We start from the raw sequence: 56501 nt of genomic DNA, 5'->3' as shown, positions 1-56501 counted from the left end.
CCAGAACGGCGCGGAGGTCTTGAGGTAGTCCATCACGAAATTTGCGCCGTCGAAGGCGGCCTGCCGGTGCCGGGCTGCGGCGACGACGAGGACGATATTTTCGCCCGCGGCAATCTTGCCGTGGCGATGGATGGCAGTGAGACCGAGAAGGCCGAAACGCTCGATGGCGAGGTCGGCGATGCGGGTCATTTCCGCTTCCGCCATGCCGGGATAATGTTCAAGTTCCAGTGCTGCCAGCGTGCCGCCATCGTCGCGGCAAAGCCCGGTGAAGGCCACCACCGCGCCAATGCTCCTGTCGCCTTCCGTCAGCCTGCGGGTCTCCTCCGCAGCGTCGAAATCTTCGTGTTGCACGCGGATCGTCGGCTTGACGGCTGGCTGCATCCGCTCATCCCCCCGTCATTGGCGGGAAAATGCCGATCTCGCGCGCGCCGGCAATACTCTCGTCATGCTCGACATGTTCCTGATTGACCGCAACGCGGATCACATCCGGAAATTCGAAGGCGGCTTCGTAGTTTTCGCCACGGGTCGCAAGATAGGCGATCAGCTCACCGGCCGTGGTAACGGAGGAGGGGATGTCCAGCTCCTCCTCGGCCGTGCCGATCTTTTCGCGCACCCAGGCGAAATAAACGATCCGTGCCATCATTCTTCGTCCACGATGTGCTTGAGGCCCGCCTTGAAGTAGTCGTAGCCGGTATACATGGTCAGCGCCGCCGCGAGCCAGAGAAGCGTAATTCCCATTTCTGTCGTGTAGGGCAGAACCTTGTCGCCCGCAGGACCGGCAAGCAGAAAGGCGATGGCCACCATCTGGATGGTGGTCTTCCACTTGGCGATGCGGGTGACGGGAACGCTGACCTTCAGCGCCGCCAGATATTCGCGCAGGCCCGAGACCAGAATTTCGCGGCAGAGAATGGTAATGGCGGCCCAGAGCGACCAGCCGGCAATGGTGCCGTCAGCGGCCATAAGGAGCAGCACCGAGGCCACCAGCAGCTTGTCGGCGATCGGGTCCAGCATGCGGCCGATATTGGAGGTCTGGTTCCAGATACGCGCCAGATAACCATCGAGAAAATCGGTCAGCGAGGCGATGATGAACAGCCAGAGAGCCGTCCAGCGCGCGAAATCCGAGCTTTCCAGCTTTCCTTCGACGTAAAAACACAAAACGATGACAGGAACCGCCAAAATGCGGGCATAGGTGAGAAGGTTGGGAATGTTATATGCGCGCGAAGCCATGGGAAACCTGTCAGTCTGGATAAGCTGCCTTGATGCCGCCCCTGACGCATAGGGTCAACACGTTATTATGTTTTTTTAGCAGTTCATTGCGATACCGCGCCTTCAATCGCCACTGCTCTCATGGAAGTGATTGTAGATTTGCCGCGCCACCGCTTCTGAAATGCCGGTGACGTTCATCAGATCGTTGAGGCCTGCGCGGGAAACCGCCTTCGCCGTGCCGAAATGCTGCAGCAGCGAGCGCTTGCGTCCGGGGCCGATCCCCGAAATTTCATCCAGCGGATTGCGCACCATTTCCTTCTTGCGCCGCGCCCGGTGTGAGCCGATGGCGAAACGGTGCGCCTCATCACGCATGCGTTGAATGAAATAGAGAACGGGATCCCGTGGCGGCAGGGAAAAATCGCTGCGCCCATCCGCAAAGAAACGCTCGCGGCCCGCATCGCGGTCCACGCCCTTGGCGACGCCGATGGCGATCACACTGTCGCGTATGTCGAGTTCATCGAGGATGGCGCGCACCGCCGTCATCTGGCCCTGACCGCCGTCGATCAGGATCACATCCGGCCAGGTGGGGAAGGACATGTCGGCGGCTTCCTCCGGTGTCGGCGTCTGTGTCTGCCCGCGGTCGGGCTTGCCCTCTTCCTTCAACAGGCGCGAGAAGCGGCGGGTCATCACCTCGCGCATCATGCCGAAGTCGTCGCCCGGGGTGATGTCGGTCGATTTGATGTTGAACTTGCGATACTGGTTCTTCACGAAACCTTCCGGCCCCGCCACCACCATGCCGCCCACGGCATTGGTGCCCATGATGTGCGAGTTGTCGTAAATCTCGATCCGGCGCGGCACATAGGGAAGGTTGAAGGTTTCCGCAAAACCCTTCAGCAGCCGCGCCTGGGACGAGGTTTCCGCCAGCTTGCGGCCATGCGCCTCGCGCGCATTGGCAAGAACATGGTCGGTAATGTCCTTCTTCTCGCCGCGCTGCGGCACGCTAATTGTTACCTTGTGTCCCGCTTTTTCACCAAGGGCAGCCGCCAGAAGTTCCTGTTCCTCCACGGTTTCGGAAAGCAGGATTTGTTTCGGCACCGGCTTGTCGTCGTAAAACTGCGCAAGGAATGCATTGAGGATTTCCGAGCCGGGCAGGGACGGGTCCGCCTTCGGGAAATAGGCGCGGTTGCCCCAGTTCTGACCGGTGCGGAAAAAGAACACCTGAATGCAGGAAATGCCGCCTTCGTGATGAATGGCGAAGACATCCGCTTCCTCGATGCCGGCGGGGTTGATACCCTGATGGCTCTGGACATGGGAAAGTGCGGCCAGCCGGTCGCGATAGACGGCGGCGCGCTCGAAATCGAGATCCTCGGCCGCCTCGTTCATCTGCCGTGCAATCGCGGTCTTGACGCTCTGGCTCTTGCCGGACAGGAAATCCTTGGCTTCCTTGACGAGTTCCGCATACCCCTGATCGCTGATCTCATGCGTACAGGGGCCGGAACAGCGCTTGATCTGGTAGAGAAGACAGGGACGCGTGCGGGTCTCGAAAACACTGTCGGTGCAGGTGCGGATCAGGAAGGCGCGTTGCAACGAATTGATCGTGCGCCCCACCGCGCCGGCTGACGCAAAGGGTCCGAAATAATCGCCCTTGCGCGCCCGCGCACCGCGATGCTTGAAGATCGCCGGGGCGCGATTGTCGGCGGTGATGAGAATATAGGGAAACGATTTGTCGTCACGCAGAAGCACGTTAAAGCGCGGCCGCAAGCGCTTGATGAGGTTGGCTTCAAGCAGAAGCGCCTCAGTCTCCGTGCGGGTGGTGACGAATTCCATATGGGTGGTGAAACGCACCATCTGGGCGATGCGGTTGGAATGGACACGGCCCTGGGCATAGTTGCCGACGCGCTTCTTCAGCGAGCGCGCCTTGCCGACATAAAGCACATCGCCCGCCTCGTTGAACATGCGGTAGACACCCGGCGAGTTGGGCAGGTGTTTGACGAATTCGCCGATGAGGTCCATGCCCTTCAGGCCGGATTCATTCTTCCAGCCCGCATTCCAGTCCATGCCGGCAACGTCGCGCGGAGCCTCGGCCGCTTCTGTTACGGCAAGGCTTGCATCGTCGTCTTCGTCGTCGGTTTCATCGAAGAGAATACCGCCATCAGGCAGCTTCTTTCCGTTCATTCATTAATCTCCGCCACATCAGGGGTTTCCCAGCCAAGGTGCTGGCCGCCGTCGAGCGCGATCATTTGTCCGGTGACCGACGGCGTGTCGAAAAGAAAGCGAATCGTCCGCCCGAACTCATCTGCGGCAGGACCACGCTTTAATATAAGGCCGTCGATCTGCGCCTGAAAGTCCTCCGGCGCCTGTCTTTCGCTTTTGAAGGTGGGACCCGGTCCGATGGCATTGACCCGGACGCGTGGTGCAAAGCTCTGTGCCATCGTCCGCGTCGCGGTCCAAAGGGCGGATTTCGAAAGCGTGTAGGAGTAAAAACGCGGCGTGAGCGCAAGCACGCGCTGGTCGATGATATTGACGATCAGCCCGGATTTATCCTGTGGCAATTGTTCGATGAAGGCGGCCGCGATGAGGGAAGGGGCCCTGACATGCACGGCAAAATGCGCATCGAAGACCGCCGGATCGGGAGCCTCAGCCGAATCGTTGAGGAAAACGGACGCATTGTTGACGACGACGCCGATGGGGCCGAGCGCGGAAGATGCCTGTTCGACAAGCGCCATTGTCGGCGCAGATTGTGTCAGATCCGCCTGGACGGCGACGGCTTTGCCACCGTTTTGCCTTATTTCGTTAGCGAATTCCTCGGCTTCAGCCATCGAGGCATTGGCATGGACGGCGATTGCAAAGCCGTGGGCGGCCAAATCCGTGGCGATCGCCCGCCCAAGCCTTCGGGCGGCTCCGGTTATCAAGACTGTCTTCGGTATATTTTCTTTCACGGCGGACCTGCATTTGCTCATACCCGCCCTATTTGCTGGATATAAATGCAAATCGCAAGCTGTCCGTCGGCCCCAAAAGAATTGGGCGATTTTTTATTCACAATGCAATTTCGGTTTAATTTGAATATAACTAAGTTTAAAGCCGATCTATTGCTGATTAGGCTTCTGTTAGGGTTAATAAAACCCTTGTGGCAATTAGGCAACGTCTAATTCTAGTCACGTCTCTGCCCCAAACAATTCACATTTTGGCTCTTTGATCTCCGCATTCTCCCATCAAGTTCAGTTTCCAGAGGGGCGATTAACCCGACGATTTTTACACCGCGTCTGAAAACAATGTTTTGAGTGCAGAGCGGTCCTGAAAGGAGAATAGCATGCGTATTTTCGTAGCAACCCTTATGGCTTCGACCATGGCAGCTGCCGGCTTCTCGGCCGCTCACGCCGCTGACGCCGTAAACGAAGTGCCCCAGGCACCGGTGTCCTACGACCAGCCCGCACCGGTTAAGGATTGGTCCGGCGCTTACCTCGGTGGTACGGTCAACTATGACTGGGGTCGTTTCAGCTCCAGCAATGACGGCCGTGACGCCAAGGGCTTCGGCGGCGGTCTCTACGGTGGTTACAACATGCAGAGCGGCCAGATCGTTTACGGTGCTGAAGCAGACGTGAACCTGGGCGACGAGAAGGGCTCCGCCGGTACGGTTGCCGGTAACGCCGTCGAAGGCAAGCAGGGCGTCAACGGCTCGCTGCGTGGCCGCGTTGGTTACGACATGAACCCGTTCCTGCTCTATGGTACGGCCGGTCTTGCTGTCTCCGATAACAAGGTTCGTGACGCGACCTCCAAGGACAGCGCCACCGCGCTCGGTTACACCGTTGGTGCCGGTGTTGAAGCCATGGTAACGGACAACATCACCGCCCGTCTGGAATATCGCTACAGCGACTACCAGAAGAAGGACTACGGTCTCGACTCCGGCGCGTTCTCGCGTGGTTTCGACGATCACTCCGTCAAGGCCGGTATCGGCGTCAAGTTCTGATCCTTCTCGGATCGGTAAAAGAAAAGCCGGGGTTTACGCCCCGGCTTTTTTGTTTCTGCGACATGTGCCCAGAATGAATGCCCGGCGATCAGGCCGGGCATCTGTCGTGCTTCTGCGTCAGGCGGCGGCCTTCATTTCCGTGTAGGCTTCGAAACGCTTGCCGAATGTCTCGGGCCACTGCGCCAGCGCATCTCGCCCTTCGGCCCATTCACCGGCGAAACGCAGATCGAGATAACCGATCATCGCCGCAAGCGCGAAATGGCCGCCATGCAGTTTTTTGCCGGTTTTCGGCAGGTTCGCGTTGAGATGGTCGAGGCCCTTCACAACCTTTTTCCACTGCTTGTCGATCCATGGCTGGTGGATCTTGTCTTCGGGGCGAAAACGGCGCTCGTAAACAATGGCGAGCAGGCAATCCATGATGCCGTCGCAGAGCGCTTCCAGAATTTCCACTTCCGTGCGCTTGCCGTTCTTTTTCGGGTAAAGCTTGCCGCCCGAAAGGCGGTCGAGATAGTGCATGATCGCCACGCTGTCATAGACCGAGCCGCCATCATCCAGCAGCAGGACCGGGATCTTCCCGAGTGGATTATTGTCCATCAGCGTTGCCGGCTCGGCATTGGTGTCGACACGCACGGACGTGATGTCGATGCCGAGATGGCGGGCGGCCATGCGCACCTTGGCGGAATAGGGGGAGGCGGGCGAATAGAGCAGTTCCATGGTCGGGTCCTATGGGTTGGCGTCTGGTGACTGGAGTATTTCCAATAAAATGCGTAGCGGTTTTATGTCTGGAAAATATGTAAAATAAAGAAATCGAGATCATCCGATCCGCTTTAGCGAATGGGAATAATTTCGGTGGCACCGGCGCGGCAGCCTTTGCGGTCAAGCTCGGGGCAGTCGCGGAATGTCATGTCCGTATTGAGGCAGATGCGGACTTCCTCGAGGCGCTTTCCATCGCAGCTGATCGAGACGCCGCGTTTCGACATGCCGGGATTGGCATCGGTGAAGGCGGTTTCTATCGCGTCCGCAGAGAGAGTGGTGGTCCCAGCACCCGAGGCAATCTTTTCCGGCAGCCGGATGGCCTCGAAGGCGGCCCGGGTTGCTGAGAAATAATCCTTCTGCGAAAGGCCCGAGCACGAGCCGTGTTTGCGCCACTGGTGGCCGATCAGCCCCATGGAAGGCATGATGTCGAACATCGTGCGGCCGATCGCGTCAGGCACGCGGTCCGGCTCGCCGCTTTTGCAGAATTCGGGATAGCCAGTCTCGTTTTGCGGCCAAAGCCCATGCACGACGAAACCGTAACGCCTGTCGCTGCCGCATTGCTGGCGATTACCGGAGCCTTCGGAACTGGCGCAGAATGCCGGCGACCAAGACAGTGAAAGTACATAAAAATCAAAGCCCGTTCCGCGTGATACGGGATTTCTGCCCGTATCCTGCCGGGATGCATCGGGCCGGGAAGCGTCTGCCCCGGAATTCCCGACTGGTTGCGATTGTGATTGCGTCTGCCGGTTGCTGTCGGAGCCGGTGGGCGTGGATTTTTCCTGCGCGAACCAAAGCGCTGCAAGCGACAGAAGACCCAAGGCGATGAAACCCGCATAACGCTTCATTCTGCGCACGTTCCCCGGAAAATGGACGACCTCATGTCACCGTCGGCGACAAATCGGTCTTACATAAATTTGTGAACGGGGCAAACGGGCAATCTTCCATGAAAAGGTTGAAAGCTTCGCCGCATAACGAATAGAGTCGAACGAATCTTCTGCGGAAAGCGGAAATAGGGCTGGGGTGAAGCTGGAGGAAATAGGCGGGCATGACCGCATGACATCAAAGAAATACATCTGGCCCGTCGTTGGTCTTGCGACGATCGGTTTTTCAGCCTGGTTGCTCTATCATGAGCTGCGTGGTCTTTCGCTTGATGACCTGTGGGAAAGTCTGGCGGCCATTCGCGCACGGGACTGGGTGTGTTCCGGCCTGTCGACGCTGGTAGCCTATGCCGCCCTTGCTGGTTACGACCGTATCGCGCTCCAGCATCTCGGCCGCAAGGTGAACTGGTTCTTCATCACGCTCACCTCGTTTACCACCTATGCGCTCTCCCACAATGTCGGCGCTTCCGTGTTTTCCGGCGCCGTGGTGCGGTATCGTGCCTATACGTCGAAGGGGCTGAGCGTCGGGGAGGTCGGTGTGCTTGTCGCCCTTTGTTCCTTCACCTTCACCATCGGCACGATCATGCTGATCGGCATGGTGCTGGTCTATGAGCCTGACATTACCGAACGCTTTACCGGTATCCTGCCCGTGGAGGCATCGACGACAACCGGCATCCTGCTGCTTGTCGTTGTCGGTCTTTATGTGCTCGGCAGTCTTCTGAAGCTGAAACCGCTGAAAATCCGCTCGTTTTTCCTGCCCTATCCCGCACCGAAACTGGTGGCGCAACAGCTGGTCATCGGTCCGATCGAGCTGATCGGCGCGGCGGGCATCATCTATTTCGCGCTGCCGGAGGCGGGAAATCCGGGTTTCATGATCATCCTCGGTATCTTCCTGATTTCATTCTCGGCAGCGCTGATTTCTCACGCGCCGGGTGGGCTCGGCGTGCTGGAACTGGTCTTCGTCACCGGCCTGCCGGACATGAACCCCGCTGACGTGATTGCGGCGCTGCTGGTCTTCCGGCTGTTCTACCTCATCATACCGTTCATCATGGCCCTGTTCGTGATCCTGTTCTTCGAGCGATCACAGCTTGCGCAGGCGCAGAAGCGGGAAGGGCTGAGGTAACCCCCTCAATCCTCTTCCGGCTTTTCCTCGCCGCGCAGCCAGAAGGCGCGGTGCGAAGCGTACCGGTCCTGCGCCATCGCCGTTTTCAGGAATGGCAGCAGCGTGTGCAACTCGTCCTTCAGCGTATAGGGCGGGTTGACGATGATGAGGCCGGAGCCGCTCAGGCCCTCCAGCCGGTCGCTTTTGACGGAGAGTTCGGCGCACAGCATCTTCGGAATTTCGAAGGATTGCAGCCGCTCGTGAAAATCCTTGATCGGCGCGCCCTTTTTGAGCGGATACCACAGGCAATAGGTGCCGGTGGAAAAACGCCGATAGGCCTTGTTCAGGCCATCGGCCAGCCGCTGATATTCGTTCTCAAGCTCGAACGGCGGATCGACGAGGATAAGACCGCGCTTTTCCTTCGGCGGCAGATGCGCGCCGAGCGACAGCCATCCGTCCAGCTCGGTGACACGCACCTGATAATCGCCCTCGAACACGCGTGACAGGGCGCGTGCATCATCCGGATGCAGTTCCATGGCCGAAAGCCGGTCCTGCGGGCGAAACAGCATGCGCGCGAGTTTCGGTGAGCCGGGATAGAATTGCACGCCGCCATCCGGATTGAGCTCCCTGACGGCGGAAAGATAGGGTTCCAGCAATTCGGCGATGGGAGCAGGAAGATCGGCGTCCATCAGCTTGCCGATGCCGGTCTGCCATTCACCCGTCTTTTGCGCCTCTTCCGAGGACAGGTCGTAAAGGCCGATGCCGGCATGGGTATCCAGCACGCGAAACGCCTTGTCCTTGTTCTGCAGGTAGCGGACGAGGCGCGCGAGAATAGCGTGCTTGAGAACATCCGCGAAATTGCCGGCGTGGTAGATGTGGCGGTAGTTCATGGATCTGTCTCGCTTGCCGTTTATCCGGATGAATGGTGATGATGAATATTCTTGATGGACGTCACTTCGGCCTTTTTGCCGCATCGCTGATGCAATATAGAAAAGACATGAACGTTGCGACCCCGATTTCCGCTAAAAACGCCGCCGAAGGCACCACACGTGTTGGCCACACGGTCTGTCCTCACGACTGTCCGAGCGCCTGCGCGCTGGAAGTGGACATCAATGCCGATGGCCGCATCGGCCGTGTGCGCGGCGCCAATGCCAATACATACACCGCCGGCGTCATCTGCGCCAAGGTGGCGCGTTACTCCGAACGTATCTATCATCCCGGCCGTTTGCTGACCCCGAAGCGCCGCAAGGGCGCAAAGGGGGCTGGCGACTGGCAGGAGGTTTCCTGGGAAGCGGCGCTGGACGAGATCGCCGACGCCTTCGTCAAGGCTGAAGCCCGGCACGGCGCGGAGGCCATCTGGCCCTATTTCTACGCGGGAACCATGGGGCAGGTGCAGCGCGATTCCATCGAGCGGCTGCGCCATGCCAAGAAATATTCCGGCTTCTTCGGGTCGATCTGCACCAACATGGCCTGGACCGGTTATGTCATGGGCACGGGCGCGCTGCGCGGTCCCGATCCGCGCGAGATCGCCAAGGCCGATGTCGTCGTCATCTGGGGCACCAATGCGGTTGCCACTCAGGTCAATGTCATGACCCATGCGGTCAAGGCTCGCAAGGAACGCGGCGCGAAGATCGTCGTCGTCGATATCTACGACAATCCGACCATGAAACAGGCGGATATGCGCATCGTCGTGCGTCCGGGCACGGATGCCGCGCTTGCCTGCGCCATCATGCACATCGCCTTCCGCGACGGTTATGCCGATCGAGACTACATGGCGCGGTTTGCGGACGATCCGGCCGGGCTGGAGGCGCATCTGAAGACAAAAACGCCGCAATGGGCATCCGAAATCACCGGTCTTTCCGTCGATGAGATCGAGGATTTCGCAAGGCTCGTCGGTACGACGAAAAAAACCTTCTTCCGGCTGGGTTACGGTTTCGCCCGCCAGCGCAACGGCGCGGTTGCCATGCACGCCGCTCTTTCGATCGCAACGGTACTCGGCTCCTGGCAATATGAGGGTGGCGGCGCCTTCCATAACAATGGCGATATCTTCCGGCTCAACAAGTCGGAGCTGATGGGCACGGCCTATGCCGACCCCGATGTGCGCCAGCTCGACCAGTCGCAGATCGGCCGCGTGCTGACGGGTGACGCAGAAGCGTTGCGCCACGGTGGCCCGGTGACGGCGCTGCTCATCCAGAATACCAATCCCGTCAATGTCGCGCCCGAGCAGCGGCTGGTGAAACAGGGTTTCCTGCGCGACGATCTTTTCGTTGCCGTGCATGAGCAGTTCATGACGGAGACGGCTGAAGTCGCCGATATCGTGCTGCCCGCCACCATGTTCCTCGAACATGACGATATCTACCGCGCCGGCGGCCAGAACCACATTCTGCTCGGCCCCAAACTGGTGGAGCCGCCGGAAACCGTGCGCACCAATCTCTTCGTCATCGAAGAACTGGCGAAACGTCTCGGCATCGACCATATGCCGGGCTTCGGCCTCTCAGCCCGTGACCATGTCGACCGCATGTTGAAAGTCAGCGGCTGGGGCGATTTCGATACGCTGGCGGAAGAAAAGTGGATCGATGCGCAGCCCGCTTTCGAGGTGGCGCATTATCTCGAGGGTTTCGGTTATGGCGACGGAAAATTCCGCTTCAGCCCCGAATGGGCGACAGGGCCTTCTCCCAACCGGCCGCCGAAAAATATCGGCGTGATGGGCCCCGTTTCGCAATTTCCAAAATTCCCGGATCAGGTGGACGTCATCGAAACTGCCGATCAGGACCATCCTTTCCGGCTGGCGACATCGCCGGCCCGCAACTTCCTGAACTCCACCTTTGCGGAAACGAAAACCTCCGTGCAGAAGGAAGGCCGTCCCGAACTGATGATCTGTCCTGCGGACGCTACCCGCAACGACATTGCCGATGGCGACATCGTGCGCATAGGCAATGGCCGCGGCGAAGTGCGTCTCCACGCGAAAATCGTGGAGGGTGCCAGACCCGGCGTTCTGGTTGCTGAAGGGCTGTGGCCCAACAAGGCGCATCTGGACGGCGAGGGCATCAACGTGCTGACCGGCGCGGACGCCGTTGCACCCTATGGCGGGGCGGCTTTTCACGACAACAAGGTATGGCTCTGCCGCGAAGATCAAGCCAGCGAGGCTTGATATTGCGCTGCAACAGGGGCAGGCTCAACCAATTCCATGACAGGCAAGGACATATCCGGTGACACAGACACAAGCGAAGAACGTTCGGGCCGATACGGATACCGGCAGGGTCCGGCTGGTGGAGAAAGAAACGGTGTGGAAGGGCTTCGTGCATATGCAGAAGCTCGTTTTCGACCAGCGTATGCCGGATGGCAAGACGATCCGCATCGTGCGGGAAGTCCACGACCATGGCAGCGCTGCCGCCATCCTGCTTTACGATGCCAAGCGCGACAGCGTGGTGATGGTGCGCCAGTTTCGCCCCGCCGCTTTCGTGAACGGCGATCAAAGCTTCATGATCGAAGTGCCGGCCGGTCTTCTCGATGATGACAATGCGGCCGATGCCATTCGCCGCGAGGCGATGGAAGAATCCGGTTACGCGGTTGAGAAGGTCGACTATCTCTTCGATATGTATGCCAGTCCCGGAACGCTGACCGAAAAAGTCAGCCTTTTCGTTGCCCGTATCGATCTTGACGTGCAGGCCGGCAGTGGTGGGGGGCTGGAAACGGAAGGCGAGGATCTGGAAGTTCTGACCTACGGTCTCGACGAGGCCTTCGCGATGATCGCGTCCGGCGAAATCACCGACTCCAAGACGATCATTCTGCTGCAATGGGCCATGTTGAACCGGGACAGAATTTCACGCTGAGTGCTGCCCGGTGAATAATATCTTCACCGAAGTATACTCTAAATTACTTGAAATTCAATTAAAGATTGCCGTTGATTATTTTATTAACCCACGTAAGCTCTGTGTGCGTAAGTTCACGAGCGGCTGGGGAGCTGATGATGATCTTGGAGAAGGGTTCGCGCGGAAGTACCGTGCAGGCGATACAGGAAATACTGAATTTTCTGCATTTCGAAGGGCGCAAATCGGCCTCGGCAGACTATGACAGTCTTGAGACGGACGGCATCTTCGGTGCCGATACGGAAGAAGCGGTCCTCTCGTTTCAGGCGGACAGCGGGCTTTATGAGGACGGTCGCATCGGACCGGTTACACTGGCTGCTTTGCAGCAGGCGTTCGAAACCCGACAGCGAGAATTGTCGTCGCCGCTTTCACTCGGAGGGCAGGCGAATTACAGTATCGAGATGGGGCCTGCGGACCTCTTCGGGAGCGGAACGGAGAAAGGTTATCCGCGTCTCAGGCTGCGCAGCGATGTCATGTCCGCCTATAATCAGGTCTATAAAGAGGTTCATCGCCAAGGCGGATTGATGACCTCCTCTGGGGGCATCCGCGATTTATATGCCACCGTCAACAAGAACCGCAGCGCCACCTCCTTCCACTATTCCGGGCGGGCACTCGACCTCTTCATCTGGAGCGGCATGCAGGACCCGGCGACGGATGCCTATGTGGCCCAACGGGTTGGAGAGCGGCGCTATAATGTTTACGCCCGCTGCTGGCAGGATAAGGCTGAAAAAGGCGCTCTACCGCCACAGCAGACGATAACGGATGTCGTGACCAACAAGAGCCGGGTCAAGGGTGTATCGGTCACCGGCCATTTCCTCGATCTGACAGCGCTTTTTGCCAAAAACGGCTTCAAGCCGATCCGTGCACGGGCGGCTTTCGAGAAGGGTAGCGATTATCTCGGCGCCGAATGGTGGCATTTCCAGTGGGAAGTTGGCCTCGTTCCCGGCGTGTCGACCTTCGGTGCAGAATTGCAGAAGATCTATTCCAAGTCAGCCCTGGTCAATTCGCCGCCCTGGGCTTACCGCGATTATGTCTGGCAGCAGGACTGGTTTTAACGCCTGAAGGTGGGCACATGGATGATGAATTGAAGCCGCGTCCTTTTCGAAGGCGCGGCTTTTTGGGGGAGGCAGAAGACTGCCTCCGAAATCAGAACCGGCCCTTGACGCCGGCCCCCACGAAGATCGACTGCAAGCTGCCACCGCCGGCATTTTTTTCCGATGACAGGTTTCCGGCTCCGGCACCGCTATAATAGGTATCTCCGCGCCCGAGGCTGGTATAGTCGTAGGCACCGTCGAGATAGATCGAGGCGTTTTCCGTCAGGTCATAGGCAACGCCTGCCTTTACCCCGAACATGCCGGCCACATCGTATTTATCGGTAAAGCGCATGTCGCGCAGATGATGGTCGTCCGTTGCCTTGGCATAGACCATAGCACCGCCCTCCACACCGGCATTGAGCGACCAGTTGCCGAACCTTTGGCCGCCCGTCAGGTTGCCGTAGAAAACCGGGATTTGCTGGCGGTAGGTGATGACCTTCTCATCATCCCTGAATCTTCCACGCAAATCCCTTGGAGAGAAAAGGCTGTAGACGGCGCTACCGCCATAGGCCGACCATTGCACATCCGTGTAGCGAAAACCGACGCCAGCGCTCAGATATTGCTGCGGATCGTCAAGCAGCATGCGATTGAGTTCGAAGCTTCCCGAAAAATAATGATCAAGCCGCGTATCGTCATGTTGGGAGCGGTGACTCCAGTTGTTTTTGGAGCTGTCCCTGGAAAAAGGCGCCATCCAGTCGTAATCGGTCATGTAGCCATCGCCTTCGAAGCCGACGCGGCCTTCTGCCTTCACACGCCAGCCAGGCGCAAGCTCAAGCCCGAGCGAGCCGCGCAGCGCCATGGCATTTTTGGTTTCCCATTCGAGTTCGCTTACCTTGCGGTTGCCGATATGGACGGTTTCGGTCGCCCTGAGATTGAGAACACCGGCATCGAGCGAAGCGGTGATGCCGCTTTGCTCGGCGGCGAGCGGTAGGCTCGTGCTCACCAGTAAAAGGGCCGAAAGCGGCAGGGAAAATCTCGAAAATAGCATAATCGCTCCTGAATGACCGGAGGGCCCGAAATGCGGGGCCGTTGCGGGCATTAGAGATGATTATGGTAAATGATCGGTTTATTTTGGAATAAATGCCACTTTTAGTGTGTTTTTACTTTAGTGGTATCTTTATTATCAAGCAGAAATCAGGGTGCAATATTCAGATTTACTTGCGTCATTGTTGGTGATGGCCTTGCCGGCACCCATTCGCACCTTGCCTTCCGCCAGCTGCTTCAGGGCCAGCGGATAAAGCTGATGCTCGACGGTCAGGATACGCGCCGCAAGCGCTTCAGCCGTGTCGCCGGAGAGAACCGGCACCGCGCCTTGAGCGATCGTCGGGCCCTCATCCATGCCTTCGGTGACGAAATGCACGGTGCAGCCGGAAATCTTCATGCCGCTGTCGATGGCGCGCTGATGCGTGTGCAGGCCGGGAAAGAGCGGCAGAAGGGAAGGGTGGATATTGATGATGCGGCCTTCATAGGGGGCAATGAAATCCCCCGAGATCAGCCGCATGTAACCCGCAAGGCAGATGATATCAGGCGCGATCTCGCCAAGTGCGGCCAGAATGGCGCCCTCATGCTCGGCCTTGCTGGCATAGGTCTTGCGCTCGAAGGCCAGCGTGGGAATACCGAACTCCCGTGCCTTTTCCAGCCCGCCCGCTGACGCCTTGTCCGAGATCACACAGACGATTTCGGCCGGAAAATCGGCCGCCTGACAGGCCTTGGCCAGCGACACCATGTTGGAGCCGCTGCCGGAAATGAAAACGACGACGCGTTTGCGGCCGGACGGGAAGGCAGCGCTCATCATAGGCCGAGGGTGCCCTTGTAGATCGTGCCGTGCGCGCCTTCTTCGCGGGCCACCATGCGGCCGAGCGGGAAAACGGTCTCGCCTTCCGCCGTCAGAGCATCAGTGACCTTGGCGGCATTTTCAGCCGAAACGACCACGATCATGCCGACGCCGCAATTGAAGGTGCGCAGCATTTCCTTGGGCTCGACGCCGCCCGTTTTTGCAAGCCATGAGAAAACGGCGGGAACCTTGATCGCGTCGAGATCGATTTCGGCAGCGAGATGCTTGGGCAGAACGCGCGGAATATTCTCCGGGAAACCGCCGCCGGTGATATGCGCCAGCGCCTTCAGCGCGCCGGTCTCGCGGATCGCCTTTAAAAGCGGCTTCACATAGATGCGGGTCGGCGTCAGCAGCGCTTCGCCAAGCTTCTTGCCCTCGGCAAAGGGGGCGGGGGCATCCCAGTCAAGACCGGAGACCGATACGATCTTGCGCACCAGCGAGAAACCGTTGGAGTGTACGCCGGAGGAGGACAGCCCGAGAATGACGTCGCCTTCGGAAATATCGCCGGCCGGCAGAAGCTGGCCGCGTTCGGCAGCACCCACGGCAAAGCCCGCGAGATCATAGTCGCCATCGGAATACATGCCGGGCATTTCAGCGGTTTCACCGCCGATCAGCGCACAGCCGGATTCGCGGCAGCCCGCGGCAATGCCGGTAACGATGGCAGCGCCCTGATCGGGATCGAGCTTGCCGGTGGCGAAATAGTCGAGGAAGAACAGCGGTTCTGCGCCCTGAACGACGAGATCGTTGACGCACATGGCAACGAGGTCGATGCCGACCGTATCGTGGTAATTCGCGTCGATGGCGATCTTCAGCTTGGTGCCGACGCCGTCATTGGCAGCGACGAGAACCGGATCGGTGAAGCCGGCGGCCTTCAGATCGAACAGGCCGCCGAAGCCGCCGATTTCGCCATCCGCGCCGGGACGCCGCGTCGAGCGCACCGCCGGTTTGATCTTTTCGACCATCAGATTGCCGGCGTCGATATCCACACCTGCGTCACTATAGGTAAGACCGTTCTTGCCCGACTGGCTCATGGCTCTCGTCTCCGCTGGTTCCTTATGGCGTCGCCATTCGCACGGGACGGGGCCTGATGCAAGGGTTTGAGTGGCAAAACCTCCGGTTTTTAACGGCTTTGCGAAGCTTTGACCTTTTGTGAGCCCTGGGCTTCCTGACAGTCATATCTTCAATGCAGACTGGGAAACTCGTCTTCGTTGCGCTTGCCCGGCGCCGGCCTGCCAGCTGAGGTCGTGCTGTCGGTCTTGACCATGTGCACATGCACATCCTATCTCCATCATGGGCGGTGACGGCACGGCGACAAGAGGATGAACGGATGCAACCCCATGTGAGTGGTACGAACCTGCGCCGACAGGTGTTTTTCTGGATCGGCGTGCTTGCCGTCTTTATCCTTTTCCTGATGGTCTTCAGCTCCATTCTCCTGCCTTTCGTTGCGGGCATGGCGCTTGCCTATTTTCTCGATCCGGTCGCCGACTGGCTGGAGCGGCGCGGCCTGAACCGGCTGATGGCGACCGTCGTCATCCTCGTTTCTTTCGTGCTGATCTTCGCGCTGTCGCTCATCATCATCATTCCGGTCATTGCCGCCCAGGCCTCGGAATTCATCACCCGCATCCCGCAATATATATCGTCTCTCCAGCAGCTGATCGCCGGCGCGGATACCAACCTCCTGCCCGACTGGGTGAGCAGCCAGATCAATTCGGTGAAGGAGAATTTTTCCAAGCTCCTGACCGAAGGCGCCGGTTTCATCGGCACCCTGCTGACGCAGATCTGGAATTCCGGCAAATCGCTGGTCGATGTCGTGTCGCTGCTGGTGGTCACGCCCGTCGTCGCTTTCTACCTGCTGCTCGACTGGGACCGGATGATCGACAAGGTCGATAGCTGGATACCGCGCGACTACGTGCATACCGTCCGCCAGATCGCCCGCGACATGGACAATACGATTGCCGGTTTCGTGCGCGGGCAGGGGTCGCTCTGCCTGATCCTCGGCGTTTATTACGCTGTCGGCCTGTCGCTGGTGGGCCTCAATTTCGGCCTGCTGATCGGCCTTTTCTCCGGCCTCATCAGCTTTATCCCCTATATTGGTTCGATGGTCGGCCTCATCCTCGCCGTCGGCGTCGCCATCGTGCAGTTCTGGCCGGACTATATTTATGTCTTTCTGACGCTTGCCGTGTTCTTCTCCGGCCAATTCATCGAGGGCAACATCCTCCAGCCGAAGCTTGTTGGCAAAAGCGTCGGCCTGCATCCGGTGTGGCTGATGTTCGCCCTGTTCGCCTTCGGCGCGCTTTTCGGCTTTGTCGGCCTTCTGGTTGCGGTGCCGGCCGCGGCGGCGGTTGGCGTGCTTGTCCGCTTCGCCTTGTCGCGGTATCTTGAAAGCGATCTCTATCACGGGCATGCCGCCAATCTTCCCTGGGAAGCCAACCTTGCCTCGGAAGCCAACCTTGCCCAGGAAAAAAGGGAAACGTCCTCCAGCAAGGCGGATGGTCAGGGCTGACGATGACTGACCAGATCAAAACCGACAACGCCCGGTCAAAGGCCGAGCAGCTGCCGCTCGTATTCTCGCACCAGGCCGCCTCCGGCAGGGAAGACCTCCTCGTGTCCGCCTCGCTTGAGGCCGCCGTCAGCCTCGTTGACGAATGGCCGAACTGGCCGTCGCCGGTCGTGGTGCTGGCCGGGCCGCCAGGTTCCGGAAAATCGCATCTCGCCAATATCTGGAAAAACATCAGCGGCGCTGTGGAAATCCACCCGCAGGCCGGCGCGGATGCCGCACGAGCGGCCGAGAGCGCACCGGTGCTGTTCGAAGATGCCGATCGCCGCGGTTTCGACGATACCGAACTCTTCCACGTCATCAACAGCGTGCGCCAGCACGGCAAGACGCTTCTGATGACCAGCCGGCAATGGCCGGCCGCATGGCCGGTGACGCTGCCGGATCTGCGCTCGCGTCTCAAAGCCGTAACGGTGGTCGAAACCGGTGAGCCGGATGAAGGGCTTCTGGCGCAGGTGCTGATGAAACTCTTCGCCGACCGTCAGCTTTACATGGATGACAAACTCATAGGTTACATCGTCAATAGAATGGAGCGTTCGCTCGACACGGCACAGACGATTGTGGACCGGATCGACAGGCTGGCGCTCTCGCGTGGAACAAGGATTACCCGTCCGCTGGCGGCGGAAGTCCTTAACGCGATGGACAGCACAGCGGTGGGCGAGGGGCTGGACGGCGATTGACTGTCACAGTTCCGTCGTCAAACTGTTATACGGGCAAGAAGGACGATCACGCGATGCAGCAGGATCACGGGACGGAAACAGGTCAGGGGATGGAACACGGCATGGACGCAATAGTGCAGGACAACTTGGACAAGGTTCAGCCGGCGACCGAGGGCGAGAACCTCTGGGACAGCCCCGCCCGTTTCATCAACCGTGAATTCTCCTGGCTGCAGTTCAACCGTCGCGTTCTCGAAGAAACGCTGAACACGGATCACCCGCTTCTGGAGCGGCTGCGTTTCCTTTCCATCTCGGCTGCCAATCTTGACGAGTTCTTCATGGTCCGCGTTGCCGGCCTTGAAGGACAGGTGCGCCAGAAGATCACGGTCAAGACACCCGATGGCAAGACGCCGGCCGAGCAGCTGGAAGACATTCTGAAGGAAATCGACAACCTGCAGATGGAGCAGCAGGCTTCGCTTGCCGTCCTGCAGCAATATCTCGCCAAGGAAGACATCTTCGTCGTGCGCCCTGCGGCACTTTCCGATGCGGATCGGACCTGGCTCGGCACCGAATTCGAAGAGCGTATTTTCCCGGTGCTGACCCCGCTGTCCATCGACCCTGCGCACCCGTTCCCGTTCATCCCGAACCTCGGCTTCTCCATGGGCCTGCAGCTTGACAGCGTCAACGGCCGCGAGCCGATGACCGCGCTTCTGCGCCTGCCGCCGGCGCTCGACCGTTTCGTGCGTCTGCCGGATGACAGGAACGCCATCCGCTACATCACGCTCGAAGATGTAGTGGGCCTGTTCATTCACCGGCTTTACCCTGGCTATACGGTCCGTGGTTTCGGCACCTTCCGCATCATCCGCGACAGCGATATCGAGGTGGAGGAAGAGGCGGAAGATCTGGTCCGTTTCTTTGAAAGCGCCCTGAAGCGCCGCCGCCGCGGCTCCGTCATCCGTATCGAGACCGATAGCGAAATGCCGCAGTCGCTGCGCCAGTTCGTGGTGCATGAACTTGGCGTGCCGGATAATCGCGTCGCCGTTCTGCCGGGCCTTCTCGCACTCAACACCATTTCGGAAATCGTGCGCGCGCCGCGCGACGACCTGAAATTCGAACCCTACAATGCCCGTTTCCCCGAGCGCGTGCGCGAACATGCCGGCGATTGCCTTGCCGCCATCCGCGAAAAGGACATGGTGGTTCACCACCCCTACGAAAGCTTCGACGTGGTTGTGCAGTTCCTGCTGCAGGCAGCACGCGACCCCGAAGTGCTCGCCATCAAGCAGACGCTTTACCGCACCTCCAATGACAGCCCGATCGTTCGCGCGCTGATCGACGCGGCCGAAGCGGGCAAATCCGTCACCGCGCTGGTGGAGCTGAAAGCACGTTTCGACGAGGAAGCCAATATTCGCTGGGCGCGCGACCTGGAGCGCGCCGGCGTGCAGGTGGTGTTCGGCTTCATCGAACTGAAGACCCATGCCAAGATGTCGATGGTGGTGCGCCGCGAGGACGGCAAGCTCCGGACCTATTGCCACCTCGGCACGGGTAACTATCACCCGATCACGGCCAAGATTTATACCGACCTTTCCTTCTTCACCTGCAACCCGAAGATCGCCCACGACATGGCGAATATCTTCAATTTCATCACGGGTTATGGTGAGCCGGAAGAGGGTATGAAGCTCGCCATTTCGCCCTACACGCTGCGCTCGCGCATCGTGAAGCACATCAATGAAGAGATCGAGCACGCCAAGCGCGGTGCGCCGGCAGCGATCTGGATGAAAATGAATTCGCTGGTCGACCCTGAAATCATCGATTCCCTCTATCGCGCCAGCGCAGCAGGCGTGGAGATCGATCTCGTCGTGCGCGGCATTTGCTGCCTGCGCCCGCAGGTGGCGGGACTGTCGGACAATATCCGCGTCAAATCGATCGTTGGCCGCTTCCTGGAACACAGCCGTATTTTCTGCTTCGGCAACGGTTTCGGCCTGCCTTCCGACAAGGCGCTGGTCTATATCGGCTCGGCCGACATGATGCCGCGCAACCTCGATCGGCGTGTCGAAACACTGGTGCCGCTCACCAACCCCACCGTGCACGAGCAGGTTCTTTCACAGATTATGCTGGGCAATCTCATTGACAACCAGCAGAGCTACGAGATACTTGCGGACGGAACGTCGAGGCGCATTGAGGTGCGTAAAGGCGAAGAACCGTTCAACGCGCAGCACTATTTCATGACCAATCCCAGCCTTTCCGGACGTGGTGAAGCCTTGAAATCCAGTGCGCCCAAATTGATTGCCGGGTTGATTTCGTCCCGCAAGAAACAGGCTGAATGACTCGATCAGAAGCACAGGGGCGGCTGACCGGCCTTGCCCCCGTTTCCGTCATAGATATTGGTTCGAACTCCGTTCGTCTCGTCGTATATGAAGGCCTCTCCCGCGCGCCCGCCGTGCTGTTCAACGAAAAGGTCCTTTGCGGTCTCGGCAAGGGGCTGGCTCTCACGGGCCGCATGCATGAGGAAGGCGTGAGCCGGGCATTGATGGCCCTGCGGCGTTTCCATGCGCTTTCCGAACAGGCGCAGGCGCAGCAACTCTACGTACTGGCGACCGCTGCGGCGCGTGAGGCGGAAAACGGCCCGGATTTCATCCGTGAAGCCGAAGCCATCCTCGGTTGCGAGATCGAGGTGCTTTCCGGCGAAAAGGAAGCGCTTTATTCCGCTTATGGCGTGATCAGCGGTTTTTACGAGCCGGACGGTATCGCAGGCGACCTGGGCGGCGGTTCGCTGGAACTCATCGACATCAAGGGCAAAAGCTGCGGCGAGGGCATCACGCTTCCGCTCGGCGGCCTGCGACTGTCGGAGCAATCGGACGGCTCGCTGGAAAAAGCCGCGACCATTGCCAGAAAACACGTCAAATCCTTCGCAAAACTTCTGGCGGCGGGCGAGGGGCGTACCTTTTATGCCGTGGGCGGCACATGGCGAAATATCGCCAAGCTGCATATGGAAATCACCGGCTACCCGCTGCATATGATGCAGGGCTACGAATTGCCGCTGGAGGAAATGCTGAATTTTCTGGAGGAAGTCATCGTCTCCAGGGATAGCAAGGATCCGGCCTGGCAGGCGGTCTCCAAGAACCGCCGTTCGCTGCTGCCCTTCGGCGCCATCGCCATGCGTGAAGTTCTGAAGGTCATGAAACCGGCAAAGATCGCCTTCTCGGCGCAGGGCGTGCGCGAAGGCTATCTCTATTCGCTCCTGACGGAGACCGAGCGGGATTCCGATCCGCTGCTGGTCACAGCCGACGAACTTGCCATTCTGCGCGCCCGTTCGCCTGAACACGCGCGTGAACTGGCGGACTGGAGCGGCCGCACTTTCCCGGTCTTCGGTATCGAAGAGACGGAAGAGGAAAGCCGTTACCGGCAGGCGGCCTGCCTTCTGGCCGATATCAGCTGGCGCGCCCATCCGGACTATCGCGGCCTGCAGGCATTGAACATCATCGCCCATTCCTCCTTCGTGGCGATCACCCATCCGGGCCGCGCCTATATCGCGCTTGCCAACTATTATCGTTTCGAAGGTCTGAACGACAACGGCACCACCCAACCGCTCGCCGCCATGGCGGGGGATCGCCTGCTGGAGCTGGGGAAACTTCTCGGCGGCCTGCTGCGCGTTGTCTACCTCTTCTCAGCCTCGATGCCTGGCGTCGTCGACCACCTGAAATTCCGCAAATCCACCAATCCCGATCTCGATCTCGAATTCGTCGTGCCGCATGACTATTGCGATTTCGCCGGCGAGCGTCTCGACGGACGTCTGCAGCAACTGGCGAAGCTGACGGGCAAGCGGTTGGCATTTGTGTTCGAATAAATGGTCGCGCGCATGACGTAGCATAGAATGCTGGTCAACATGGGAGCTGGCTTAAGGGGATCCGTTGACCGAGACACGATTTAGACTGGCGTTGCCGCACGAAGCGCTGATCGTGAAAGAGATCAGTGCTGCGGCCTATATTCCAGCATATCTACAAATCGTGGGTGCTGCGCCCAAACCCGCTTTTGAAGATTACCTGCCGCGCATTTCTGCGGAACAAGTGTGGTTTAGCGTAACCGATGGCGAAACGTCTGGATTGGTGGTTCTCGAAAGCCATCACCGATATCTCATGATTTACAGCATAGCCGTTAGTCCCATCTTTCAGGGAAGGGGCATCGGGAAATCACTTCTCCGTTTCGCAGAGCTACACGCTTTGGAATGTGGGATTGGCGAATTGCGCCTTTACACGAATATGCGGATGACGAAGAACATAGCGCTTTACAGCGATTGCGGCTTTGAGGAGTGCGGGCGTCGTCCGCATCCTTCAAGAGAAGGTGAAATCCTCATCGATATGAAAAAGTCGGTTGCATGATTTTGCAACTCCGTCTCACCGTGGCGAGGCTAACGGCCGGCTGGTATTTTTCTTCGAATAACAAACAGACGTTTTCGCCGTTGGGGCGCGAATTGTTTCAGGCCCAGCGCTCGCAAAAGGCTTCGATATCGCTCGACTGAAAATCGGCAAGCCGCGCCATGATTGTCTCGAATGGCCAGTCCCACCATGCAATGGCGGTCAGCTTTTCGGCGATGGTTCGAGAAAATCGCTCGCGAATGATCTTTGCGGGCACACCACCGACGATGGTATAGGGCGGCACGTCCCTGGTGACGACTGCGCCTGCTGCGAGCACGGCACCGTTTCCAACCATTACACCCGGCAACACGATGACCCCGTGACCAATCCAGACATCGTGACCGATGATGGCACGATCCGCCTTGCGCTGATCGAAGAAGGCGTCGTCGCGCACGGCATCCGCAGAGTAATATTCCGGGCAGTAGCTGAAACGATGCATGGACGGGCGGTCCATCGGATGGTTCGGAGCACCTATCCTGACCTCTGCGGCGATGGCGCAGAACTTCCCGATTGTCGCGTCACCGGCCATGCAACGAGGCCCGAGGTAGGAGTAATTTCCGAGTTCCACATGGTGCAGGGAGGTGTCCGCCAGAATTTCGCAGCATTCGCCGACGCTCGAATCCCTTATGCTCGCTGTCGGATGGATAAAGGTCTCTGCAAGCTTTGGGCGATTGATTTGTGCGGTCGGGTCCATTCCAGTCTCCGGATTTTGGCCTGCTTAACCGGGGATGATGAAGGTCATGTGACGTGGGGTGGCTGAGGTACACCAGTCGGTCTGGGCGTTCCCTTTAAATGTAGATCATGCGCGCTAGGTGGAGCAAAATCTTGCCTTCATGCATGGTATGTCAATCGCCCGAACTCGCGTCTTTTTTCGTCCAGTAGTGATCGGATATGTTTTGAGCATTCCGGATGATATGCCCCGCAATTTCGGGGTCTCCGCCCTTGAATGTTTCCGGGTCGGCGCCACACAAGAGCAGGAAAAGCTGCTGGTGAGCGACAGCGGCGAAATAGTCATGCGGCGGGGGCTGCATCTCTGAGCCAACGGCCCGGAATTCCAGGGCGGCCTGTTTGCTGGCGCGCTCAAGCGCTGCGTGAATGGTGGACATCATTGCCGCTTCCGTCCGTTCCAATATGTCCTGGACTTGCCGCTCAGCCGGTGTCGGAACCGGGCAACTCTCATTCATCGAACGTCTCTCCTGTCGGTGCGCTTCGTTTCGCTGACCGACACTATCGCAAGGATTGTGTCCGCTTTGCGGGAGAGATCGAAATCTGGTTGCTGAAATTGAGAATGATAGCTGCCGTCATGCCGGACTGGGGCAAGACGGCAATCGGCCGATACTTATGTGCAAGCAGGTCAGCCGTGCCCAAGCGCCTTGCGGATGCAGGCGCTGAGATAGGCATATTGCAGCGGCGTGGTCGTCGCCATGGCTTCCGTGCGGCTGGCGAGCGCGTCCTGATAGCCGACTGGAATATCGAACTGGCTGAAGGTGAAATCCCAGCGGGTGCCTTCGACGATGTTGTAAAAGTGGTCCCCACCGCTGACGGCGGTTTTGGCCAGTTCACCGCCGAAAATATCCTGAACCACCAGCGCGGTCACGCTGCCTTGCCCCCTGGCCGGGTTTTCGCGTGACCACAGGCTGCTGGTCTCGCCCGACCAGCTTTTCCTCAAGGCGTAATAAAGTCGTTCGGCATGGTCCTGCATATGGTGTCTTCCCTGTTTCGGAACCGGGTTCCGGGTCAGGCATGGTCAGTGGAGAAACGGAGCGCCGCGCATCCCTATGAAGGCTGCAGGAACGCTCCGACTGTTGAATTTACGCCGATGCGTGGGCGGTGCCGGAATGAATTCCGGCACCGTTTTCCTTACTTGGCGTCAAGCAGGTCCTTGACTTCGAGGAGGACGAACTCGTTGTCATCGGCCTTGTCCAGCGCACGGCCGGCGGAGAAGGGCAGGTTGTTGTCGTTGCCGACGATGATATGCGTGGCGTCAACGCGATCGACATTCTCGATGGTGACGAAAGGCATGTCGTAGACACCGTTGCTGCCGCCCTGACGCTTCTTGTTATCAGGGTCGGAGATTTTCAGCAGATCGATATAGCCGATCTTGCGCGCGGCCTTGCCGACATTCGCGTCGTTGAATTCGATCTTGTAGATGCGCTTGACCTTGGAGGGCACGGCAAAGCAATTTGCTTCCGGCTTCTTCGGGTCGGCGCAGGCCTTGTCGGCGGTGCCGGCGCCATTGTCACGCTCGATGACCAGCGCCGTGCTTTCGTCCAGCATGTTGAAGTCGCCGATGGCTTCGCCGCCTTGGGCCAGCGGATAAAGCCAGGTGCGGCCGGTCCATTGCTTCTTGGCGGTGTCAAGTTCGATGATGCGCAGCGCGGTCGAACCGTCTTCGGTCTTCTCCACCTGGCCGTCGGCGGTGTAAAGCGGGCCTTCGAGAAGGCCGTAAAGCTTGGAGCCATCCTTGGAGAGCGCCATGCCTTCATAACCGCCTGAACGCTTCAGATTGAAAGCGGGCATTTTCTGCGTCGGGTTGCCGGGCAGTGCCAGGGTCGGATGATCCGGGGACTTCACCTCGATATCGCCGGCCTTGGTGGCGATGACGTCGGTAAGCTTGCCGTCGCGGGTGAATTTCAGGATGTAAGGCCCGAATTCCTCGCCAACCCAGAAACCATCGGCAACCGGCTGAATGGATTCAACGTCGAAATCGGCGCCCGTCAGGTAACGCTTGCTCGAGCCTTCCAGAACGATGGGGAAGGGTGCCTTCATGTCCGGGTCGGAAAGGAATACGGTTTCAAGCGCGTTGACCTTGCCGGCGTCCCAGTCGAATTTCAGATGGTGAAGCATCAGCATGGCGTCGCTGGAGTTGAGCTTGGAGCCGAAGCCATTGTCGGAAAGGCTCCAGAAGCTGCCGTCCGGCATGGCCTTGATGCCGGAGAAGCCCTGCATCGGCTGGCCGTTGAAGGGCATGGAAAGGCCGGTCAGGCGCACGCCATCCTTGCCGGGCACGGTGCCGAGGCCTTCGGCGCGCTTGCGGTCGGCGGTGGTGAACTTTGCGGAAGTCTTGAGGTACTCCGGCGCATCGGCAGGTGCCGCGATGATGGTGTTGGCCGGCAGAATGGCGTGGGAGACCAGCTTTGCCGGAAACTCCTTCTCAGCCGCATGCGATGCGGAAGCAAGCGCGAGAAACGCGCAGGAGGCGAAAAGAATGTGCTTCATGATGGAGACCCCTCGATACCTGTTGAAGACAGGATTGAGGCGATAGGGTCGGCACATGACAGGCAGGTGATTATCGTTTGAAGCTTTGATGAATTTTGATGACGGGCGTCTTAAAAAACAGGATCGCACCGCCTCTTTCGCTTACGCGGCAGGGGCCTGATACTGGCTGAGCGTACACACGCCCAGCGTCTGGCCGCGGCCCTTGACGGCGTGTTCGCCGAGATATTCACTGCGCACGCCCTTGGGAAGCACCAACTGATGGGCGAGATCGGCCGAAATCAGCACCGGGTGTCCCAGCATCTTGCTCAGTGATTCGAGCCGCGAGGTCGTGTTCACCGTGTCGCCGAAATAGGTGATCTTGTGGTGATCGACGCCGATTTCCGCCGTTATGACCGGTCCGCCATGGATGGCGAAGCGCAGGCGCGGCACTTCGCCAAAGCGGGCAAGCCACATGTCGCGATTGCTTTCGATGGTGGCCTGGATCTCGAAAACGCAGCGCACGCAGGCTGCCCGCCTGATCGCCATATGATAGGGCCAGGTGATGATGGCGGCATCGCCAATATAATCGTCGATGACCCCGCCGTGTTTTCTGACGGGTGCTGCATAGCTTGCGAAGATTTCACCCAGAAACTCCTGCGCCTTCAGGTCACCATGCGTTTCTGCGAAGGAGGTGGAGCCGACGAGGTCGATGAAGATGAAGACGCGGTCTTCGCTGACCGGCCGGCGATAGCGCCCCAGAATGAGGTCGATGAAGATGTCGCGGCCGAGAAGCTCGCGCACGCGCATGATGAAAACGATGATGCCGCAGACAATGAGGGTAAAGACAAGGGTCTGCACCTCGGCGTGCACCGCCCGCTTCCAGGTGCCGGGAAATATGCCGCTCAGCCACAGGATCGTGCCGCCGAGCCCGAAACCGCAAAAGACGAGAATGGCATAGATGACGAGGCCGACGGCGATATAGGCCGGTGTCGGCAGGGCGCTGACCTGCCGCGACAGGCCCGGCATGATGTAACCGCGCTCAAAGGCGAGGATGGGCGTGCAGGCGAACAGGGCATAGGTGGCACCGATCAGCGCGCCGCCGCCATATTCCAGGAGTGCGTAAGCCACGCCGCTGCCGGCCACGGCAACGAAGAGCACCACGTAATCCAGAATGGGCAGCAATTTTCTCATGTCGATTTTGATCTCGGGAAGGAAAGGCCCGCCGCTCTCGCCGGGTGATGCTTCTGTTCAGGTCATATGCGACATTAATGTGGAAAATGCGCCGCAAAAAGTGACCTTTCGGTAAGGTCGCATGAAGGATTGGAAAGGTTGTTGCCCTGTTGCCGCAAAACGGGTTCTGATGCCGCGCCACATCTAATATGATGTTCTGTAATAGACCGTTTCAAGCGGGGATTGCGGCCGGTCATCCGGCGAGCGGTTCGACCATTTGACTGGAAAAGCGGCAAAACGCAGCCGGTTGCCGTCGATCCATGCGCGGTCGAACAAAGTTTCGCCCTTGCCGGCAAAGGTGATGGCCGCGCAGGTCCTGCCATCGACGTCCAAGGGAATATTCTCTTTCCAGCCGCTGAGGCCGCAGCCGGTGCCCTTCGGGTCGCCATTATAGTGCTCGACAACCGTGGGGTCGTTCGGTGTCATGGTGATCGAGGTGACGGTGTGGGCAAAGAGCAGGCTGTCACTGTCTTTCAGGCCACCATCCAGCACGCCCTCGTAACGCACCTGCACCGTTGGCTGCTGGCAGCCGCTGCGGGCATAGATCTGCGAGACGGCGTGCATGCGGCCGCCGCGTATGGTAATGCGCGTGACGATGCCGTGCCGGTCGTTCTTGCCGATCTTCAGGCAGTCGGTGGTCCACTCGCCCTGAAGGTCGACCTTGCCGCCATCGGCGAAGACGGGGGCGGGGGCATGAAGGATACCTGCGGCCGCAACAGAGGCGGCCAGCAGCAGAGTGCAGGCAGGTTTCATGGAAAGACCCTCAAAGCGCGACCATCGGCAAAAAGATGGAACGCGATGCGGGCAAAATTGGGGAGAGAGATGCGAGGGGCGATTACGCCTCGCTCACCGCCACTTCCACCGCCTCGACCTTCTTGCCGGCGAAACGCAGCGCCACTTCGCCATTGATGAGTTTCAGCGCCACATCGCCGAAGAGTTCGCGCCGCCAGCCGGTCAGTGCCGCCACTGTTGCCTTCTCGCCCTCGGAGGCGATCTTGTCCAGATCCTCGCTGTTGGCGATGACCTTGGCGGCGACGCCGTGCTTGTCCGCGGTCAGCTTCAGAAGAACCTTCAGGAGCTCCACGGCAGCGCCCGAACCTTCCGGCGCGTGGCTGTGACGCGGCGCCTTCGGCATCTCTTCTTTCGGAAGCGCCAGCGCCGCATTCACGGTTTCGACGATGGCCGTGCCGGAGGTGGAACGTTCCCAGCCCTTCGGGATGGTACGAAGCCGCGACAGGGCCTCTGCGTCCTTCGGCTGCTGCTGGGCAATCTCGAAGATCGCATCGTCCTTCAGGACGCGTGACCGCGGCACGTTGCGCGAACGCGCCTCACGCTCGCGCCAGGCGGCCACGAATTTGAGGATGGCGAGTTCCGTCGGCTTGCGCAGACGAGATTTCAGCCTCAGCCACGCATCGTCGGGATGCATGTCATAGGTGTCGCGCGACTCCAGAATGTCCATCTCTTCGGTCAGCCACAGCGAGCGGCCTTCGCGCTCCAGCTGTGCCTTCAGCGCCAGATAGACATCGCGCAGATGGGTCACGTCGGCCAGCGCGTAATCCAGCTGCTTTTCGGTCAGCGGACGGCGGCTCCAGTCGGTGAAACGCGAGGATTTGTCGATCTGCACGTTTTTGATCTTCTGCACCAGCTGGTCGTAGGAGATCGAATCGCCGAAACCGCAGACCATGGCGGCAACCTGCGTGTCGAAGATCGGGTGGGGAATGAGCCCGCCCAGATGGTAGATGATCTCGATGTCCTGCCGCGCGGCGTGGAAAACCTTGACGACGTTAGGGTTGGCCATCAGCTCGAAAAGCGGCGTAAGGTCGAGACCCTTGGCCAGCGGATCGACCAGTACCTCAAGCGTCGGGCTTGCCATCTGTACGAGGCAGAGCTCCGGCCAGAAGGTCGTTTCCCGCAGAAACTCGGTGTCGATGGTGATGAATTCCGATTTCGCCAGTTCCGTACAGGCTTCGGCGAGGGCGGCAGTCGTTTCAATCATTGCAAATGGCCACTCGTGAAAATTATCCGTCTTACTTTCCCTTTGCCGGGCGCATGTCAATACAAAGCCCGCTTTTGAAGGCTCATGGATCGTTTTTCTCGGGCGGATTTGGCTCCTGTCCGTCCTTTTTGGGCGGCGGGGGTGCGGCGAGCTTCTGGAAATAGGCGGATGTGCGCAAGAGCGAGCGGAACCGCCAGTTTCTTTCCTCCACCGGAACACCTTCTCGCACCTGCAGCCGGTAGATGGTATAGGCGATGAAAACGATCTGGATCGCGGCCGTGTAACTGAACAGCGCTTTCGGGCCGAACTGGTCGATCAGGACGGAGGCGAGCAGCGGCCCGACGGTTGCGCCCACCGACCAGAAGAACAAAAGCCCGGCGGACACCATCGCATGTTCGCCCTCCTTGGCATGGTCGTTGCCGTGTGCGGAGCTCAAGGAATAGAGCGGCAGGGCAAAGGCGCCGAAGATGAAGACGCCGATAATGTTGCTCCACTCATCCGTGCCGGCAAAGAAGGCGAGAAACAGACCGACGATCACCGAGCCTGCCGTGGTGGCGAGAATGATGATGCGCCGGTCGTAGCGGTCGGAATAGACGCCGAGCGGATATTGCAGCACCACGCCGCCGATGATGCCGGCGCTCATGAAGGTGGCGATGGCGGTGACGGAAAGGCCGATCTGCTCGGCATAGATCGGGCCGATATTGCGAAACGCCGCCATGCTGAGACCGACAGCCACGCAGCCGACGACGGCGAGCGGCGAGATGCGCCAGACCGCGAAAAGATTGAAGGGTATCTGTTTCGGCGGCGCGGGGTTGGATTTGTCGGCAATCGAGATCGGCACCAGCGACAGGGTGAGCGCCATGGCGATCAGCGAGAATACGATGGGCCCGTCGATGCCGGCGACGGGAATGATATATTGGGCGAGCGTCACGGAGCCGAGATCGACGAAACGATAGATCGAAAGCGTGCGGGCACGATTGGAATTCGTCACCTGCGCGTTGATCCAGCTTTCGATCGCGGCGAAAAGACAGGCGACTGCTATGCCGATCACAAAACGCATCGCCAGCCAGAAGAGCGGATGGGTGATGAGCGGCATGGCGATCGATGCGGCGGATGCAACGGCCGCCATGGTGGCAAAGGTGCGGATGTGGCCGATCTTGCGCAGCAGGCGCGTCACCGAAATGCAGCCAAGCGCGAAGCCGAGGCTGTAGGCGGCGCTGATGAGGCCGATGGTGCTGGCCGAAAATCCTTCGGACAGGCCGCGCAGCGCGATATAGGTTCCCTGCAGGCCGTTGCCGCCGATCAGAATGCCGGCGGTGACGAGAAGCGGGATAAGAGGTCTGATCTGGCTCATTGCGGGCCGACTCGGTTTGGCGGGCTGGATTAGCTCTATCTAAAGCGAAGGCAGGGGAAAGGACAGGCTGAAGACGACATTGTTGCGCTTTGCCTTGACAAATCAGGCTGGCCATGCGCTTTTCCGGCAAATTTCGACAGTGCCGCCCATCTGGCCCCCATCAGGGCCCACGACACGTTCCAGGATATAAAAATGCATCGTTACCGCAGCCACACCTGTGCCGCTCTCCGCAAGTCCGACGTTGGCGAAACCGTTCGCCTTTCCGGTTGGGTTCACCGCGTGCGAGATCATGGCGGCGTTCTCTTCATCGACCTTCGCGACCATTACGGCATCACGCAGGTTGTGGCCGATCCGGATAGCCCGGCCTTCAAGATTGCCGAAACGGTGCGTGGCGAATGGGTCATCCGCATCGACGGTCTGGTCAAGGCGCGCTCGGAGGATACCGTCAACAAGGGCATGGCGACCGGCGAGATCGAGCTTTACGCACAGGAAATCGAGGTTCTGGGCGTTGCCAAGGAACTGCCGCTGCCGATCTTCGGCGAGCCTGAGTACCCTGAAGACGTTCGCCTGAAGTACCGCTTCCTCGATCTTCGCCGCGAAACGCTGCACAAGAACATCGTCAAGCGCACGCAGATCATCTCCGCCATGCGCACCGGCATGGGCGAGATGGGCTTTGCCGAATATACGACGCCGATCCTTACTGCCTCCTCGCCGGAAGGCGCGCGCGACTTCCTCGTGCCCTCGCGCATCCATGAAGGCAAGTTCTTCGCGCTGCCGCAGGCGCCGCAGCAGTATAAGCAGCTTCTGATGGTGGCCGGTTTCGACCGTTATTTCCAGATCGCGCCGTGCTTCCGTGATGAAGATCCGCGCGCTGACCGCCTGCCGGGCGAATTCTATCAGCTCGACGTCGAAATGAGCTTCGTGACCCAGGAAGATGTCTGGACCACGATGGAGCCGATGATGACGGCCGTGTTCGAGAAGTTCGCCGAAGGCAAGCCTGTCACCAAGCAGTGGCCGCGCATTCCCTATGACGAAGCGATCCGCAAATATGGCTCCGACAAGCCTGATCTGCGCAACCCCATCGTCATGGAAGCCGTGACCGAACATTTCGACGGCTCGGGCTTCAAGGTCTTCGCCAACATGATCGCCTCCAACCCCAAGGTGCAGGTCTGGGCGATCCCGGCCAAGACCGGTGGTTCGCGCGCTTTCTGCGATCGCATGAACGCATGGGCGCAGAGCCAGGGCCAGCCCGGCCTCGGCTACATCTTCTGGAAGGAAGAAGACGGCAAGGTTGCCGGTTCGGGCCCGCTTGCCAAGAACATCGGCGAGGAACGCACCGAAGCGCTGCGCACGCAGCTCGGACTGGAAGCGGGCGATGCCTGCTTCTTCGTTGCCGGTGATCCCGCGAAGTTCTACAAGTTCGCCGGTGAGGCGCGCACCCGTGCCGCCGACGAGCTGAACCTGATCGATCGCGACCGTTTCGAAATGTGCTGGATCGTCGATTTCCCCTTCTTCGAATATAACGAGGAAGAAAAGAAGATCGACTTCGCCCATAACCCCTTCTCCATGCCGCAGGGCGGCCTGGAAGCGCTGGAAGGCGACGATCCGCTTTCCATCAAGGCCTTCCAGTATGACGCGGTCTGCAACGGCTTCGAAATCGCCTCCGGCTCGATCCGTAACCAGTCGCCGGAACTGATGGTCAAGGCCTTCGAAAAGGTTGGTCTGTCGCAGAGCGACGTGGAAGAGCGCTTCGGCGGCCTCTACCGCGCCTTCCAGTACGGCGCGCCTCCGCATGGCGGTTGCGCTTTCGGTATCGACCGCGTGGTCATGCTTCTGGTTGGCGCCAAGAACCTGCGCGAAATCACGCTGTTCCCGATGAACCAGCAGGCACAGGACCTGTTGATGAACGCGCCGTCGCCGGCAACGCCGACCCAGCTTCGTGAGCTGGCGCTGCGCGTCGTTCCGTCCAAGAAGGACTGATATGGTGAAGACGCTGCTCGACCGGGTTCGCGCAGCCTTCACCCGTGCATTGGCGGCCGCACTTGCGGCCGCTTTTGCGTTCTGGGTCGCGCATCGGTGGCTGGGCCATCCGCAACCCGTCTTTGCCGCAATCAGCGCGCTTATCTGCCTTGCTCCGGGAATCCCGAGCCATGTTCGTCAGGGCCTTGGCCTGATGGTCGGCGTCACCATCGGCATTCTTGTCGGGGAGATCGCGCTCCTTGTCCCGCATGATGTCGCTGAAATCAGGCTGGCCTCGGCGACCTTCATCGCCATGATCCTCGCTTCCATGTTCGGCCTGCCGCCGGTCGTGCCGATACAGGCTGGCGCTTCGGCCATGCTCGTGCTGCTGATGGGGCCACAGGCTGCCGGTTTTGTCCGTTTTGTCGATGTGATCGTGGGCGTGGCGACCGGTGTGGCCGTAGCGCTCGTCTTCTTTCGTGAGCGGCTGAAGCTCTAGTGGTCTTGTCATAAAACCTTAATCAAACTGACAAATCCGGTAGAGGAGTTCTTAAGTCTTCTCAATCATTCATCCCGTCGTGAAATATGCAAACGAGGGTTGAATGTTTTCGCTGGTTTCGACGTTTAAAATCGCACATCGCATATCCATACTCGCACTGGCTGCGCTGTGCGGGATCGCCGTCATCGCGGGCATGCTGCTCTGGCAAAGGCATATGGAGGCGCGTTACCGGATTGCCGAAGACACTCTTATCCAGAGGGACGGCGTGCTGACGACGCTGATGGACGGGCTGCATGAAAGCCGCCTCCATCAGAGGGATTTCCTGCTTTCCAGGGACATGAATTCCGTCGCCGAGTTTGATCAGACGATGGACAAGGTGCATCAGTCACTGAGCAGCCTCGAAGGCAGCGCGACGCCGCAGGTCCGCGCGAAGCTTGACGCACTGGCGAAGGGTACCCTTGCCTATACCGACCGCATGAAGGCGCTTGTTTCCAAAAACCGGGAGCTTGGCCTCACCCCCACCGAGGGCCTTGAGGGCGCGATGCGCAATGGCGTGCATTCCATCGAAAAACTCATCGACGTCGTCGCCAATGCCGAAATCCGCGCCAGCATGCTGATGATGCGCCGGCACGAGAAGGATTTCATCCTGCGGCGCGATGAAGCCTATACGGGCAAACATGCAGCCGAGGTTGAGACCTTCAAGGCGCTGGTGAAGCTGGAATACCGGCCGGGCGTGGAGCGCCAGCGCATCATGGATGCACTGGAGATTTACACCGCTTCCTTCCGTTTTTATGCACAGGCCGTGCTGGAGGAGCAGAAGGCGCGGGAAACGGTCGCTTCCGCCTATAATGCGCTGCTGCCCGTCGTCGCTGACATCTCCACGGCCTATCGGCAGGAGCGGGAAACCAGCGCGCTGGAAAACCAGACCGCGGCGGAAACGACCGTCTCGATCGTCGTCATCCTTATCGCGTTCGCCGTCGTGAGCCTTTTTGCCGGGGTCTACTTCATCGGCCGGTCGATAACCCGTCCGGCGACCGCGATCACTGGCGCTATGCGTCGTCTGGCCGAAGGCGAAACCGAGTTCGCGGTTCCCGGCCTTCGTCGCAGGGATGAGTTTGGCGCCATGGCGCAGGCGCTGGAAATTTTCCGGCAGGCGGCCATCGCCAAGATCGAGCTGGAGCGCCAGGCGCTCGTGGCCCGTCAACGCGCCGAGGATGAAAAGGCCCGGTTCCAGCGCGAGGCGGAGGCACAAGCACAGGCGCGGTTGATGCAGGCAACGACCGGACTTGCGGCGGCGCTGCATCGCCTGGCCGAAGGCGATCTATCCTTCGAACTGAACGAGCCCTTCGCGCCGGATTTCGAAGCGCTGCGACACGATCTCAACCGGACGATCCGCCAGCTCGATGCCGCCATGTCCGGCATCGTGCAGTCGAGCGTGGCGATTGACGGCGGTAGCCAGGAAATCAGCCAGAGCGCTGCCGATCTTGCCCGCCGCACCGAACAGCAGGCCGCCTCGCTCGAAGAGACCGCCGCTGCCCTTGATGAGCTGACGGCAAACATCCGCATTTCGGCGGATCGTGCGGTGGAGGCGCGGTCGGTCGCCCATTCGGCCGATGAGGATGCCAGCCGCACGGCCGATCTCGTCGTCGACACGATCATGGCCATGGAAAAGATCGAGCAATCCTCCGGCAAGATCGGTAGCATCATCAGCGTCATTGACGAGATTGCCTTCCAGACCAACCTTCTTGCTCTCAATGCCGGTGTTGAAGCCGCGCGTGCGGGGGAGGCGGGACGTGGTTTCGCCGTCGTTGCGCAGGAGGTGCGCGAACTGGCGCAGCGCTCCGCAAAGGCCGCCGCCGAGATCAAGGTGCTCATCCGCAACTCCAGCACGGAGGTGAAGGATGGCGCGCGGTTCGTGCGCGAAACCGGTGCCGCCCTGTCGCGCATCGGTGGTTCGGTGAAGACGATCAACGATCATATCGAGGCGATCGCCGCTGCCACGAAGGAGCAGTCGCTCGGGCTTTCCGAGATCAATACCGCCGTCAACCATCTGGATCAGGGCACCCAGCAGAACGCCGCCATGGTCGAGGAGAACAATGCCGCCAGCGCCATGCTGGCCGGTGAGACGGCGCGTCTCAAGCAACTGGTCCACCAGTTCCGGCTGAGCGAAGCGGATATGTGGGATCATCGCCAGCGCGAAGCGGCCTGACCCTTCATTTCCAGACATCGAAAGCGGGCGTGTAACTTGCAGCCCGCTTTTTTGCCGTCTATAGGTGGGCTACTCACCACGGACCCGGTGAAATCCCGGGTGGCTCTTCTGGCCGCCGATCCGCCAGACAACGCAAAGCACCGACATTCTTTTTTAATCTACCGGAGATGTCTCCGGCCGGTGCGTCATACTTTGCGAAAAAATCAAATGAACAGATTTCAGACTTACAGACGTGAGTGGTTTTCCAATATTCGCGGTGATGTCCTTTCCGGCATCGTCGTGGCATTCGCCCTCATTCCCGAAGCGATCGGCTTTTCCGTCATCGCCGGCGTCGATCCCAAGGTGGGGTTGTTCGCATCCTTCGCCATCGCCTGCGTTTCCGCCTTCACCGGTGGCCGTCCCGGCATGATTTCCGCGGCAACCGCCGCCACCGCCGTGCTGATGGTCACGCTCGTCAAGGAACACGGCCTGCAATATCTCTTTGCGGCCACCATCCTCATGGGCGTGCTACAGATCGCGGCGGGCTTTGCCAGGCTCGGCCGGGTGATGCGCTTCGTCTCGCGCTCGGTCATGACCGGTTTCGTCAACGCGCTGGCGATCCTGATCTTCATGGCGCAATTGCCCGAGCTTATCGGCGTGCCGGTCGAAACCTATGTCATGATCGCGGCAGGCCTTGCGATCATCTATCTCTTTCCGCTGGTTACGAAAATCATCCCGTCGCCGCTGGTCGCCATCGTCGTCCTGACCTGCGTGGCGGTGTTTTCCGGCATGGACATCCGCACTGTCGGCGATCTCGGCGAGTTGCCTTCGACATTACCGGTCTTTGCCCTGCCGCAGGTGCCGCTGACCTTCGAAACGCTTCAGATCATCTTTCCCTATTCCGCAGCACTTGCCGCTGTCGGTCTCCTAGAATCGCTGCTGACGGCACAGATCGTCGACGACATGACGGATACCGGCAGCAACAAGAGCCGGGAATGCATCGGGCAGGGGACAGGCAACATCGCGTCTGCGCTCATCGGCGGCATGGGCGGCTGCGCCATGATCGGCCAGTCCGTCATCAATGTCCGCTCCGGCGGCAGGGGCCGGCTCTCCACTTTCGTGGCGGGTGCTTTCCTGCTGTTCCTCATTCTGGTGCTCGACGATCTCGTCCGCATCATTCCGATGGCTGCTCTGGTGGCAGTCATGATCATGGTTTCCATCGGCACCTTCTCGTGGCGCTCGATCCTCGATCTGCGCCGCAATCCGCCGTCCTCCAGCATCGTCATGCTGGTAACGGTCGGCACGGTGCTGGCGACCCATGATCTTGCAAGGGGCGTGCTGGCAGGCGTTCTTCTGTCCGGCGTGTTTTTTGCGGGCAAGGTTTCCAGGCTTTTCCACGTCCGCCGTGAACTTGCGGCGGATGGCCGGCAACGCATCTACCGTGTCGATGGCCAGATATTCTTCGCTTCGACCGAAAGCTTCATTGCCGCGTTCGATTTCGCCGAAGAGGTGGAGGCAGTGACGATCGATGTCAGCCAAGCCCATCTCTGGGATATTTCGGCAGTTGGTGCGCTGGACAAGGTGGTCCTGAAATTCCGCAAATCCGGCAAGAGGGTCGAGGTGATCGGCGTCAACGAGGCGAGCGCCCATATGATCGACCGTTTCGCCCTGCACGACAAGCAGGATGGAGCGGCAGCTCCGCTCCACTGACCAGAAGTGAAAAGCCCCGGCGGAAACCGGGGCTTTTTGTTATGCTATTCGTTTGCCGTCACCGTCACGCCGAGCATTTTCGGCAGGGTGTTCGGCGCGCCCATCGCGGCACCCATGATCATCGGGAACGGAACCGGCTTTTCCGGCTCTGCCGTAATGGTGAAGTTCTTCGGATTGTCGATATAGGTGTTGATCGCGGCCGACACCATGTTCTGCAGGTCCGGAACATTGAGCGAGGCCATCATGATGGGCGCCATGCCCTTGATGGTCTGGGAAAGCTGCTCGCCCGTCATGCCCTGCTGGTTTGCGGCGTAGTCGATGGCGCGCTTGGTGATGCTGGCGTCCTCGAAGCTGATTTCGGCATTGACGAAGGAAAGCTGCTGCATCAGGCCAAGCATGGCAAGGCTTGCAGCCTGATCCGCCTGTTCCTTGTTCGGATTGGCGGCCTGCGCCTTCACCGTTTCCTGCATCGACTTGATGAAGTCGAGCGTGTAGCCGGAGAAGCCGAACGACATGTTGAGACGGCCGATATTGTCGAGGTCGATGGCATATTCCTCGACATCGACGGTGCCGGAAGCCACTTGCCAGCTGCCGCTCATGGTCATGTCGCCGGAAAGCGCCTTGAGTTCGAGTTTCTCGATGGCGTCTTTCGTGCCGGGATCGGTAACTTCGCTGAGATCCGCCTTGAAGCCGGATGCGTCGAGTTCGAAGCCGATCGATGCCTTGTCGTCGCTGACGGACATGGTGGCGGTGCTTTCCTCAAGCGAGAAAGCCTGCTTGCCATCGACAGAAACGGAAATCGGACCGCTATGCGCCTCATCATAGAACATCAGCGCATCGACCGTGCCAGTCGTGGCGTCAGCAGGAATGGTGAGACCGGACATGTAGATGTCGCTGGCCTTGATCTCCACGTTTTCCTGCTTGTAATCGATATTGTCGAAACGCGCGTTCTTGATGGTGTAGCCGCCGTTGTTTTCCTGGACGTCCTCAAGCGTGATGTTGCCGACCGGAATTTTTTTGGCCGGATCGGCGACCGAGTTGAAGGTCACGCCGTTCAGCGTCACGGTGGAGCCGTTGACGGCGACCGAGCCGGCTGTGATTTCGCCACCCTGTGCGGCGTAGGCGGCATTGATCTTCTTCAGCACATCGCCGCCATCAAGCGCGAAAGCCGGCGCCGAAAGCACAAGAAGCGCGGCACTTGCGAAAAGAACTTGCCGGGTGGATTTCAGTCTCATGATGTTTCTTCCCTCAATGTGCAGATGCGCACCGTGTTCTAGATATGGATGGTGACATTTATATTCGCGATTATTCAAAGGTCTACAGGATTTAGATCGATTCGTATGACGGCGGCATTGCGGCATTTACAACGCGGTTAATAAAAAACCTCATGAAAGAGGTGGTTTCATCCACAGGGCAGACCCCTGAATTTCTTGCCGGGAATCGGCATTTCGGCTAGTCAAGCACCATGGGAAAAAATCTTGTACCTCCGTCAGGCGGAGACGATAACATTCATCCGGTCGATTTGAAGGCGGCGCTTGAAGAGCGCTACCTCGCTTACGCCCTGTCCACGATCATGCATCGTGCGCTGCCGGATGTGCGCGACGGCCTGAAGCCGGTTCACCGCCGCATCATCCACGCCATGAGCGAGATGGGCATCCGCCCCAACTCGGCCTTCAAGAAATGCGCCCGTATCGTCGGCGACGTGATCGGTAAGTTCCACCCGCATGGCGACCAGTCGGTCTACGATGCGCTGGTGCGTCTCGCGCAGGATTTCTCGCAGCGTTATCCGATCGTGGACGGGCAGGGCAATTTCGGCAACATCGATGGCGACGGCGCCGCTGCTTATCGTTACACCGAAGCGCGCATGACCGATGTGGCGGCGCTGCTGCTGGAGGGCATTGGCGAGGACGCGGTGGATTTCCGCGCCACCTATAACGAGGAAGACGAAGAACCCGTCGTTCTGCCGGGCGCCTTCCCCAATCTGCTTGCCAACGGGGCCTCCGGCATCGCCGTGGGCATGGCGACATCGATCCCGCCGCACAATGCGCACGAACTTTGCGATGCGGCGCTTTATCTCATCAAGCATCCGGATGCATCGGTGGAAAAGCTTGTGGAATTCATTCCCGGCCCCGACCTGCCGACCGGCGGTGTTATTGTCGAAAGCCGCGAGAATATTCTCGATGCCTATAAGACGGGTCGCGGCGGTTTTCGCGTGCGCGCCAAATGGGAAACGGAAGATCTCGGACGCGGCGGTTATCAGATCGTCATCACCGAAATCCCCTTCCAGGTGCAGAAGTCGCGCCTGATCGAAAAGATCGCCGAACTGCTGCTTGCCCGCAAGCTACCGCTGCTCGAGGATGTCAGAGACGAATCCGCCGAAGACGTGCGCATCGTGCTGGTGCCGAAGAGCCGCACCGTTGACGCCACGCTCCTGATGGAATCCCTGTTCCGCCTGTCCGACCTCGAAAGCCGCCTGCCACTCAACATGAACGTGCTGTCGCTTGGCAAGGTGCCGAAGGTGATGGCGCTGAACGAGGTGCTGAGCGAATGGCTGGCGCACCGCAAGGACGTGCTGGTCCGCCGTTCCCGCCACCGTCTCGCGGCCATCGACCGCAGGCTTGAAATTCTCGGCGGCCTGCTCGTCGCTTACCTCAATCTCGACGAGGTGATCCGTATCATCCGCGAAGAGGACGAGCCGAAACAGGTGATGATGGCGAAATGGTCGCTCACCGACAATCAGGCCGAAGCCATCCTCAACATGCGGCTGCGCAATCTGCGCAAGCTGGAAGAATTCGAAATCCGCAAGGAATTCGATGAACTCAGCAACGAGAAGGCCGAAATCGAGGGGTTGCTCGCCGCCGATGAAAAGCAGTGGCAGACGGTCGCCTGGGAAATTGGCGAAGTCAAAAAGAAATATGCCAAGGCAACCGAGATCGGCCGTCGCCGCACGCAGTTTGCGGATGCGCCGGATGCCGATATCGAGGCCATCCAGCAGGCGATGATCGAAAAGGAACCGGTCACCATCGTCATTTCGCAGAAGGGCTGGATCAGGGCGCTGAAGGGACACATGTCCGATACGTCGTCGCTCACCTTCAAGGAAGGCGACGGCCCGAAGCTTGCCTTCCCGGCGCAGACGACGGACAAGCTGCTGCTGCTGACGACGGGCGGCAAGGCCTATACGCTCGGCGCCGACAAGCTGCCGGGCGGTCGCGGCCATGGCGAGCCGATCCGCATCATGGTCGACATGGAGAACGATCAGGACATCCTGACGGCCTTCGTCCACGATCCGTCCCGCAAGCTTCTCCTTGTCTCGACCGCAGGCAACGGCTTCATCGTGGCCGAAAGCGAAATGGTCGCCAATACCCGCAAGGGCAAGCAGATCATGAATGTCTCCATGCCCGATGAAGCGAAGCTCGCGGTGCCGGTCACGGGCGACCATGTCGCCGTCGTCGGCGAAAACCGCAAGCTGCTCGCCTTCCCGCTGTCGCAGGTGCCGGAAATGTCGCGCGGCAAGGGCGTGCGCCTGCAACGCTACAAGGATGGCGGTGTCGTGGACGTGAAATGCTTCGCGCTCGCGGATGGCTTGAGCTGGTCCGACACGGCCGGGCGTCTCTTTACCAAGGTTGGCGAAGAATTGCGCGAATGGCTGGCCGACCGCGCCACCGTTGGCCGCACTGTGCCAAAGGGTTTTCCGCGTAGCGGGAAGTTTGGCGGGTAAATCCGTCCGACGTTGATGGGATATCGAAAAAGCGCCGCGTATCGAAATGATATGCGGCGTTTCCGCTTAGGCAAATGGGACGGCGTGGTCTTTGAGGAAAAGACATGCGCCTTCCTCGTCTATTTCACCGGCGGCGACGTTCAGAACGAAAGTATAGAGAGTAGCTTCGTCGGTCTCTATCATGTAGCCGTTTTCCATCAGAAAAACACCGGCGGCAACGATGGCGATCCGCTTGTTGCCATCGATAAAGGCGTGATTGCGTGCGAGTCCAAAGAGATAAGCTGCAGCAAGTTCACACGGATCGTCTGCACCATAACCCGCTTTGTTTATCGGTCGGTGCAGAGCGGATTCGAGTATACCTTCATCACGCAGGCCATGAACGCCGCCAAAACGCTCTATTTGCATGACATGTAATTGCTTGACGATGTTGCTTCGAAGAAAGATGAAGTCCGTCATTCGGCGAGTTTCTTCAAGGCAACTTTGTATTTGTCCATAAAGACACGTGCGTGATCGAGCTGCCGTGCGAAATCCGCGTCAGCAACACGCAGCTCAAAGCCGCCGTTTTTTTCTTCGATGGCAAGTGTGTCGCCCGTCTTGAGGCCCATGCGATCCAAGACTTCCTTAGGAATGATAATACCTTCGGAATTACCGATCTTGCGGATTGTGACATTCATGACGCTAACTCCTGTTATAACGATGTTATAACACATGAGGTTTTGTCATTCAACGGGCAGGTGCATCGTCAGACTTTATCGCCTGCCTCGCCGGATGGCGTGTAAACCTCCCACCCGCGCGGTGTCAGATGCTCCTGCGGATGATAGCGCGTCTTGTATCCCATCTTTTCCGAACCATCGACCCAGTAGCCGAGATAGACGTGTGGCAGGCCGAGCGCGCGGGTGCGGGTGATGTGGTCCATGATCATGAAGGTGCCCAACGAGCGTTTTTCGAGATCGGGGTTGAAGAAGGAATAGACCATCGACAGCCCGTCGCTCATCACGTCGCTTAGCGCCACGGCCAGAAGCTCGCCGCGCTTGCTGGCATCAATGCCGGAGCCCGGTTCGCGCACGCGGTATTCGATGATGCGGGTGTTCACATGCGTATCCTCGACCATGATCGCATAATCCAGCGCTGACATGTCGGACATGCCGCCTGACTGGTGCCGGTGGTCGAGATAGCGGCGAAACAGCGAGAACTGTTCGGTGGAGGGCTCGGCGGCGTGGACGGTGGCGACGACATCCCTGTTGGTGGAGAGAACGCGCCGCATAGATTTTGTCGGCTGGAACTGTTCGGTCAAGATGCGCACGGAAACGCAGGCGCGGCAGTTTTCGCAAGCCGGGCGATAGGCGATGTTCTGCGAACGCCTGAAACCGCCCTGGGTCAGAAGGTCGTTCATTTCCGACGCACGCGGGCCGACCAGATGCGTAAAGACCTTCCGCTCCATCTGGTTCGGCAGGTAGGGGCAGGTGGCCGGTGCCGTAAGATAGAATTGGGGAGAGGGCGTCGCCTGCGTGTTCATCGAACCGTGATCGCCTCCTGCGTCTGTTATGAAAGCGCGCCGCGATTTCACGGGGCTGGCGGCGGCGCTTCAAGCGACAAGCATAATGTCACAGAATGGCAAAATGCCGGAAAACGTCAACTGCGAGATACGGCATTTGCCTGATATGAAAGCCACGTTTACGTGGCTTTCGGCAATATCAGCGCGTTCTGACGATAACGGTGCCAAGCAGGAAGTCATGAACGAGGCGCGAGCGCTCGGTAAAAAGGCCCGCAAGCAGAATCAACGGGGTCAGAACCGAGTTGATGACCCAGAAAAGCACGATGTGAACGGTCGAAAGAAGAAAATCGATTCGCCGTCCGTCCATGCGCGCCATCGCTATACCCATCGCCCGCATGCCGGGCGTGGCCTGCGATGGGCCGCCGAGCGTCATGCCGAAATAAAGCACCGCCACGATGACGAACAGCGCCGGATAGAGGAAGAAGCCGAGACCCAGCGTGATCACGCCGAGAAAGAAGACAATCACGGCCGCCGGAATGCACAGCAGGAGAACGATCGCATAATCGATCAGGAACGCGAAGACGCGCCGGCTCAGGACGCCGCTATAGGCGCGCCAGTCATCCGGTGCGATATAGGTGGGGTTCTGGTCGAGGTTCATCGGTCGTTTTCTCCTGAGAGGTTCTGACAGCTCGGCACATATGCCGTGTCAGCAGACAATATGGGAAGCAAACGACCGAATACAATAAGCGCCAGCTTTCGTGTAGCCTGTCAGCCCTTTGCGAGTTTGCGTGCGGCCTCGATGGCGAAATAGGTCAGGATGCCATCGCAGCCCGCACGCTTGAAACAGAGAAGCGTTTCCATCATCACGCGCTCCCCGTCGATCCAGCCCTGCATGGCCGCGGCCTTGATCTGGGTATATTCGCCGGACACCTGATAGGCGAAGGTCGGCAGGCCGAAATTCTCCTTCAGCCGCCAGCAGATGTCGAGATAGGGCAGGCCGGGTTTGACCATCAGCATGTCAGCGCCTTCCTCAACGTCGAGCGCGGCGTCGCGGATCGCCTCCATGCCGTTGGCCGGGCTGATATAGTAGCTGTTCTTGTCGCCCTTCAGCAGTCCCGCCGTGGAAATGGCCTCGCGATAGGGACCGTAATAACCGGAGGCGAATTTCGTGGCGTAGGCCATGATGCCGACATTCTGATGCCCGGCCGCATCGAGACCGCGACGGATGGCGCCGATGCGGCCATCCATCATCTCCGACGGCGAAATAATGTCCGAACCGGCATCCGCCTGAAGGATCGCCGCTTTGACGACCTGCTCCACGGTCTCGTCATTGACGATCTCGTCGCCGCGCAGAATGCCGTCATGCCCATGGCTGGTGAAGGGATCAAGCGCGACGTCGGTGATCATGCCGATATTTGGAACGGCTTTTTTGACCGCGATGGTCGCCTGATTGATGAGGTTGTTGGCCTCTAGCGCGTTCGAACCGGTTTCGTCACGCAGGTCCATCTCGATATTCGGGAAGGTCGCGATTGCGGGAATGCCGAGATCGGCGGCTTCCTTCGCCGCTTCGACCAGCCTGTCGACGCTCATCCGGCTGACGCCGGGCATCGCCGGAATGGGATCGAGGATATTGCTTCCAGGCACGATGAAGACCGGCCAGATAAGATCATCGACGGTCAGGCGGCTTTCCTGAACCAGACGCCGCGTCCAGTCCGCCTTTCGGTTCCGGCGCATGCGACGATGGCCGGTTATCTCGTCGACCAGATGCGTTTTGTCCTGCATGTAAGAATATCCTTCGTATCCCGCCCATTCTGGAAAGCTCCATAACACGGAGGGCGCACGATGCGAATGCGACAATTTTTCTGCAATGGTGTTGGGGAATATTGCGGCGTTGCCGGGAGTTGACACGGTCGATTGTGCAAACCTGGCGGAACAGGCCAGTAGGAGTGATAGATGCAAACGACGAAGCTTGAGCGGATCGCGGCTGGATATGCCCTTTCGTCCAGTGTTGCGGGACTTTCCCTGGCAGTCGAGCAACGGTCCACCGGATTTTCCTGGCGGCTCGGCGACGAGCAGCGGCCTTATTTCATCGCCAGCATTACCAAGTTGTTCACGGCAGCTTTGATCGTCCAGCTGTGCGAGGAGCACAAGCTCACACTAGATGCCCGCGCCTCGGATCTGCTCGGATGCGAGATGATGGCTGGTCTCAATATTCAGGGTGGACATGATTTCGGATCGCAGGTCACGATCGGTGAACTTCTGGCCCATACCTCCGGCATTCCGGATTATTTCGAGCAGAAGCGGCCGGACGGAGAAACGGTCCTCGCCGATCTGCTCAAGGCAGACAGGGGTTGGAACTTCGAGGAACTCCTGTCCATTTCCCGTTGCATGAAGGCTCGCTTTGCGCCCTCCACGCCGGGAAAGGCGTTCTACAGCGACACCAACTACATGCTGCTCGGTCGCATCGTCGAAATTCTGGCGGGTTGTTCTTATGAAAATGCGCTGCGCAACCGTATCTTTCAGCCGTTGGCGCTGAAGGATACCTGGCTCTTTACGCCTGCGACGCTTGATCGCTATAGCGATGTCGCAGCGGTTATGTATCGAAACACGCCTCTGCATACTCCCAAAGCCCTGGCTTCGTTTGCCGCCGAAGGCGCCATCGTCTCGACCATGCGGGACCAGATCCGGTTTCTGCGCGCTTTCATCGGGGGTGAGCTGTTTCCCCAAACCAGCCTCATGGGGATGACGGCACAATGGCGCTCGATCTTCTCGCCATTCGTGCCTCTTTCCTATGGCATCGGTGTCATGCGGTTCAGCATTCCGCGCTGGCAGTCGCCTTTCTTTCGGGTACCCGCCATGATCGGGCATTCCGGCGTCTTCGGGACTATGCTGTTTTATGTGCCGGACCGCGATCTCTACATCGCCGGGACTGTCAACCAAATGGTGCCGCGCAGTCTTGCCTATCGCCTGCTGGTGCGCATTGCCCTGACCTTCTAGAGAAAGAAGGCGCGGCCCGTTAAAGGTCCAGCGGTTCCACACCTGTCGCAAATGGGCCTTGCTGCTTTGACAAGACGAACCACCGAATTCAATATGGGCTGGTCGCCCGCCCGTCGAGACCGTATCTTCCGGCCATGGAACCTGATTCTCAACCTCTGCCGAAGCGTCCGCTTACGGAAATCCTCTTTCTGGTCTTCATGAGGCTGGTCGCGGTTTCCTGTTTCTGGTTCGGCCTGCAATATTGGGCGATGCTGACGGGATATTCGCTGGGAGGGCACGGACGGTTCGATATGCTGAACCTGCCCTGGCGGGTGGCGGGCAGCGCGCTTGCGGTGATTTTCCCGGTCGCGGCGCTCGGTCTCTGGCTCGGCGCTTCCTGGGGGGCTGTCATGTGGGTCATGGGGGCGGGCGCTCAGATCGCCATGTACAAGGTGTGGCCGCATATCTTCGGCGCCAACACGCTCGTACCCGTGATGCACGGCCTGGTGGCAACCATTTATATACTATTTCTGGTCGCTTTCTGGCTGGATCAGCGCCAAAATGAAGAGCGCGCAAGAATTGATTTACCATAAGAATAAAGCAATTCGGCCCGATTTCGGGCCTGATTTTATCGCTAAGCCATTGATTTATAATGACTGGCTGGGAACCATTCCCGCTTCGCCACAAGTTTGGCCCCTTTGGAAAAATGCAGGTAACCATTTGTTAATCGTAGCTTTTAAGTAGAATTTTATGCGCATTGATTAGGTTCTCACTCAAGGCGGGAGACAAACAAACACACCGCCAAACAAAACAGTGAGGCAGTCATGATCAATAGCAAAGTTAAGCCCCAGGCCGTTGTTGCCGATGCACATGAAGATACCATCCGTTCGCTCTACATGGAGTCGCTGCATCTGGTGGAACGTCTCCACCGCCGCCTTCTCGATGTCATCAAGGACGAGTTCGACCGTCAGGGCCGCGATGACGTCAACGCCGTTCAGGCACTCCTGCTGTTCAATATCGGCAATTCCGAACTGACGGCCGGCGAGCTTCGTTCACGCGGTTATTACCTCGGCTCGAACGTTTCCTACAACGTCAAGAAGCTGGTCGACCTCGGTCTCATCAACCATCAGCGTTCGCGTGTCGACCGTCGCTCGGTCCGCATCAGCCTGACCGAAAAGGGCCAGGAAATCGCCGAAACCGTTGCGCGTCTCTACGAACGCCACGTCGGCTCGATCGAAAAGGTCGGCGGCATCGGCACCGGTGAGTTCTCCGAAATGAACAAGCTGCTGCAGCGTCTGGACCGTTTCTGGAACGACTCGATCGCCTATCGTCTTTAATACCGCGACGGTTTCACTGTTTAAGCCGGGGGCATGACTTTGCCTCCGGCTTGCGGATTCGCCTCGGAACGTTCCCCGTTTCAGCGTGTCAACCCCGGCTCACAAACCAGGCCTTCGCCCCTTTTTGCAGGGGATACAAAGCTTCGTGAGAAAAGGCTCGTGACACGAATTGGCCATATTGATATGGGACCCGCAAAGGTGAAGGAGCCGGCGGTTTCTCCTGCTGTCGTGGCAAGTCCCGACTGTTCTGCCAGACAATAGCGCCCGGATCATGGGTGTTGAGCATTACCGGCCGGCAGACACGTTGTACGTGTTTGTTAATCATATTGATTTAGGCATTGTTCAGAATGCCGAAGAGAGTGGCTGGTAGGTAGAATGACAAAGAAATCCGTATCCGATTCCGTATCGCGCCGTGCGCTTCTGCGCTCTGCCGTTTCCGTTGGTGCCGCAGCGCTTGCCGCGCCTGCCTTTGCGCAGAACGCGCTTAACGATCTCATGGGCTCTTCGCGCCGCGGCAACTGGGATGACCAGTTCGACGCCAACTCGTCGCGTTCCGCCGTGGGTGTCGTCTCCAACAACCCGGTTCTGGGGCGGGAAGCACCTGTCTATATGCAGCAGGCGATCATGCAATATCAGCAGATCGTGCAGAACGGCGGCTGGCCGGACGTGCCCGTCACCCAGCAGCGTCTTCAGATCGGCGTCTCGGATCCCTCGGTGCAGGCGCTTCGCCAGCGCCTGATGGTCTCCGGCGACCTGCCGCGCGAAGCCGGCATTTCCAGCGCCTTCGATTCCTACGTCGACGGTGCCCTGAAGCGCTTCCAGGCACGCCACGGCCTTCCGGCCGATGGTGTCAGCGGTGAATATACGACCAAGGCCCTCAATGTTTCGGCCCAGATCCGTCTGGCGCAGCTGCAGACCAACCTTGTCCGCATCCAGTCCATGTCTGGCGATCTCGGCCAGCGCCACCTGATGGTGAACATTCCGGCCGCCGCCATCGAGGCGGTTGAGAATGAGCGCGTCGTCCTGCGCAACACGGCCGTCGTCGGCCGCGCCAGCCGCCCGACGCACGTCATCAACTCGAAGATTTATGAGGTCATCCTCAACCCCTACTGGACAGCGCCGCGCTCGATCGTCGAAAAGGACATCGTGCCGCTGATGCAGAAGGACCCGACCTATCTGGAGCGGAACAACATCCGCCTCATCGATGGCAAGGGACAGGAAGTGTCGCCGACATCCGTTGACTGGTTCGCGCCGAAGGCCCCGAACCTGATGTTCCGTCAGGACCCCGGCAAGATCAACGCCATGTCGTCCACGAAGATCAACTTCCACAATCCGAACAACGAATATATGCACGACACGCCGCAGCAGGGCCTGTTCAACAAGCTGATGCGTTTCGAATCCTCCGGCTGCGTGCGCGTGCAGAACGTGCGCGACCTCACGAGCTGGCTGCTGCGCGACACGCCCGGCTGGTCGCGTCAGGAAATGGAGCGCGTCATCGCGACCCGCGTCAACACGCCGATCAAGCTGGCGCAGGAAGTGCCCGTTTATTTCGTCTACATCACCGCATGGTCGGCGAAGGACGGCGTGGTGCAGTTCCGCGATGATATCTATGAGAAGGATGGCAACGCCGAACTGGCGCTCAACACCACGAGCGGCATGGAGCAGCCGGCCGGCGCTGTCGACGACGACCTGTTGCCGCGCAACTGATCCGGCTTTGCTTTCATTGAAGGCCGCGCTTCGCAGGGTGCGGCGTAGCCCTCATACGCCGTCACCCCGGACCTGATCCGGGGTCCAGTGCGATCAAGTCCTTGATCGCGAGAGAGTCCTTTCACGGCGCAGACGCGCCGTGGCTGGATGCCGGATCTAGTCCGGCATGACGGGAGGAAAGCTTGTCGCCTTTCCTCACAACTCTGATCCTCCCCGCCGCGTGCGGCTTTTTCTCCTCTCACCGCTGCTTTCATAAAAACAACTGTCGTTTTTTGTCGCAACGTCGCAGTTTGACGGGCAAATCTCGCAGCCCGTATTGCTCTTGTCCGGGCAGGGCGCTAAGACGCCATCGCATTACTGTTTCAGGAGCCTTCACCATGTCGAACACAGATGCTTTCTTCTCCCGTCCGCTTGCCGAAGTCGATCCGGATATTTTCGGCGCGATCGAGAAGGAACTGGGTCGCCAGCGCCACGAGATCGAACTGATCGCCTCGGAAAACATCGTTTCCCGCGCCGTGCTCGAAGCGCAGGGTTCGATCATGACCAACAAATATGCGGAAGGTTATCCGGGCAAGCGTTATTACGGCGGCTGCCAGTTCGTCGATATTGCTGAAGAACTCGCCATCGAGCGCGCCAAGAAGCTGTTCGGCGTCAACTTTGCCAACGTCCAGCCCAATTCCGGTTCGCAGATGAACCAGGCCGTGTTCCTCGCGCTCCTGCAGCCGGGCGACACCTTCATGGGTCTCGATCTAAACTCGGGAGGCCATCTGACGCACGGTTCGCCGGTCAACATGTCCGGCAAGTGGTTCAACGTCGTGTCCTACGGCGTGCGCGAAGGCGACAACCTGCTCGACATGGATGAAGTGGAGCGCAAGGCCAAGGAAACCCGGCCGAAGCTGATCCTCGCCGGCGGCACAGCCTATTCCCGTATCTGGGACTGGAAGCGCTTCCGCGAGATCGCCGATGAAGTCGGCGCCTATCTGATGGTCGACATGGCCCACATCGCCGGTCTCGTTGCCGGTGGCCAGCATCCGTCGCCATTCCCGCATTGCCATGTTGCCACGACAACGACGCACAAGTCGCTGCGCGGCCCGCGTGGCGGCATGATCCTCACCAATGACGAGGATCTGGCCAAGAAGTTCAACTCCGCCGTTTTCCCCGGCCTCCAGGGCGGCCCGCTGATGCACGTCATCGCCGCCAAGGCGGTTGCCTTCGGTGAAGCGTTGCAGCCGGAATTCCAGGACTATGCCGCGCAGGTCGTCAAGAACGCCAAGGCGCTTGCCGAAACGCTGGTCGAAGGCGGTCTGGATGTCGTCTCCGGCGGCACCGACAACCACCTGATGCTGGTCGACCTTCGCAAGAAGAACGCCACCGGCAAGCGGGCGGAAGCAGCCCTCGGCCGCGCCTACATCACCTGCAACAAGAATGGCATTCCTTTCGATCCGGAAAAGCCCTTCGTCACCTCGGGTGTGCGTCTCGGCACGCCGGCCGGCACGACACGTGGTTTCAAGGAAGCGGAATTCCGCGAAATCGGCAAGCTGATCGTCGAGGTTCTCGATGGTCTGAAGGTTGCAAATTCGGATGAGGGCAATGCCGCCGTCGAGGCTGCGGTGCGTGAAAAGGTCGTCGGCCTGACCGACCGTTTCCCGATGTACCCCTACATGTAAGAGAGGATGACGATGCGCTGCCCATTTTGCGGTTCCGAAGACACACAGGTCAAGGACTCGCGTCCGGCGGAGGACAATACCTCCATCCGCCGGCGGCGCATCTGCCCCGATTGCGGCGGCCGCTTCACGACCTATGAGCGCGTGCAACTGCGCGAGCTGATGGTCATCAAGAAAAGCGGCCGAAAGCTGCCCTTCGACCGGGAAAAGCTGGTGCGGTCCTTCGAGATCGCACTGCGCAAGCGCCCGGTCGATCGCGACCGCATCGAGCGCGCCGTCTCCGGCATCGTTCGCCGTCTGGAAAGCTCCGGCGAGACCGAAATCCCCTCGGAAGAAATCGGCCTGCAGGTTCTCGAAGCGCTGAAAAGCCTCGATGACGTGGCCTTCGTGCGCTACGCCTCGGTCTATCGCGATTTCAGCCACGCCGAGGATTTCGAGAACGTGATTGCCGAAATCAACGCCAAGATCGCCCGTGATACGGACGCCGGAGTGTAGACGTGACGACCCGCGCCGATGACGAAAGATTCATGGCCCGGGCAATCGAGGTTTCGCTTCGCCATCAGGGCCAGACGCTCAGCAACCCATCGGTTGGCTGTGTTCTCGTAAAAGACGGAAAAATCATCGCCGAGGCGGTAACAGCGATTGGCGGCCGCCCCCATGCCGAGCGGCAGGCGCTGGAGATGGCCGGCGAAGCCGCACGCGGCGCTACCGCCTACGTAACCCTCGAACCCTGTTCGCACTGGGGCATGACGCCACCCTGCGCCAATGCGCTGGTGGAATTCGGCGTTGCCCGCGTCGTGGTTGCCGTCGACGATCCGGATGAGCGTGTTTCGGGGCGCGGTTACACGATCCTGCGCGATGCGGGCATTGCGGTGGAAACCGGCCTGCTGCGCCGTGAAGGTGAGCGAGCGCTTGCCGGTTACCTCACACGTCAGGTTAGAAAACGCCCGCATGTGATTCTGAAGCTTGCTATTTCCGCTGATGGCATGATCGGCAGGAGAGGCGAGGGGCAGGTGGCGATCACCGGGCCGCAGGCCCGCCACGCCGTGCATGAGCTCCGGGCGCGTTGTGATTGCATCCTTGTCGGTATCGGTACGGCGATTGCCGATGATCCGGAATTGACGGTCCGCGTTGAAGGTCTAGAGGATCGCTCGCCGGTCCGCATCGTGCTTGATCGACATTTTGAGTTGCCGTTGACATCGAAGCTGGTGAAGACGGCGCGCGAGGTGCCGGTAATCGTTGCGGTCGCGGCGTTACCCCCCTCTGCCCTGCCGGGCATCTCCCCCTCAAGGGGGGAGATCGATGGAGCGCCGCTCGGTCATGCATCGATGGCCAGAGAGGGTGAACCAACACCGAAACTTGAACGATCGGACAGCCCCTTGCCGATCTCCCCCCTTGAGGGGGAGATGCCCGGCAGGGCAGAGGGGGGTAACCGCGAGTCAAAGCGTCAACTCCTGACCGACGCCGGCGTCCAGATCCTCGAAGCCCCAACCCTCGAAAACCTCCTCCACATTCTCGCCGAAAGCGGCATGTCGGAACTTCTGGTCGAAGGCGGCGCTTTTGCCGCAAAATCATTCCTTGAAGCAGGATTGGTGGACCGTATCATGCTGTTCGAAAGCCCGGTCGTAATCGGCCAAGGCGGCATTGAAACGCCGCTCTGCCGTGCCGATATTCCGGGCGACTATGCACTGGTCAGCGAAACCACCTACGGGCCGGATCGCTGCTTCGATTATGAAAGGCCGCTTTGATGTTTACCGGAATTGTCACCGACGTTGGAACCGTGTCCGAGCTGGAAGCCCTGGCAGAAGGCATCCGTCTGCGGATGGCGACCAATTACGACCCAAAGACCATCGATATGGGCGCATCGATCTCCCATGGCGGCATCTGCCTGACGGTGACCAGACTGCCGGAAGACGGCAGCAATGAGCGCTGGTTCGAGGTCGAGGCCTGGGAAGAGGCATTGCGCCTGACGACGATCGCCAGCTGGCAGACGGGCACGCATGTCAATCTGGAACGCGCGCTCAAGATCGGCGACGAGCTTGGTGGTCACATCGTCTCCGGCCATGTCGACGGACGGGCGGAAATCCTCGCGGTAGAGCCGGAAGGCGAAGCGGTCCGTATCCGCCTGCGTGCACCGGACCATCTGGCCAAATTCGTCGCGCCCAAGGGCTCCGTCGCGCTGGACGGCACATCGCTGACCGTCAACGCCGTCGAGGGCACGGATTTCGACGTTCTTTTGATCCGCCATACGCTTTCCGTCACCACATGGGGCGAACGCCAACCGGGCGATTTCGTCAATTTCGAAGTCGACACCATGGCGCGTTATGCCGCCAGACTTGCGGAATTTCCCTCGGCGTAAGTCGAGGAGGCAGGTTCGGCGTTTTATTGTGTTCGCCTGACGCTTCCACCTCCCGTCATTCCGGCTCAAGGCCGGAATGACGGGAGGGACGTTACACGTACCCGAAATCGCGACACATCAATCGTTGTCCGGCACTCAGCTTCCGATTGAGGCGCAAACGCTATAAAGACATGTCTAGTACCGATAGCGGGGCCAACCGGGTGAGGGGATTTCGACATGCCGTCTTTTGAGCTGCTGACAGCCTTTTTCATAACCACCGCCCTGTTTGCCTATATTCCCGGCCCGGCCATGCTTTATGCGGCGGCGCAGACCATGGCGCGCGGCCGGTTTGCCGGGCTTATGGCGGTGCTCGGCATCCATGTCGGCTGCTATTTCCATATCGTCGCCTCTGCGGCGGGGCTTTCGGTGCTGTTTCAGGCCGTACCGTGGCTTTATCTCGCCGTTAAGCTGTGCGGTGCGCTTTATCTCATCTGGCTCGGCTTCTCGATGTTGCGCAGCAAGCTTGAAGGTGAGGCCGTCAATCTGGCCATCGAGCCGAAATCGGCGAGGCGCGCCTTCATCGACAGCATCATCGTCGATGTACTCAATCCGAAAACCGCGCTGTTCTTTCTGGCGTTTCTGCCCCAATTCGTGGACCCTGCGGCGGCCTTTCCGGTCTGGCTGCAATTGCTGATCCTCGGCATCGCCGTCAATTTCATTTTTTCCTCGGCCGATCTGGTCGGCGTGCTTCTGGCCGGCGCAATGGTCGGTCGACTGAAGCTTTCCAGCGCCGTGCAGGTGCTTGCGCGCCGCGCTGCCGGAACCGTGCTGATGGGGCTCGGCGTCCACCTGGCCTTCCAGAAAACCTGATTCTTGTCGGGTGGCGCCGAAAGGCTTGAAACCCGGCGAAATGCCCCGCAAACGGGTCCTCCTGCGCCGGTGATACATGAAATTACTTGCCAAGAACGGCCAGCCGTGGTTTGACCGCCGCAAAAGCCGGTATGATCCGGCGCGAACCTTTTCAGGAAAATTCCATGTCCAAACCCCATCTTCTTATCGTGGAAGCACGTTTTTATGACGATATGGCCGATGCTCTTCTCGAAGGCGCAAAATTTGCGCTTGATGAAGCTGGCGCCACCTATGACGTCATCACCGTTCCCGGCGCTCTCGAAATCCCCGCTGCCATTGCCATGGCGCTGGATGGCGCGGATAATGACGGCACGGAATATGACGGTTTCGTCGCACTCGGCATGGTCATTCGTGGCGAGACCTACCATTTCGACATCGTCTCCAACGAATCGTCCCGCGCCCTGATGGATCTTGCCGTCAGCGAATCGCTGGCCATCGGCAACGGCATCCTGACCGTTGAGAATGACGAGCAGGCATGGGCGCGTGTTCGCCGTTCCGACAAGGACAAGGGCGGTTTTGCGGCCCGCGCGGCTCTGACGATGATCGAGCTCAAGAAAAAACTGGGTGGCTGAACGCATGTCGAATGTTGAAAATGGCGGCGAACCGCGCCAGCCTTCGGTAAAGCCGGCAAACCAGCGCGGCGCGGCCCGCCTTGCGGCTGTGCAGGCCCTTTACCAGATGGATGTCGGCGGAACGGGCGTGATGGAAGTCGTGGCCGAATACGAGGCGCATCGCCTCGGGCAGGAAGTCGATGGCGATACCTATCTGAAGGCCGATCCTTCCTGGTTCCGCTCGATCGTCTCCGGCGTCGTCCGCGACCAGACGAAGATCGATCCGCTGGTGCGCTCCGCACTTCTGGAAGACTGGCCACTGTCGCGTCTCGATGCTACCGTGCGCGCCATCCTGCGCGCCGGCGCTTTCGAGATTCTCGAGCGCAAGGACGTGCCGGTCGCCGTCATCGTGACGGAATATGTCGAAATCGCCCGTGCTTTCTTCGAGCACGATGAGCCGAAGCTGGTGAATGCGGTGCTCGATCGCATTGCCAAGCAGGTGCGCGGCGAGGCAAAACGCTAGGATACGTTAGGTGAGGAAGACATGAGCGCCGTTTCCGTCCCCGGACTTGAAGTTCAACTGGACGAGGCGAAGCGCAACGTCTTCCTCCTGACCGCCGCTCAGGCGATCATGGGATCGGCAGCGCCTTTGAGCTTCTCGGTTGGCGCGCTTGCCGGTTATCAGTTGCTCGGGGCTGACAAGTCGCTCGCCACCGCACCGCTGACCGGCTTCAACATCGGCGTTGCGCTTGGCGCCATCTGCGTCGCGGCAGCCTCTCGATTTCTCGGCCGCAAGACGGGCTTCATGGTAGGCGCGCTGATGTGCTCGATTGGCGGCGGTATCGCTGCGGTGGCGCTCTTCCGTTCGGATTTCTGGCTATTCGCCATCGGCCTGCTGCTGATTGGCATTTCCGGCGGCTTCACGCAGAAAATCCGCTTCGCCGCCGCGGACGCATCCCCCTCCTTCTACAAGCCGAAAGCCATTTCCTGGATATTGGCGGGTGGCATTGTCTCGGCCATCGTCGGGCCGCAGCTTGCCATCTTCGGCAAGGACGTCTTCGCACCGGTCACCTTCGCCGGTGCTTTCATCGCGCTCGTGCCGCTCGGCATCGTTTCGATTGTGATTCTATCATTCCTGAAATTGCCGGATCCGAAGACTGCCTCTACCCATGCGCAGGCGGCGCGGCCCCTGTCGGAAATCGTGCGGACACACCGTTTCGTCACTGGCATGGTCTGCGGTATCGGTTCCTATGCGTTGATGACCTTCATGATGACGGGCGCACCGCTCGCCATGGTGGTCGGCTGCGGCTTCCCCACCGAACTCGCGACCCTCGGTATTCAGTGGCACGTCCTGGCGATGTTCGGGCCGAGCTTTTTCACCGGCATGCTGATCTCGCGATTCGGAGCCGAAAAAATCGTCGCCTCCGGTCTCGTCGTGCTGATGGCCTGCGCCATCGTCGCGCATATGGGCATCGAACTGTGGAATTTCTGGGCGGCGCTCATCCTTCTCGGACTTGGCTGGAATTTCGGTTTCATTGGCGCGACCGCCATCATCACCTCGAGTTATCGTCCGCATGAGGCGGACAAGGTACAGGGCTTCCACGATATCGTGCTGTTCGGCACGGTGGCGCTTTCGTCCTTCTCGTCCGGCAAGGTGTTCACGGCCTGGGGCTGGTCGGTGATGAACCTCGTCATCTGGCCGGTTGCGGGGCTTTGCCTCCTGCTCGTGCTGTCGCTGCTGCTCACCCCGCGCAGGAACGCCGCCTGAGATTGCGGTCGCGCTCTACCCCTTTCATGTTTCGGGCAAAATTGTGGGCTTGACGCCGCGCCTTTCGCCAACGCAATCTTGCCGCGCAGGTCATTCTTCCTTGGGAGGGGAACAAATGGCCACGACAGGACCTGGAGCGCTTGCGATCGCCCCCGTCCTTGCACAAGGTTTCGCCACGCCGGGGAGGGAGTGAGACCCGGCTTTTTGGGAGGTAAGTGCGCATGACCGTAATACCCATAGTAATTTTATGCGGTATCCTGTCCGTGGTTTACGCGGTATGGACAACCAGAAGCGTTCTCGAGGCCGATCAGGGCAACGAGCGTATGCGTGAAATAGCAGGTTTTATCCGTGAAGGTGCGCAGGCTTATCTCACCCGTCAATATCTCACCATCGCCATCGTCGGATTGATCGTCGCCGTTCTCGCCTGGTATCTGCTGTCGTCCATGGCGGCCATCGGTTTCCTCATCGGCGCGGTGCTTTCGGGCGCTGCCGGTTTTGTCGGCATGCACGTCTCCGTCCGGGCCAATCTGCGCACCGCGCAGGCGGCGTCCCACAGCCTTTCCGCCGGTCTCGACATCGCCTTCAAGTCGGGCGCCATCACCGGCATGCTGGTGGCAGGTCTCGCGCTGCTCGGCGTCTCCATCTATTATTACATCCTGACCTCGGTGATGGGCCATGCGCCCGGATCGCGTGAGGTAATCGACGCGCTGGTGTCGCTCGGTTTCGGCGCGTCGCTGATCTCCATTTTCGCCCGTCTCGGCGGCGGCATCTTTACTAAAGGCGCAGATGTCGGCGGCGATCTCGTCGGCAAGGTCGAGGCCGGCATTCCGGAGGACGACCCACGCAACCCCGCAACGATCGCCGATAATGTCGGCGACAATGTTGGCGATTGCGCCGGCATGGCCGCTGACCTCTTCGAGACCTATGCCGTCTCGGTTGTCGCGACCATGGTTCTTGCGGCAATCTTCTTTGCTGGAACGCCCATTCTGGAAAGCGCCATGGCCTATCCGCTGGCCATTTGCGGCGCCTGCATCCTGACCTCGATTGCGGGAACCTTCTTCGTCAAGCTCGGCACCAACAATTCCATCATGGGTGCGCTCTACAAGGGGCTCATCGCCACGGGCATCTTCTCGATCGCCGGCCTCGCAGTTGCCACCTATGCCACGGTTGGCTGGGGAACGGTGGGCACGGTGGCCGGCATGGAAATTACCGGCACCAACCTCTTCCTGTGCGGGATCGTCGGCCTCGTCGTGACGGCGCTGATTGTCGTCATCACCGAATATTATACCGGCACCAACAAACGCCCGGTCAACTCCATCGCCCAGGCATCGGTCACCGGTCACGGCACCAACGTCATCCAGGGCCTTGCGGTCTCGCTGGAATCGACGGCGCTGCCGGCACTCGTCATCGTTGGCGGCATCATCGGCACCTACCAGCTGGGTGGTCTTTTCGGCACCGGCATCGCGGTTACCGCCATGCTCGGGCTGGCGGGCATGATCGTCGCGCTCGACGCTTTCGGCCCGGTGACGGACAATGCCGGCGGCATTGCCGAAATGGCCGGTCTCGACCCTGATGT

At 59.5% G+C, this 56501-nt stretch carries 53 protein-coding genes and 1 other annotated feature (2 of these 54 only partly in view); of the genes, 28 read left to right on the top strand and 25 right to left on the bottom strand.

Going from position 1 to position 56501, the window contains the following annotated elements:
• The 5 genes from OK142_RS03245 to OK142_RS03225 form a co-directional block, all read right to left on the bottom strand.
• Positions 1 to 381, bottom strand: partial view of a molybdenum cofactor biosynthesis protein MoaE gene (locus tag OK142_RS03245; protein WP_498681024.1) — the 5' portion only. It extends 87 nt beyond the left edge of the window; 381 of the gene's 468 nt are visible here — the first part of the coding sequence; its start codon is at positions 379 to 381; the stop codon falls past the left edge of the window.
• 4 nt (positions 382 to 385) lie between these two features.
• The gene (moaD, locus tag OK142_RS03240) at positions 386 to 640 is read right to left on the bottom strand and encodes a molybdopterin converting factor subunit 1 (protein ID WP_082184077.1); all 255 of its coding nucleotides are present in this window, start codon (positions 638 to 640) and stop codon (positions 386 to 388) included.
• Complete coding sequence (gene pgsA / locus OK142_RS03235) at positions 640 to 1227, bottom strand: CDP-diacylglycerol--glycerol-3-phosphate 3-phosphatidyltransferase (protein ID WP_045015850.1); 588 nt, start codon at positions 1225 to 1227, stop codon at positions 640 to 642. The genes moaD and pgsA overlap by 1 nt, the downstream gene beginning before the upstream one ends.
• 102 nt (positions 1228 to 1329) lie before the next feature.
• Entirely contained in the window at positions 1330 to 3381 is a 2052-nt protein-coding gene (uvrC, locus tag OK142_RS03230) for an excinuclease ABC subunit UvrC (protein ID WP_498681022.1), read from the bottom strand.
• The gene (locus OK142_RS03225) at positions 3378 to 4166 is read right to left on the bottom strand and encodes an SDR family oxidoreductase (protein ID WP_035217889.1); all 789 of its coding nucleotides are present in this window, start codon (positions 4164 to 4166) and stop codon (positions 3378 to 3380) included. The genes uvrC and OK142_RS03225 overlap by 4 nt, the downstream gene beginning before the upstream one ends.
• A gap of 350 nt (positions 4167 to 4516) precedes the next feature.
• Between OK142_RS03225 and OK142_RS03220 the strand changes: the two genes are divergently transcribed.
• Complete coding sequence (locus tag OK142_RS03220) at positions 4517 to 5173, top strand: outer membrane protein (RefSeq protein WP_035217887.1); 657 nt, start codon at positions 4517 to 4519, stop codon at positions 5171 to 5173.
• 117 nt (positions 5174 to 5290) lie between these two features.
• On the opposite strand, the gene OK142_RS03215 is transcribed toward OK142_RS03220, so the two are convergent.
• Together OK142_RS03215 and OK142_RS03210 are read right to left on the bottom strand one after the other, a co-directional pair.
• On the bottom strand, positions 5291 to 5887 hold the full coding sequence (locus OK142_RS03215; RefSeq protein WP_082184079.1) for a glutathione S-transferase: 597 nt from the start codon (positions 5885 to 5887) through the stop codon (positions 5291 to 5293).
• A 113-nt stretch (positions 5888 to 6000) separates the two neighbouring features.
• A complete protein-coding gene (locus OK142_RS03210) occupies positions 6001 to 6774 on the bottom strand; it encodes a ribonuclease T2 family protein (protein ID WP_498681020.1) in 774 nt (257 codons plus the stop codon).
• Positions 6775 to 6982: 208 nt separating this feature from the next.
• Here OK142_RS03210 and OK142_RS03205 point away from each other — a divergent pair, with 208 nt between their 5' ends.
• The gene (locus OK142_RS03205; RefSeq protein ID WP_035242832.1) at positions 6983 to 7930 is read left to right on the top strand and encodes a lysylphosphatidylglycerol synthase domain-containing protein; all 948 of its coding nucleotides are present in this window, start codon (positions 6983 to 6985) and stop codon (positions 7928 to 7930) included.
• A 5-nt stretch (positions 7931 to 7935) separates the two neighbouring features.
• Here the strand turns inward: OK142_RS03205 and OK142_RS03200 are convergent, their stop codons facing one another.
• The gene (locus OK142_RS03200; protein WP_498681018.1) at positions 7936 to 8799 is read right to left on the bottom strand and encodes a 23S rRNA (adenine(2030)-N(6))-methyltransferase RlmJ; all 864 of its coding nucleotides are present in this window, start codon (positions 8797 to 8799) and stop codon (positions 7936 to 7938) included.
• A gap of 41 nt (positions 8800 to 8840) precedes the next feature.
• On the opposite strand from OK142_RS03200, the gene OK142_RS03195 reads away from it, so the two are divergent.
• From OK142_RS03195 to OK142_RS03185, 3 genes are all read left to right on the top strand, one after another.
• On the top strand, positions 8841 to 11060 hold the full coding sequence (locus OK142_RS03195) for a molybdopterin-containing oxidoreductase family protein (protein WP_498681719.1): 2220 nt from the start codon (positions 8841 to 8843) through the stop codon (positions 11058 to 11060).
• A gap of 58 nt (positions 11061 to 11118) precedes the next feature.
• Positions 11119 to 11742, top strand: coding sequence for an NUDIX domain-containing protein (locus OK142_RS03190; RefSeq protein WP_498681016.1), 624 nt, complete (start codon positions 11119 to 11121; stop codon positions 11740 to 11742).
• 134 nt (positions 11743 to 11876) lie between these two features.
• Entirely contained in the window at positions 11877 to 12833 is a 957-nt protein-coding gene (locus tag OK142_RS03185; protein WP_498681014.1) for a peptidoglycan-binding domain-containing protein, read from the top strand.
• A gap of 91 nt (positions 12834 to 12924) precedes the next feature.
• On the opposite strand, the gene OK142_RS03180 is transcribed toward OK142_RS03185, so the two are convergent.
• The 3 genes from OK142_RS03180 to purM form a co-directional block, all read right to left on the bottom strand.
• Entirely contained in the window at positions 12925 to 13860 is a 936-nt protein-coding gene (locus OK142_RS03180; RefSeq protein WP_082184084.1) for an omptin family outer membrane protease, read from the bottom strand.
• Positions 13861 to 13995: 135 nt separating this feature from the next.
• Positions 13996 to 14667 (bottom strand): phosphoribosylglycinamide formyltransferase, encoded by a 672-nt coding sequence (gene purN, locus OK142_RS03175; protein WP_498681011.1) that lies wholly within the window; start codon positions 14665 to 14667, stop codon positions 13996 to 13998.
• Entirely contained in the window at positions 14664 to 15737 is a 1074-nt protein-coding gene (gene purM, locus OK142_RS03170) for a phosphoribosylformylglycinamidine cyclo-ligase (RefSeq protein WP_003496737.1), read from the bottom strand. The genes purN and purM overlap by 4 nt, the downstream gene beginning before the upstream one ends.
• 296 nt (positions 15738 to 16033) lie before the next feature.
• On the opposite strand from purM, the gene OK142_RS03165 reads away from it, so the two are divergent.
• From OK142_RS03165 to OK142_RS03145, 5 genes are all read left to right on the top strand, one after another.
• Positions 16034 to 17209, top strand: a complete 1176-nt coding sequence (locus tag OK142_RS03165; protein ID WP_082184086.1) for an AI-2E family transporter — start codon at positions 16034 to 16036, stop codon at positions 17207 to 17209.
• Between the two features lie 2 nt (positions 17210 to 17211).
• Positions 17212 to 17940, top strand: a complete 729-nt coding sequence (hdaA, locus tag OK142_RS03160) for a DnaA regulatory inactivator HdaA (RefSeq protein ID WP_082184087.1) — start codon at positions 17212 to 17214, stop codon at positions 17938 to 17940.
• 101 nt (positions 17941 to 18041) lie between these two features.
• A complete protein-coding gene (locus tag OK142_RS03155; protein WP_082184653.1) occupies positions 18042 to 20240 on the top strand; it encodes an RNA degradosome polyphosphate kinase in 2199 nt (732 codons plus the stop codon).
• A complete protein-coding gene (ppx, locus tag OK142_RS03150) occupies positions 20237 to 21760 on the top strand; it encodes an exopolyphosphatase (protein WP_003496730.1) in 1524 nt (507 codons plus the stop codon). Before OK142_RS03155 ends, ppx begins: the two co-directional genes overlap by 4 nt.
• Before the next feature lie 64 nt (positions 21761 to 21824).
• Complete coding sequence (locus tag OK142_RS03145; RefSeq protein WP_137037418.1) at positions 21825 to 22292, top strand: GNAT family N-acetyltransferase; 468 nt, start codon at positions 21825 to 21827, stop codon at positions 22290 to 22292.
• Positions 22293 to 22389: 97 nt separating this feature from the next.
• Here the strand turns inward: OK142_RS03145 and OK142_RS03140 are convergent, their stop codons facing one another.
• The 8 genes from OK142_RS03140 to OK142_RS03105 form a co-directional block, all read right to left on the bottom strand.
• On the bottom strand, positions 22390 to 23022 hold the full coding sequence (locus OK142_RS03140; protein WP_498681009.1) for a DapH/DapD/GlmU-related protein: 633 nt from the start codon (positions 23020 to 23022) through the stop codon (positions 22390 to 22392).
• 151 nt (positions 23023 to 23173) lie between these two features.
• Entirely contained in the window at positions 23174 to 23512 is a 339-nt protein-coding gene (locus tag OK142_RS03135; RefSeq protein ID WP_498681008.1) for a hypothetical protein, read from the bottom strand.
• A 170-nt stretch (positions 23513 to 23682) separates the two neighbouring features.
• Entirely contained in the window at positions 23683 to 24030 is a 348-nt protein-coding gene (locus OK142_RS03130; protein WP_003496724.1) for a YunG family protein, read from the bottom strand.
• A gap of 158 nt (positions 24031 to 24188) precedes the next feature.
• A complete protein-coding gene (locus OK142_RS03125) occupies positions 24189 to 25547 on the bottom strand; it encodes an esterase-like activity of phytase family protein (RefSeq protein ID WP_498681006.1) in 1359 nt (452 codons plus the stop codon).
• Positions 25548 to 25688: 141 nt separating this feature from the next.
• Positions 25689 to 26717: an adenylate/guanylate cyclase domain-containing protein gene (locus OK142_RS03120; RefSeq protein WP_498681005.1), complete on the bottom strand. Its 1029-nt coding sequence runs from the start codon at positions 26715 to 26717 to the stop codon at positions 25689 to 25691.
• 183 nt (positions 26718 to 26900) lie between these two features.
• Complete coding sequence (locus tag OK142_RS03115; protein ID WP_313612532.1) at positions 26901 to 27509, bottom strand: hypothetical protein; 609 nt, start codon at positions 27507 to 27509, stop codon at positions 26901 to 26903.
• 82 nt (positions 27510 to 27591) lie between these two features.
• Positions 27592 to 28752, bottom strand: coding sequence for a ribonuclease D (rnd, locus tag OK142_RS03110; RefSeq protein WP_082184092.1), 1161 nt, complete (start codon positions 28750 to 28752; stop codon positions 27592 to 27594).
• Between the two features lie 82 nt (positions 28753 to 28834).
• Positions 28835 to 30106, bottom strand: coding sequence for an MFS transporter (locus tag OK142_RS03105; RefSeq protein ID WP_313608452.1), 1272 nt, complete (start codon positions 30104 to 30106; stop codon positions 28835 to 28837).
• Between the two features lie 192 nt (positions 30107 to 30298).
• Here OK142_RS03105 and aspS point away from each other — a divergent pair, with 192 nt between their 5' ends.
• From aspS to OK142_RS03085, 4 genes are all read left to right on the top strand, one after another.
• Positions 30299 to 32086, top strand: a complete 1788-nt coding sequence (aspS, locus tag OK142_RS03100; protein WP_498681002.1) for an aspartate--tRNA ligase — start codon at positions 30299 to 30301, stop codon at positions 32084 to 32086.
• Between the two features lies 1 nt (position 32087).
• Positions 32088 to 32564 (top strand): FUSC family protein, encoded by a 477-nt coding sequence (locus tag OK142_RS03095; RefSeq protein ID WP_003496707.1) that lies wholly within the window; start codon positions 32088 to 32090, stop codon positions 32562 to 32564.
• Positions 32565 to 32667: 103 nt separating this feature from the next.
• Positions 32668 to 34773: a methyl-accepting chemotaxis protein gene (locus OK142_RS03090; RefSeq protein ID WP_498681001.1), complete on the top strand. Its 2106-nt coding sequence runs from the start codon at positions 32668 to 32670 to the stop codon at positions 34771 to 34773.
• A 77-nt stretch (positions 34774 to 34850) separates the two neighbouring features.
• Positions 34851 to 34906: a sequence feature (sul1 is cis-regulatory element that is thought to sense ions involved in sulfur or methionine metabolism; They are found in Alphaproteobacteria), on the top strand.
• 74 nt (positions 34907 to 34980) lie between these two features.
• On the top strand, positions 34981 to 36462 hold the full coding sequence (locus tag OK142_RS03085) for a SulP family inorganic anion transporter (protein ID WP_498680999.1): 1482 nt from the start codon (positions 34981 to 34983) through the stop codon (positions 36460 to 36462).
• Between the two features lie 44 nt (positions 36463 to 36506).
• Here the strand turns inward: OK142_RS03085 and OK142_RS03080 are convergent, their stop codons facing one another.
• Positions 36507 to 37697 (bottom strand): aq_1923 C-terminal domain, encoded by a 1191-nt coding sequence (locus OK142_RS03080; protein WP_498680997.1) that lies wholly within the window; start codon positions 37695 to 37697, stop codon positions 36507 to 36509.
• Between the two features lie 230 nt (positions 37698 to 37927).
• Between OK142_RS03080 and parC the strand changes: the two genes are divergently transcribed.
• Positions 37928 to 40180: a DNA topoisomerase IV subunit A gene (gene parC, locus OK142_RS03075; RefSeq protein WP_498680995.1), complete on the top strand. Its 2253-nt coding sequence runs from the start codon at positions 37928 to 37930 to the stop codon at positions 40178 to 40180.
• 66 nt (positions 40181 to 40246) lie between these two features.
• Here parC and OK142_RS03070 read toward each other — a convergent pair whose 3' ends face one another.
• The 5 genes from OK142_RS03070 to hemB form a co-directional block, all read right to left on the bottom strand.
• Complete coding sequence (locus OK142_RS03070) at positions 40247 to 40636, bottom strand: type II toxin-antitoxin system death-on-curing family toxin (RefSeq protein ID WP_498680993.1); 390 nt, start codon at positions 40634 to 40636, stop codon at positions 40247 to 40249.
• Complete coding sequence (locus OK142_RS03065; protein WP_216331121.1) at positions 40633 to 40854, bottom strand: AbrB/MazE/SpoVT family DNA-binding domain-containing protein; 222 nt, start codon at positions 40852 to 40854, stop codon at positions 40633 to 40635. The genes OK142_RS03070 and OK142_RS03065 overlap by 4 nt, the downstream gene beginning before the upstream one ends.
• Positions 40855 to 40922: 68 nt before the next feature.
• Complete coding sequence (locus OK142_RS03060; protein WP_498680990.1) at positions 40923 to 41696, bottom strand: arginyltransferase; 774 nt, start codon at positions 41694 to 41696, stop codon at positions 40923 to 40925.
• A gap of 178 nt (positions 41697 to 41874) precedes the next feature.
• On the bottom strand, positions 41875 to 42333 hold the full coding sequence (locus OK142_RS03055) for an RDD family protein (protein WP_082184101.1): 459 nt from the start codon (positions 42331 to 42333) through the stop codon (positions 41875 to 41877).
• 110 nt (positions 42334 to 42443) lie between these two features.
• A complete protein-coding gene (gene hemB / locus OK142_RS03050) occupies positions 42444 to 43457 on the bottom strand; it encodes a porphobilinogen synthase (RefSeq protein WP_498680988.1) in 1014 nt (337 codons plus the stop codon).
• A gap of 171 nt (positions 43458 to 43628) precedes the next feature.
• On the opposite strand from hemB, the gene OK142_RS03045 reads away from it, so the two are divergent.
• The 13 genes from OK142_RS03045 to OK142_RS02985 all read left to right on the top strand — a co-directional run.
• Complete coding sequence (locus OK142_RS03045) at positions 43629 to 44672, top strand: serine hydrolase domain-containing protein (protein ID WP_498680987.1); 1044 nt, start codon at positions 43629 to 43631, stop codon at positions 44670 to 44672.
• Between the two features lie 134 nt (positions 44673 to 44806).
• The gene (locus tag OK142_RS03040) at positions 44807 to 45244 is read left to right on the top strand and encodes a DUF6163 family protein (RefSeq protein WP_003496683.1); all 438 of its coding nucleotides are present in this window, start codon (positions 44807 to 44809) and stop codon (positions 45242 to 45244) included.
• A gap of 234 nt (positions 45245 to 45478) precedes the next feature.
• Positions 45479 to 45988: a transcriptional regulator LdtR gene (ldtR, locus tag OK142_RS03035; RefSeq protein WP_026363448.1), complete on the top strand. Its 510-nt coding sequence runs from the start codon at positions 45479 to 45481 to the stop codon at positions 45986 to 45988.
• Between the two features lie 375 nt (positions 45989 to 46363).
• Complete coding sequence (locus tag OK142_RS03030) at positions 46364 to 47695, top strand: L,D-transpeptidase family protein (RefSeq protein ID WP_498680984.1); 1332 nt, start codon at positions 46364 to 46366, stop codon at positions 47693 to 47695.
• 377 nt (positions 47696 to 48072) lie between these two features.
• Positions 48073 to 49362 carry a serine hydroxymethyltransferase gene (gene glyA / locus OK142_RS03025; RefSeq protein ID WP_003496677.1) on the top strand — a complete coding sequence of 430 codons (1290 nt, stop codon included), beginning with the start codon at positions 48073 to 48075 and terminating at the stop codon, positions 49360 to 49362.
• A gap of 12 nt (positions 49363 to 49374) precedes the next feature.
• Positions 49375 to 49854 carry a transcriptional regulator NrdR gene (gene nrdR / locus OK142_RS03020; RefSeq protein ID WP_003496675.1) on the top strand — a complete coding sequence of 160 codons (480 nt, stop codon included), beginning with the start codon at positions 49375 to 49377 and terminating at the stop codon, positions 49852 to 49854.
• Positions 49855 to 49856: 2 nt separating this feature from the next.
• A complete protein-coding gene (ribD, locus tag OK142_RS03015; RefSeq protein ID WP_498680982.1) occupies positions 49857 to 51107 on the top strand; it encodes a bifunctional diaminohydroxyphosphoribosylaminopyrimidine deaminase/5-amino-6-(5-phosphoribosylamino)uracil reductase RibD in 1251 nt (416 codons plus the stop codon).
• Positions 51107 to 51718 (top strand): riboflavin synthase, encoded by a 612-nt coding sequence (locus OK142_RS03010; RefSeq protein ID WP_498680981.1) that lies wholly within the window; start codon positions 51107 to 51109, stop codon positions 51716 to 51718. Before ribD ends, OK142_RS03010 begins: the two co-directional genes overlap by 1 nt.
• Before the next feature lie 216 nt (positions 51719 to 51934).
• The gene (locus OK142_RS03005; RefSeq protein WP_498680980.1) at positions 51935 to 52567 is read left to right on the top strand and encodes a LysE family translocator; all 633 of its coding nucleotides are present in this window, start codon (positions 51935 to 51937) and stop codon (positions 52565 to 52567) included.
• Positions 52568 to 52731: 164 nt separating this feature from the next.
• Positions 52732 to 53178: a 6,7-dimethyl-8-ribityllumazine synthase gene (ribH, locus tag OK142_RS03000; RefSeq protein ID WP_035242828.1), complete on the top strand. Its 447-nt coding sequence runs from the start codon at positions 52732 to 52734 to the stop codon at positions 53176 to 53178.
• 4 nt (positions 53179 to 53182) lie between these two features.
• Positions 53183 to 53680 carry a transcription antitermination factor NusB gene (nusB, locus tag OK142_RS02995; protein WP_035242827.1) on the top strand — a complete coding sequence of 166 codons (498 nt, stop codon included), beginning with the start codon at positions 53183 to 53185 and terminating at the stop codon, positions 53678 to 53680.
• A gap of 21 nt (positions 53681 to 53701) precedes the next feature.
• Positions 53702 to 54925 (top strand): MFS transporter, encoded by a 1224-nt coding sequence (locus tag OK142_RS02990; protein WP_498680978.1) that lies wholly within the window; start codon positions 53702 to 53704, stop codon positions 54923 to 54925.
• A 221-nt stretch (positions 54926 to 55146) separates the two neighbouring features.
• On the top strand, positions 55147 to 56501 hold the 5' portion of the coding sequence (locus OK142_RS02985) for a sodium-translocating pyrophosphatase (protein WP_035242648.1). 784 nt of this gene lie beyond the right edge of the window; 1355 of the gene's 2139 nt are visible here — the first part of the coding sequence; its start codon is at positions 55147 to 55149; the stop codon falls past the right edge of the window.

Origin of the sequence: Agrobacterium sp. BT-220-3, assembly GCF_025910175.1 — a bacterium.
Classification (GTDB): domain Bacteria; phylum Pseudomonadota; class Alphaproteobacteria; order Rhizobiales; family Rhizobiaceae; genus Agrobacterium; species Agrobacterium oryzihabitans.
This window is presented reverse-complemented; position numbering and strand designations above follow the sequence as displayed.

What these genes read in the sequence shown, in the direction of transcription:
- nusB (WP_035242827.1), top strand. Translation starts at nt 53,183, where the DNA reads ATGTCGAATGTTGAAAATGGCGGCGAACCGCGCCAGCCTTCGGTAAAG.
- OK142_RS03060 (WP_498680990.1), bottom strand. Translation starts at nt 41,696, where the DNA reads ATGAACACGCAGGCGACGCCCTCTCCCCAATTCTATCTTACGGCACCG.
- OK142_RS03010 (WP_498680981.1), top strand. Translation starts at nt 51,107, where the DNA reads ATGTTTACCGGAATTGTCACCGACGTTGGAACCGTGTCCGAGCTGGAA.
- OK142_RS03055 (WP_082184101.1), bottom strand. Translation starts at nt 42,333, where the DNA reads ATGAACCTCGACCAGAACCCCACCTATATCGCACCGGATGACTGGCGC.
- OK142_RS03140 (WP_498681009.1), bottom strand. Translation starts at nt 23,022, where the DNA reads ATGGACCCGACCGCACAAATCAATCGCCCAAAGCTTGCAGAGACCTTT.
- OK142_RS03125 (WP_498681006.1), bottom strand. Translation starts at nt 25,547, where the DNA reads ATGAAGCACATTCTTTTCGCCTCCTGCGCGTTTCTCGCGCTTGCTTCC.
- OK142_RS03045 (WP_498680987.1), top strand. Translation starts at nt 43,629, where the DNA reads ATGCAAACGACGAAGCTTGAGCGGATCGCGGCTGGATATGCCCTTTCG.
- OK142_RS03130 (WP_003496724.1), bottom strand. Translation starts at nt 24,030, where the DNA reads ATGCAGGACCATGCCGAACGACTTTATTACGCCTTGAGGAAAAGCTGG.
- nrdR (WP_003496675.1), top strand. Translation starts at nt 49,375, where the DNA reads ATGCGCTGCCCATTTTGCGGTTCCGAAGACACACAGGTCAAGGACTCG.
- OK142_RS03220 (WP_035217887.1), top strand. Translation starts at nt 4,517, where the DNA reads ATGCGTATTTTCGTAGCAACCCTTATGGCTTCGACCATGGCAGCTGCC.
- OK142_RS03195 (WP_498681719.1), top strand. Translation starts at nt 8,841, where the DNA reads ATGAATATTCTTGATGGACGTCACTTCGGCCTTTTTGCCGCATCGCTG.
- ppx (WP_003496730.1), top strand. Translation starts at nt 20,237, where the DNA reads ATGACTCGATCAGAAGCACAGGGGCGGCTGACCGGCCTTGCCCCCGTT.
- OK142_RS03005 (WP_498680980.1), top strand. Translation starts at nt 51,935, where the DNA reads ATGCCGTCTTTTGAGCTGCTGACAGCCTTTTTCATAACCACCGCCCTG.
- OK142_RS03040 (WP_003496683.1), top strand. Translation starts at nt 44,807, where the DNA reads ATGGAACCTGATTCTCAACCTCTGCCGAAGCGTCCGCTTACGGAAATC.
- OK142_RS03205 (WP_035242832.1), top strand. Translation starts at nt 6,983, where the DNA reads ATGACATCAAAGAAATACATCTGGCCCGTCGTTGGTCTTGCGACGATC.
- OK142_RS03225 (WP_035217889.1), bottom strand. Translation starts at nt 4,166, where the DNA reads ATGAGCAAATGCAGGTCCGCCGTGAAAGAAAATATACCGAAGACAGTC.
- OK142_RS03215 (WP_082184079.1), bottom strand. Translation starts at nt 5,887, where the DNA reads ATGGAACTGCTCTATTCGCCCGCCTCCCCCTATTCCGCCAAGGTGCGC.
- pgsA (WP_045015850.1), bottom strand. Translation starts at nt 1,227, where the DNA reads ATGGCTTCGCGCGCATATAACATTCCCAACCTTCTCACCTATGCCCGC.
- OK142_RS03165 (WP_082184086.1), top strand. Translation starts at nt 16,034, where the DNA reads ATGCAACCCCATGTGAGTGGTACGAACCTGCGCCGACAGGTGTTTTTC.
- hdaA (WP_082184087.1), top strand. Translation starts at nt 17,212, where the DNA reads ATGACTGACCAGATCAAAACCGACAACGCCCGGTCAAAGGCCGAGCAG.
- purM (WP_003496737.1), bottom strand. Translation starts at nt 15,737, where the DNA reads ATGAGCCAGTCGGGCAAGAACGGTCTTACCTATAGTGACGCAGGTGTG.
- aspS (WP_498681002.1), top strand. Translation starts at nt 30,299, where the DNA reads ATGCATCGTTACCGCAGCCACACCTGTGCCGCTCTCCGCAAGTCCGAC.
- OK142_RS03120 (WP_498681005.1), bottom strand. Translation starts at nt 26,717, where the DNA reads ATGAGAAAATTGCTGCCCATTCTGGATTACGTGGTGCTCTTCGTTGCC.
- ribH (WP_035242828.1), top strand. Translation starts at nt 52,732, where the DNA reads ATGTCCAAACCCCATCTTCTTATCGTGGAAGCACGTTTTTATGACGAT.
- purN (WP_498681011.1), bottom strand. Translation starts at nt 14,667, where the DNA reads ATGATGAGCGCTGCCTTCCCGTCCGGCCGCAAACGCGTCGTCGTTTTC.
- rnd (WP_082184092.1), bottom strand. Translation starts at nt 28,752, where the DNA reads ATGATTGAAACGACTGCCGCCCTCGCCGAAGCCTGTACGGAACTGGCG.
- OK142_RS03085 (WP_498680999.1), top strand. Translation starts at nt 34,981, where the DNA reads ATGAACAGATTTCAGACTTACAGACGTGAGTGGTTTTCCAATATTCGC.
- OK142_RS03115 (WP_313612532.1), bottom strand. Translation starts at nt 27,509, where the DNA reads ATGAAACCTGCCTGCACTCTGCTGCTGGCCGCCTCTGTTGCGGCCGCA.
- OK142_RS03155 (WP_082184653.1), top strand. Translation starts at nt 18,042, where the DNA reads ATGGACGCAATAGTGCAGGACAACTTGGACAAGGTTCAGCCGGCGACC.
- OK142_RS03210 (WP_498681020.1), bottom strand. Translation starts at nt 6,774, where the DNA reads ATGAAGCGTTATGCGGGTTTCATCGCCTTGGGTCTTCTGTCGCTTGCA.
- hemB (WP_498680988.1), bottom strand. Translation starts at nt 43,457, where the DNA reads ATGCAGGACAAAACGCATCTGGTCGACGAGATAACCGGCCATCGTCGC.
- uvrC (WP_498681022.1), bottom strand. Translation starts at nt 3,381, where the DNA reads ATGAACGGAAAGAAGCTGCCTGATGGCGGTATTCTCTTCGATGAAACC.
- OK142_RS02990 (WP_498680978.1), top strand. Translation starts at nt 53,702, where the DNA reads ATGAGCGCCGTTTCCGTCCCCGGACTTGAAGTTCAACTGGACGAGGCG.
- OK142_RS03065 (WP_216331121.1), bottom strand. Translation starts at nt 40,854, where the DNA reads ATGAATGTCACAATCCGCAAGATCGGTAATTCCGAAGGTATTATCATT.
- OK142_RS03105 (WP_313608452.1), bottom strand. Translation starts at nt 30,106, where the DNA reads ATGAGCCAGATCAGACCTCTTATCCCGCTTCTCGTCACCGCCGGCATT.
- glyA (WP_003496677.1), top strand. Translation starts at nt 48,073, where the DNA reads ATGTCGAACACAGATGCTTTCTTCTCCCGTCCGCTTGCCGAAGTCGAT.
- parC (WP_498680995.1), top strand. Translation starts at nt 37,928, where the DNA reads ATGGGAAAAAATCTTGTACCTCCGTCAGGCGGAGACGATAACATTCAT.
- OK142_RS03080 (WP_498680997.1), bottom strand. Translation starts at nt 37,697, where the DNA reads ATGAGACTGAAATCCACCCGGCAAGTTCTTTTCGCAAGTGCCGCGCTT.
- OK142_RS03200 (WP_498681018.1), bottom strand. Translation starts at nt 8,799, where the DNA reads ATGAACTACCGCCACATCTACCACGCCGGCAATTTCGCGGATGTTCTC.
- OK142_RS03090 (WP_498681001.1), top strand. Translation starts at nt 32,668, where the DNA reads ATGTTTTCGCTGGTTTCGACGTTTAAAATCGCACATCGCATATCCATA.
- OK142_RS03185 (WP_498681014.1), top strand. Translation starts at nt 11,877, where the DNA reads ATGATGATCTTGGAGAAGGGTTCGCGCGGAAGTACCGTGCAGGCGATA.
- OK142_RS03135 (WP_498681008.1), bottom strand. Translation starts at nt 23,512, where the DNA reads ATGAATGAGAGTTGCCCGGTTCCGACACCGGCTGAGCGGCAAGTCCAG.
- OK142_RS03030 (WP_498680984.1), top strand. Translation starts at nt 46,364, where the DNA reads ATGACAAAGAAATCCGTATCCGATTCCGTATCGCGCCGTGCGCTTCTG.
- OK142_RS03095 (WP_003496707.1), top strand. Translation starts at nt 32,088, where the DNA reads ATGGTGAAGACGCTGCTCGACCGGGTTCGCGCAGCCTTCACCCGTGCA.
- moaD (WP_082184077.1), bottom strand. Translation starts at nt 640, where the DNA reads ATGGCACGGATCGTTTATTTCGCCTGGGTGCGCGAAAAGATCGGCACG.
- OK142_RS03070 (WP_498680993.1), bottom strand. Translation starts at nt 40,636, where the DNA reads ATGACGGACTTCATCTTTCTTCGAAGCAACATCGTCAAGCAATTACAT.
- OK142_RS03180 (WP_082184084.1), bottom strand. Translation starts at nt 13,860, where the DNA reads ATGCTATTTTCGAGATTTTCCCTGCCGCTTTCGGCCCTTTTACTGGTG.